Source organism: Bacillus sp. FSL W8-0102 (assembly GCF_038007225.1).
GTDB classification, from domain to species: Bacteria; Bacillota; Bacilli; order Bacillales; family DSM-4216; genus Bacillus_O; species Bacillus_O smithii.
On the sequence record NZ_JBBOWT010000001.1, the window covers coordinates 1,852,917 to 1,910,587 of the forward strand.

48 protein-coding genes, 1 tRNA gene, 4 pseudogenes, 1 riboswitch and 1 other annotated feature (2 of these 55 cut by a window edge) are annotated in these 57,671 nt (G+C 39.9%); of the genes and pseudogenes, 37 read left to right on the forward strand and 16 right to left on the reverse strand.

The window, feature by feature from the left end:
- Positions 1-677 carry the 5' end (the start) of an IS1380-like element ISGsp2 family transposase gene (locus tag N1I87_RS08875; protein ID WP_044899598.1) on the reverse strand. The gene continues 697 nt to the left of window position 1, outside the view, so only the first 677 of its 1,374 coding nucleotides appear in the window; its start codon is at positions 675-677; the stop codon falls past the left edge of the window.
- A 246-nt stretch (positions 678-923) separates the two neighbouring features.
- On the opposite strand from N1I87_RS08875, the pseudogene N1I87_RS08880 reads away from it, so the two are divergent.
- Both N1I87_RS08880 and N1I87_RS08885 read left to right on the forward strand, forming a co-directional pair.
- Positions 924-1,232, forward strand: a pseudogene (locus N1I87_RS08880) (urease accessory protein UreH domain-containing protein); the annotation flags it as partial.
- A gap of 272 nt (positions 1,233-1,504) precedes the next feature.
- The gene (locus N1I87_RS08885) at positions 1,505-1,993 is read left to right on the forward strand and encodes a CcdC family protein (protein ID WP_048623380.1); all 489 of its coding nucleotides are present in this window, start codon (positions 1,505-1,507) and stop codon (positions 1,991-1,993) included.
- A 100-nt stretch (positions 1,994-2,093) separates the two neighbouring features.
- On the opposite strand, the gene N1I87_RS08890 is transcribed toward N1I87_RS08885, so the two are convergent.
- Positions 2,094-2,519 carry a DUF2621 domain-containing protein gene (locus N1I87_RS08890; RefSeq protein WP_003352947.1) on the reverse strand — a complete coding sequence of 142 codons (426 nt, stop codon included), beginning with the start codon at positions 2,517-2,519 and terminating at the stop codon, positions 2,094-2,096.
- A 272-nt stretch (positions 2,520-2,791) separates the two neighbouring features.
- Here N1I87_RS08890 and N1I87_RS08895 point away from each other — a divergent pair, with 272 nt between their 5' ends.
- Together N1I87_RS08895 and N1I87_RS08900 are read left to right on the forward strand one after the other, a co-directional pair.
- Positions 2,792-3,931: an exonuclease SbcCD subunit D gene (locus tag N1I87_RS08895; protein ID WP_040340889.1), complete on the forward strand. Its 1,140-nt coding sequence runs from the start codon at positions 2,792-2,794 to the stop codon at positions 3,929-3,931.
- Between the two features lie 2 nt (positions 3,932-3,933).
- Complete coding sequence (locus tag N1I87_RS08900) at positions 3,934-7,074, forward strand: SMC family ATPase (protein ID WP_341101390.1); 3,141 nt, start codon at positions 3,934-3,936, stop codon at positions 7,072-7,074.
- Between the two features lie 7 nt (positions 7,075-7,081).
- Here N1I87_RS08900 and N1I87_RS08905 read toward each other — a convergent pair whose 3' ends face one another.
- On the reverse strand, positions 7,082-7,960 hold the full coding sequence (locus N1I87_RS08905) for an IS982-like element ISGsp1 family transposase (RefSeq protein WP_004439648.1): 879 nt from the start codon (positions 7,958-7,960) through the stop codon (positions 7,082-7,084).
- A 407-nt stretch (positions 7,961-8,367) separates the two neighbouring features.
- Here N1I87_RS08905 and N1I87_RS08910 point away from each other — a divergent pair, with 407 nt between their 5' ends.
- The 6 genes from N1I87_RS08910 (at position 8,368) to N1I87_RS08935 (ending at position 18,190) form a co-directional block, all read left to right on the forward strand.
- Complete coding sequence (locus N1I87_RS08910; RefSeq protein WP_341101392.1) at positions 8,368-10,458, forward strand: heavy metal translocating P-type ATPase; 2,091 nt, start codon at positions 8,368-8,370, stop codon at positions 10,456-10,458.
- 299 nt (positions 10,459-10,757) lie between these two features.
- Positions 10,758-11,345, forward strand: coding sequence for an SCO family protein (locus tag N1I87_RS08915; RefSeq protein ID WP_341101393.1), 588 nt, complete (start codon positions 10,758-10,760; stop codon positions 11,343-11,345).
- A gap of 765 nt (positions 11,346-12,110) precedes the next feature.
- A complete protein-coding gene (ald, locus tag N1I87_RS08920) occupies positions 12,111-13,223 on the forward strand; it encodes an alanine dehydrogenase (RefSeq protein ID WP_341101394.1) in 1,113 nt (370 codons plus the stop codon).
- A gap of 277 nt (positions 13,224-13,500) precedes the next feature.
- Positions 13,501-13,720 (forward strand) — a binding site (T-box leader).
- Positions 13,721-13,766: 46 nt separating this feature from the next.
- The gene (proB, locus tag N1I87_RS08925) at positions 13,767-14,891 is read left to right on the forward strand and encodes a glutamate 5-kinase (protein ID WP_341101395.1); all 1,125 of its coding nucleotides are present in this window, start codon (positions 13,767-13,769) and stop codon (positions 14,889-14,891) included.
- Between the two features lie 38 nt (positions 14,892-14,929).
- A complete protein-coding gene (locus N1I87_RS08930) occupies positions 14,930-16,177 on the forward strand; it encodes a glutamate-5-semialdehyde dehydrogenase (protein ID WP_341101397.1) in 1,248 nt (415 codons plus the stop codon).
- A gap of 447 nt (positions 16,178-16,624) precedes the next feature.
- Positions 16,625-18,190 carry a hypothetical protein gene (locus N1I87_RS08935; RefSeq protein WP_341101398.1) on the forward strand — a complete coding sequence of 522 codons (1,566 nt, stop codon included), beginning with the start codon at positions 16,625-16,627 and terminating at the stop codon, positions 18,188-18,190.
- A gap of 62 nt (positions 18,191-18,252) precedes the next feature.
- Here the strand turns inward: N1I87_RS08935 and N1I87_RS08940 are convergent, their stop codons facing one another.
- Positions 18,253-18,684, reverse strand: coding sequence for a MarR family winged helix-turn-helix transcriptional regulator (locus N1I87_RS08940; RefSeq protein ID WP_003352937.1), 432 nt, complete (start codon positions 18,682-18,684; stop codon positions 18,253-18,255).
- A 341-nt stretch (positions 18,685-19,025) separates the two neighbouring features.
- Here N1I87_RS08940 and N1I87_RS08945 point away from each other — a divergent pair, with 341 nt between their 5' ends.
- On the forward strand, positions 19,026-19,595 hold the full coding sequence (locus tag N1I87_RS08945) for a lytic transglycosylase domain-containing protein (RefSeq protein ID WP_040340921.1): 570 nt from the start codon (positions 19,026-19,028) through the stop codon (positions 19,593-19,595).
- 106 nt (positions 19,596-19,701) lie between these two features.
- Entirely contained in the window at positions 19,702-20,526 is an 825-nt protein-coding gene (locus N1I87_RS08950) for a thermonuclease family protein (protein WP_341101400.1), read from the forward strand.
- Between the two features lie 1,041 nt (positions 20,527-21,567).
- Here N1I87_RS08950 and N1I87_RS08955 read toward each other — a convergent pair.
- Entirely contained in the window at positions 21,568-21,843 is a 276-nt protein-coding gene (locus N1I87_RS08955; RefSeq protein WP_327803876.1) for a hypothetical protein, read from the reverse strand.
- Positions 21,844-22,255: 412 nt separating this feature from the next.
- Positions 22,256-22,399 (reverse strand): small acid-soluble spore protein P, encoded by a 144-nt coding sequence (locus tag N1I87_RS08960; RefSeq protein ID WP_003352931.1) that lies wholly within the window; start codon positions 22,397-22,399, stop codon positions 22,256-22,258.
- A 117-nt stretch (positions 22,400-22,516) separates the two neighbouring features.
- Between N1I87_RS08960 and N1I87_RS08965 the strand changes: the two genes are divergently transcribed.
- Positions 22,517-22,777: a hypothetical protein gene (locus N1I87_RS08965; RefSeq protein ID WP_327803879.1), complete on the forward strand. Its 261-nt coding sequence runs from the start codon at positions 22,517-22,519 to the stop codon at positions 22,775-22,777.
- 87 nt (positions 22,778-22,864) lie between these two features.
- Here the strand turns inward: N1I87_RS08965 and sspO are convergent, their stop codons facing one another.
- Complete coding sequence (gene sspO, locus N1I87_RS08970; protein ID WP_327803881.1) at positions 22,865-23,014, reverse strand: small acid-soluble spore protein O; 150 nt, start codon at positions 23,012-23,014, stop codon at positions 22,865-22,867.
- Between the two features lie 265 nt (positions 23,015-23,279).
- Between sspO and N1I87_RS08975 the strand changes: the two are divergent.
- Positions 23,280-23,813 (forward strand): annotated as a pseudogene (locus N1I87_RS08975) (N-acetylmuramoyl-L-alanine amidase family protein); the annotation flags it as partial.
- A 224-nt stretch (positions 23,814-24,037) separates the two neighbouring features.
- Here N1I87_RS08975 and N1I87_RS08980 read toward each other — a convergent pair.
- Positions 24,038-24,111 (reverse strand) — tRNA-Arg (locus N1I87_RS08980).
- Between the two features lie 559 nt (positions 24,112-24,670).
- Here N1I87_RS08980 and N1I87_RS08985 point away from each other — a divergent pair.
- Positions 24,671-25,954, forward strand: coding sequence for an IS110 family transposase (locus N1I87_RS08985; RefSeq protein WP_270584767.1), 1,284 nt, complete (start codon positions 24,671-24,673; stop codon positions 25,952-25,954).
- Between the two features lie 396 nt (positions 25,955-26,350).
- Here N1I87_RS08985 and N1I87_RS08990 read toward each other — a convergent pair whose 3' ends face one another.
- Complete coding sequence (locus tag N1I87_RS08990) at positions 26,351-26,716, reverse strand: DUF1648 domain-containing protein (RefSeq protein ID WP_341101402.1); 366 nt, start codon at positions 26,714-26,716, stop codon at positions 26,351-26,353.
- A gap of 281 nt (positions 26,717-26,997) precedes the next feature.
- On the opposite strand from N1I87_RS08990, the gene acnA reads away from it, so the two are divergent.
- The 6 genes from acnA (at position 26,998) to N1I87_RS09020 (ending at position 31,754) form a co-directional block, all read left to right on the forward strand.
- Positions 26,998-29,715, forward strand: coding sequence for an aconitate hydratase AcnA (gene acnA, locus N1I87_RS08995; protein WP_341101404.1), 2,718 nt, complete (start codon positions 26,998-27,000; stop codon positions 29,713-29,715).
- Positions 29,716-29,828: 113 nt separating this feature from the next.
- Positions 29,829-30,413: a peroxiredoxin family protein gene (locus tag N1I87_RS09000; protein WP_341101405.1), complete on the forward strand. Its 585-nt coding sequence runs from the start codon at positions 29,829-29,831 to the stop codon at positions 30,411-30,413.
- 83 nt (positions 30,414-30,496) lie between these two features.
- Entirely contained in the window at positions 30,497-30,640 is a 144-nt protein-coding gene (locus N1I87_RS09005; RefSeq protein WP_082142289.1) for an FbpB family small basic protein, read from the forward strand.
- A gap of 59 nt (positions 30,641-30,699) precedes the next feature.
- Complete coding sequence (locus N1I87_RS09010) at positions 30,700-30,843, forward strand: acid-soluble spore protein N (protein ID WP_040340887.1); 144 nt, start codon at positions 30,700-30,702, stop codon at positions 30,841-30,843.
- A gap of 38 nt (positions 30,844-30,881) precedes the next feature.
- Positions 30,882-31,112, forward strand: a complete 231-nt coding sequence (gene tlp / locus N1I87_RS09015; protein ID WP_003352922.1) for a small acid-soluble spore protein Tlp — start codon at positions 30,882-30,884, stop codon at positions 31,110-31,112.
- Positions 31,113-31,451: 339 nt separating this feature from the next.
- A complete protein-coding gene (locus tag N1I87_RS09020; RefSeq protein WP_048623366.1) occupies positions 31,452-31,754 on the forward strand; it encodes a hypothetical protein in 303 nt (100 codons plus the stop codon).
- 72 nt (positions 31,755-31,826) lie between these two features.
- Here the strand turns inward: N1I87_RS09020 and N1I87_RS09025 are convergent, their stop codons facing one another.
- On the reverse strand, positions 31,827-32,123 hold the full coding sequence (locus tag N1I87_RS09025) for a HesB/YadR/YfhF family protein (protein ID WP_270583810.1): 297 nt from the start codon (positions 32,121-32,123) through the stop codon (positions 31,827-31,829).
- A gap of 233 nt (positions 32,124-32,356) precedes the next feature.
- On the reverse strand, positions 32,357-32,938 hold the full coding sequence (gene plsY / locus N1I87_RS09030) for a glycerol-3-phosphate 1-O-acyltransferase PlsY (protein WP_327804918.1): 582 nt from the start codon (positions 32,936-32,938) through the stop codon (positions 32,357-32,359).
- Positions 32,939-33,221: 283 nt separating this feature from the next.
- On the opposite strand from plsY, the gene N1I87_RS09035 reads away from it, so the two are divergent.
- From N1I87_RS09035 to N1I87_RS09095, 13 genes and pseudogenes are all read left to right on the forward strand, one after another.
- Positions 33,222-33,632 (forward strand): CoA-binding protein, encoded by a 411-nt coding sequence (locus N1I87_RS09035; RefSeq protein ID WP_048623364.1) that lies wholly within the window; start codon positions 33,222-33,224, stop codon positions 33,630-33,632.
- Between the two features lie 282 nt (positions 33,633-33,914).
- Complete coding sequence (parE, locus tag N1I87_RS09040; RefSeq protein WP_341101406.1) at positions 33,915-35,894, forward strand: DNA topoisomerase IV subunit B; 1,980 nt, start codon at positions 33,915-33,917, stop codon at positions 35,892-35,894.
- A gap of 3 nt (positions 35,895-35,897) precedes the next feature.
- Positions 35,898-38,330, forward strand: a complete 2,433-nt coding sequence (parC, locus tag N1I87_RS09045) for a DNA topoisomerase IV subunit A (protein WP_341101407.1) — start codon at positions 35,898-35,900, stop codon at positions 38,328-38,330.
- A gap of 516 nt (positions 38,331-38,846) precedes the next feature.
- Positions 38,847-38,958, forward strand: a riboswitch (SAM riboswitch).
- An 83-nt stretch (positions 38,959-39,041) separates the two neighbouring features.
- A complete protein-coding gene (locus N1I87_RS09050; protein WP_327797499.1) occupies positions 39,042-39,788 on the forward strand; it encodes a phosphoadenylyl-sulfate reductase in 747 nt (248 codons plus the stop codon).
- A gap of 54 nt (positions 39,789-39,842) precedes the next feature.
- A complete protein-coding gene (gene sat / locus N1I87_RS09055) occupies positions 39,843-40,994 on the forward strand; it encodes a sulfate adenylyltransferase (RefSeq protein WP_341101409.1) in 1,152 nt (383 codons plus the stop codon).
- A gap of 142 nt (positions 40,995-41,136) precedes the next feature.
- Positions 41,137-41,730, forward strand: a complete 594-nt coding sequence (gene cysC / locus N1I87_RS09060) for an adenylyl-sulfate kinase (protein ID WP_003352912.1) — start codon at positions 41,137-41,139, stop codon at positions 41,728-41,730.
- A gap of 16 nt (positions 41,731-41,746) precedes the next feature.
- Positions 41,747-43,372: a nitrite/sulfite reductase gene (locus tag N1I87_RS09065; RefSeq protein WP_341101411.1), complete on the forward strand. Its 1,626-nt coding sequence runs from the start codon at positions 41,747-41,749 to the stop codon at positions 43,370-43,372.
- A 17-nt stretch (positions 43,373-43,389) separates the two neighbouring features.
- On the forward strand, positions 43,390-43,617 hold the full coding sequence (locus tag N1I87_RS09070) for a DUF3906 family protein (protein ID WP_327824431.1): 228 nt from the start codon (positions 43,390-43,392) through the stop codon (positions 43,615-43,617).
- A gap of 15 nt (positions 43,618-43,632) precedes the next feature.
- Positions 43,633-44,406: a uroporphyrinogen-III C-methyltransferase gene (cobA, locus tag N1I87_RS09075; protein WP_048623357.1), complete on the forward strand. Its 774-nt coding sequence runs from the start codon at positions 43,633-43,635 to the stop codon at positions 44,404-44,406.
- Complete coding sequence (locus tag N1I87_RS09080) at positions 44,403-45,164, forward strand: sirohydrochlorin chelatase (protein ID WP_341101412.1); 762 nt, start codon at positions 44,403-44,405, stop codon at positions 45,162-45,164. Before cobA ends, N1I87_RS09080 begins: the two co-directional genes overlap by 4 nt.
- Entirely contained in the window at positions 45,145-45,768 is a 624-nt protein-coding gene (locus N1I87_RS09085; RefSeq protein WP_341101413.1) for an NAD(P)-binding protein, read from the forward strand. Before N1I87_RS09080 ends, N1I87_RS09085 begins: the two co-directional genes overlap by 20 nt.
- A gap of 33 nt (positions 45,769-45,801) precedes the next feature.
- Complete coding sequence (locus tag N1I87_RS09090) at positions 45,802-46,713, forward strand: sulfite exporter TauE/SafE family protein (RefSeq protein ID WP_341101414.1); 912 nt, start codon at positions 45,802-45,804, stop codon at positions 46,711-46,713.
- A gap of 229 nt (positions 46,714-46,942) precedes the next feature.
- Positions 46,943-47,068 (forward strand): annotated as a pseudogene (locus N1I87_RS09095) (alpha/beta hydrolase); the annotation flags it as partial.
- A gap of 218 nt (positions 47,069-47,286) precedes the next feature.
- Here N1I87_RS09095 and N1I87_RS09100 read toward each other — a convergent pair.
- Together N1I87_RS09100 and N1I87_RS09105 are read right to left on the reverse strand one after the other, a co-directional pair.
- Positions 47,287-48,105 carry a serine/threonine-protein kinase gene (locus N1I87_RS09100; RefSeq protein ID WP_341101415.1) on the reverse strand — a complete coding sequence of 273 codons (819 nt, stop codon included), beginning with the start codon at positions 48,103-48,105 and terminating at the stop codon, positions 47,287-47,289.
- A 27-nt stretch (positions 48,106-48,132) separates the two neighbouring features.
- Positions 48,133-48,309: a hypothetical protein gene (locus tag N1I87_RS09105; protein WP_341101417.1), complete on the reverse strand. Its 177-nt coding sequence runs from the start codon at positions 48,307-48,309 to the stop codon at positions 48,133-48,135.
- 942 nt (positions 48,310-49,251) lie between these two features.
- Between N1I87_RS09105 and N1I87_RS09110 the strand changes: the two genes are divergently transcribed.
- Positions 49,252-50,169, forward strand: coding sequence for a tyrosine-type recombinase/integrase (locus N1I87_RS09110; protein ID WP_341029467.1), 918 nt, complete (start codon positions 49,252-49,254; stop codon positions 50,167-50,169).
- A 658-nt stretch (positions 50,170-50,827) separates the two neighbouring features.
- Here N1I87_RS09110 and N1I87_RS09115 read toward each other — a convergent pair.
- Entirely contained in the window at positions 50,828-52,330 is a 1,503-nt protein-coding gene (locus N1I87_RS09115) for a tyrosine-type recombinase/integrase (protein ID WP_341101418.1), read from the reverse strand.
- Between the two features lie 237 nt (positions 52,331-52,567).
- Here N1I87_RS09115 and N1I87_RS09120 point away from each other — a divergent pair, with 237 nt between their 5' ends.
- The gene (locus N1I87_RS09120) at positions 52,568-53,737 is read left to right on the forward strand and encodes an IS256 family transposase (RefSeq protein WP_341100451.1); all 1,170 of its coding nucleotides are present in this window, start codon (positions 52,568-52,570) and stop codon (positions 53,735-53,737) included.
- 947 nt (positions 53,738-54,684) lie between these two features.
- On the opposite strand, the gene N1I87_RS09125 is transcribed toward N1I87_RS09120, so the two are convergent.
- Positions 54,685-55,176 (reverse strand): GNAT family N-acetyltransferase, encoded by a 492-nt coding sequence (locus N1I87_RS09125; RefSeq protein ID WP_341029461.1) that lies wholly within the window; start codon positions 55,174-55,176, stop codon positions 54,685-54,687.
- Positions 55,177-55,420: 244 nt separating this feature from the next.
- Here N1I87_RS09125 and N1I87_RS09130 point away from each other — a divergent pair, with 244 nt between their 5' ends.
- Complete coding sequence (locus tag N1I87_RS09130; protein WP_339195758.1) at positions 55,421-56,794, forward strand: IS1380-like element ISGsp2 family transposase; 1,374 nt, start codon at positions 55,421-55,423, stop codon at positions 56,792-56,794.
- 763 nt (positions 56,795-57,557) lie between these two features.
- On the opposite strand, the pseudogene N1I87_RS09135 reads toward N1I87_RS09130, so the two are convergent.
- Positions 57,558-57,671, reverse strand: a pseudogene (locus tag N1I87_RS09135) (mercury(II) reductase) (its annotated part continues 139 nt past the right edge of the window); the annotation flags it as partial.

A 57,671-nucleotide genomic window follows, 5' to 3' on the forward strand; every position in this document is an offset into this window, starting at 1 on the left:
CCTGCATCCATGCGAACAAGCAGACGAGATGAAGTCAGTTGACGAGCTCGACGGATAGCGGTGACTAAAAACGAGGGCATGTTGTCTTGCACATGTTGTTTCCCTGGACGCAACTCGGCATGAACGAGATACCCTTCCTTCCCTGCATACGCAAACAACGGTGTAAAACCGTCAAATCCTTTATACGTTCGACTGACTCCTTCTTTTTTCGTATCGGAGTTGTCAAATGGGGAACCATCTATATCAAGGGGAAGCCATGTCGTCTTTCCTTTGGTCCAACAAGGGGACAAAGTGGCATGTCGTTGAATCAACAGACGTATGGACTCCTCCCAAAGAATCGTTTCGGTCATCGGAAGACAAGCGAGCTGATCGAGTCGTTGTCGCAAGGTTGGAGAGGAAGGCACGTGCTGAATCCCCATCGATGCCGAAAAGATATCGTCCTGACGATACGCTTCGATATGATCGAAATCCGTTTTTCCTGTGGCAAGCAAGCCAATCATCGAGCGAATGACATCGCTATGGGAAATGTGCACTTCTCGACGAACCGTTGGAAGCCGAAGTGCGTTTACCCGTTTATCCAGTTTCGTTCGATGGAGTAAGTAGCCAACGAGAGCAAGCCCAGCACTTGGGGTAATCGCTTCATCTGTCAATACAAACCGAATCGGGAAATCTTTCATCACATCACCTACTTGATGAAGAATCGTCAACGTCGTTTTTCCTTATCGTATCAACGGTTTGCGACCATTGTAAAGATGTTTTGTCACGGATTCAGGACAATTTGGTTGATAGGATGCCCCCTACCATGTAAATTATTTAAAAAAATTCAACATATATCCATTAAATGAGGTGTGTATTCTATTAAGTGTCTATGAAATTTTGAGAAAAAGCGAGTATTCGGGAGAAAAATAAACTTTATTGAGGGAGGGATGGCCTTTGCCGCCGGCTGGACGCCATGTACGGGCCCCATTTTAATGTCTGTCATCGCTTTAGCAGCCTCCAATCCGGAATCTGGATTCCTTTATATGTCTGCCTATACGCTTGGTTTCGCTATTCCGTTTTTTATTTTGTCATTCTTTATCGGCAGATTGAAATGGATGCGGACACATAGTGGATGGATCGTCAAAGTGGGTGGATATTTGATGATTTTGATGGGGGTGCTCTTGTTTTTTGACTGGTTGACGAAAATCATCATGGTGTTTAATCAGCTTTTTGGTACGTTTCAAGGATTTTAGCCAAAAAATGGTGCTAATTTTAATAGCTATCATTTGAAAAAACGATTCATCGTTCTTGAAAAGAGGTATAAAAAAAGAATGAATTGAAAAATAAGGGTAATTTTTTGTTTTCATCATCAAAATGTTATATAATAGTTCGTGCAAATCTCCATTCATAAAAAAATTTCTTATCGACAAACTGAAAGAAATGGAGCGTGTGAATCAAAACCGATCATTGTTCATATAGTTTGTACGAAAAAAACGTTTTAAAAATTTGAAAAAAGGTGATTCAGATGTGGTTAATCGCTTCATCTATCTTTGCTGTAGTGATGGGTGTTTCCGTCATCATGATTCGATTAAAAGCAGCTAAAAAGCCAACATCCGTTAAGAAAATCATTTTGCCGCCGATTTTTATGAGCACTGGCAGTTTGATGTATTTGTTTCCGCAATTTCGGATAACACCAATGGAAATGATGGAATCCATTATGCTTGGAATGCTTTGTTCCATTATTTTAATTAAAACGTCGAGATTTGAAATTCGTGATAATGAAATTTATTTAAAACGATCAAAAGCTTTCGTTTATATTTTAGTGACGCTTTTAATTGTTCGATTGATCGTAAAAGCCATTTTAAGTACTACTATTCATGTAGGTCAGCTGAGCGGAATGTTCTTCTTGCTGGCATTTTCGATGATTGTTCCTTGGAGAATTGCGATGTACATTCAGTATAAAAAGATGCTGAATCAATTAAACGATGGCCCCATTCAAACGAATAGCCTGTAAAAAGAGAATTTTGTTCGATGAATTTTTCTGTTAAAGTTTATACAAAAAAGAGGCTGGCTCATAGGATTCAATCCTGATAGAGCCAGCCTTTCCTCTATGTTCAAAAGAAATGTTCGTACTTTGATAAATCCACATTCATTGCCGTCAGCTTTTTTCTTAAAAATTTGTGATCTCTTTTTGGAGTGGCCATGATATAACCCCGAATAATTAAGTCCATGTTCATCCGTTCGGCTTGTTCATTTAAAGCAAGTTCTCCGATTTTGCCGGCAATTTTATGACGGGCGACATCTCGAAACAGTTCAGGAACCGGACTGACAAGCTCTTCCAAAATGGCTTTATGGGTGTCATCCCATAAATGGCGTGTCTTCTCTACATAATATTCCTCCCAGTCCATGTCGGATTTACCGTCCGCTTTCGGAAGCCGTTTCAAAAATTTGCGAAACATGAAAAAACCGCCGATGGAAATGGTTATTATCAAAAAGATTCCCCACAGCAAAATAAAATAAGAAAACCAGCCGACAAGCATAGACTACCTCCGTCATTCGAACATTGATTGATATCATTATAGACAAAGAATGGAAAAACTACAACTTTTCTCCTCCATTAAGAGAGTTCGTTCACTCCTTCTGAGAGAATGGCGGAAAGAAATTTTGTTATAATGAAATCAATGAAACTCGTATGAATATTAGAGGCAAAAACGACTGTGAGAAAGAAACATTTTTACCCGCTATCAAACACAATTAAGAGCGGACGTTTTTATTTCTTTGGAGTTATAACGAGGAAAAGGTGATCGATATCATGAAATTGATTCATACTGCCGATTGGCACTTAGGAAAGCTTGTTCACGGAATTTATATGACAGAACAGCAGAGAGAAGTGTTAAGGCAATTTGTTCAATTAGTAGAAAGAGAACAGCCGGATGCCGTATTGATCGCTGGCGATTTATATGACCGATCCGTTCCGCCGACAGAGGCGGTCGAACTGTTAAACGAAGTGTTATACCAACTCAATGTTGAATTAAAAGTGCCGGTACTCGCTATTTCCGGTAATCATGACAGCGCCGAACGTCTTTCATTTGGTTCATCTTGGTTCCGGCGCAGTCAGTTTTATTTAAAGGGAAAACTCACAACGGATTTTACGCCTGTTCGGATAGAAGGGGTTAATTTTTATTTAATTCCTTACAGCGAACCTGGAATCGTGAGGGAATTATTGGGTGATGATTCGATACATACGCATGAAGACGCCATGAAAGCGATCATCGGAGAAATTGAAAAACAATTAAATCCGAATGAGATCAATATTTTAATAGGTCATGCTTTCGTTCTTGGAGGGAAAACGACGGACTCAGAAAGGACGTTAGCTGTCGGCGGCTCTGGTTGTATTTCTGCAGATGTATTTTCTCCGTTCCATTATACCGCTCTTGGACATTTGCACAGTCCAAACGCTCTTTCTCATCCAACCATTCGCTATTCTGGATCATTGTTGAAATATTCGTTTTCAGAAGCGAATCAAAAGAAAAGTGTAACGATCATCGAATTGGATGACAACGGACAGTTTGAGATCAGAGAAGAAAAACTGACTCCAAAACTCGATTTAAGAGAATTGGAAGGATATCTCGATGAACTGCTTGATCCTGCTTTTTATCAACAGCAAAAAACGGATGATTACTTAAAAATTACCCTGTTGGATGAAGGAGCATTAATTGACCCAATTGGGAAATTGCGAAAAGTATATCCTAATGTTCTCCATTTAGAGAGAAAAGTAGATTTTTTGGACGAAAGAAGGAAAGAACAATATTTTATTATGAAAGAAAAAGAAGTATCAGAATTAGAGTTGTTTCAGCGCTTTTATGAACAGATGACTACTAGACCATTTACAGATGAGAAAAGATCCATAATGAAAACCATCATAGAAAGCGTCAAAAAGGAGGTGCTGTGACCATGAGGCCTCTTCGGCTCACTTTACAAGCGTTTGGACCGTACGCGGGAAAAGAAGTGATTGATTTCACGAAATTGGGAAACAGAACCATGTTTGTAATAACCGGGAAAACAGGAGCAGGGAAAACAACGATTTTTGACGGCATTTGTTTTGCTATTTATGGAAAGGCGAGCGGAGAAGATCGGAGCGGAACCGATCTTCGCAGCCATTTTGCCGATCCAGAGACTTTGACGGAAGTTTCTTTATTGTTTTCGCTGCGTGGACAAACTTATTACATTGTCCGATCGCCTCAGCAAGAAAAGAAGAAGGCAAGAGGAGACGGTATGACGACGGTAAATGCTAAGGCAGAGCTTTACCGTATAACAGATCAAGGGGAGAAACAAATCATTGCTTCCAATGTTCGGGAAACGGAGGAGAAGATCAAAGAATTAATCCAGCTGGATGCCCATCAGTTTCGACAAATTTTGATGATTCCCCAAGGAGAATTTCGCAAGCTGCTTGTTTCGGACAGCAAAGAGAAAGAAGCGATTTTGCAGAAATTGTTTCATACAGAAATGTATAAAAAAATTGAAGAAAAATTAAAAGAAGAAGCGGACCAGCTAAAATCAATCGTTCAGCAGAGAAAACAGGAACAAGAACGGCTGTTAAAAAGCATTCGCACTCAAAACAGCGAACTTCTTGAAGCACTTCATCAGGAAATAGTGGATCCACAACGCATATTAGAACTGCTTTCATCGGAGTTAAAAGAGTGGAGAAGCCAATATGAGTCGATTAAAAGTGAAATTTCGGACAAGCAAGTGCAACGTGATCAGCTGAAAGAACAAATCACGCAAGGAAAAGCGATCCTTGATCAATTTACTTTAAAGCGCCAGTTGGAAGAAGAAAAAACAAAGCTTGAACGTCAAATCGAAGAAGTGGAAAAACAGCAATTGGAAGTCGAAAGAGCGAAAAAAGCGGCCAAACTGGATCAACAAGAAAATCAGTGTCGACGCTTGCATGCTGAAATTCAAGAATTAGAAAAGCGAAAACAAATATTTCAGAACCAACTAGCGGAAATAGAGCCTCAGCTGGCAGCAGCTCAAAAGAATTGGGAAGAAGAACAAGCGAAAGAAGAAGAGAGAAAAAGAGCGGTAGAAGCAGTGAGTCGTTTAAAAGCCCTTGAAAACGATATCCAATCGTATGAAGAAGAAACGATTGCTCTCGATAAGATGGAGGCCCAATGGAAAGAGCTGCAACAAGAGAAACAAACCTATTCAGATCAATTGGAAAAAATCGAAGAAAGGTTAGAACAAAAAAATACTTTGCTGAGTGAACTCGAACAAACGAAATTAGCCCTATTACAGCGTGAACGTTTGATCGAAAAAACAGAAAGGATTGTCAATCGGCTGTTAAAGTATCAAGATGAACAACATCGAAAAGAGCGTATCCTTTCAGCATTAACGGTGGCTAATGAGCAGCTTCAGGCAACCGAAAGAGCGCTTCTCGATGCAAAAGCGACCGTTCGGCATTTAGAAAAAGAGTGGTTTGATGGACAAGCGGGAATATTGGCTCAAAACCTGCAAGAACATGAGCCTTGCCCTGTTTGCGGATCTGTTCACCACCCTGCTCCGGCGCAATATAAACAGGAATTACCTTCCGAAGAAGATCTGAACTCCGCGAAAGAAAAGGCTGCTGAGGTAGAACAGCGCAAACAAGAAGCGGAAAGAAGATTCTTTCAACTACAACTCGAAATGAAAACGATCGAAAACTCAAAAGAAGAAATTCAAAAGGAACTAGAAAACCTTTTTCCGAATTTCTCGGAGGAGTCTTTATCATCCGATATCCGTTCGCAGCAATCTAGTTTGCAAGAGTTGAAACTTCGGCAGCAGCAGGATAAAAAAGCTCTACTAAAAGAACAAGAGCTGAAAACCGAAGCAGAGCAATTGACAGTCGAAAAACAACAAGTGGAAAATGCTCTGGAAAAATGCTTGGAAACTGTAGATGAAATCGAAAAGCAAATGATGATGAAACGAGCCAATATTGAACGAATGAACACACAAATACCAGAGAATTTGCGTTCAAAGTCGTCGTTTCAAAAAGCTTTGCAAGAGCGGATCCAGTATCAGGAATCTTTGCAAAAGTCTTATGACGAGGCTCAAAAACGATATCAAGAACTGAACATGAGTATGGTAAAATTACAATCCCGTGTGGAGGAAGTTACCAATACATTATTAGAAAAAACGAAACAGATGGACTTGGAAAGAAATACATTTAAACAGATGCTGAAAGAAGAAGGATTTCCCGATTATCGGCATTACGAAAAGGCCAAACGAACAGAAGAGGAAATCAAAATGCTGGAAAATACCATCCAGGAATTTTGGGAACGTTATCGCTATGTCTCTTCTCGTATGGATGAACTTGAACGAGTGTTAGCAGGTATCCAAATTCCCGATTTGAATCGTTTCAATCAAAAATTAAACGAAATAATGGAAGAACTAGCCCAACTGGATGAAAAAAGAACTTCCACTCTTTTAACGATCCAAAATAATGAGATGATTTATCAAAACGTGACGGACATTAACAAAGAACTGGAGCAACTGGAAGAACAATATAAAACATTTGGCCATCTTTATGAAATAACAAAGGGACAAAATCCGCACAGGCTCACATTTGAACGGTATGTATTAGCTGCATTTCTTGATGATATTTTGCTGTCAGCCAATGAAAGACTGGCAAAAATGACGGGTGGAAGGTACCGGATGCTACGGAAAAGAGATCGATCAAAAGGCAATGTCCAAAGTGGATTGGAATTATTGATTTACGATCAATATACAGGGCAGACGCGCCATGTAAAGACGCTATCAGGAGGTGAAAGTTTTAAAGCGTCTTTATCACTTGCATTAGGCATGGCGGATGTTGTTCAAAGCTATGCCGGCGGAATTTCTCTTGAAACGATGTTTATTGACGAAGGATTTGGAACACTGGATCCTGAATCTTTAGATCAAGCGATCGAAGCTTTGATGGATATTCAAGACAGTGGACGTCTGGTTGGAATTATTTCCCATGTGCCTGAATTAAAAGAACGAATCGATGCAAGATTAGAAGTGATTTCAACACAAAACGGAAGTCATACAAAGTTTCATATTTTCTACCCGTGGTGCTAGTTGAGTGTCAGCGCTCAACCAGCCCTAGTGTGACCAAGGAATAAGCCAACAAGATGCCATCGAGTGCCACTTCAAAACCGGCCATGGAATTCGCTCGAATGTCGGTGATCCGGTATTGGTCTACGAGAATCGAAAACACCGTCTCGATGACTTTGCGTTTTTTCCTGATCCATTCTTCCCATGCCTTGGATGGGCCGTGCTTTTGATTGTGTCGAGACGGTGTCCAGAACGCGGCTTGGTGTTCTTCGTACAGCTTTTCTCGAAGAGCGTGGCTGATGTACCCTTTGTCCCCAAAGTTGTAGGGATGAGGGATTTGAGTCATCACCGTTTCAGCGGCTTTGACGTCGTGGCAGGACGCTTCCGTCACGACATAGCCCATGGCCAGCCCTTGATTGGTCACTTGAAGATGCAGCTTGAAACCGTAGTACCATTGCTTTTTGGAAGCACAATACCCCATATCCGCGATCCCTCGAAACCGCTTGACGCGCTGCATTCTTGCGGGATGGCACAACGGAAGAGGCAAGCTGTCGACGACCGCATAAGCATGGTGTTGGCCACGTTTCGCCAGCTCATGACGGATCCATTTGATGGCGAAACCAAGCGCTCGGCAGCGGCGGTTGTATCGGGAGCGTTCAAGAAACGAGCCGTTTGTGAACAAATTTCCCGTGACAAAACGATGCCAGGCTCGTTCGGAAGAAAAGCCCAGCAGCTTCCCCAAAAGGTGAACCGCCATGACCACTTCGTCTTCTTGCTTGACCAAGTGACGGTTGCGGCGATGAAGATACATTTGAATCAACGACAGTTGGGCAGAAACAAAACAGAAAATAGCGGCATATTGTTTTTGAAGTTTGGCTGGATCTGTAGTAAAATGAAAGTGCTCTTGCATGGGGGATCTCTCCTTTCGAATGTTGGGTGACACTTTCATTCTACTGGAGATCCGCCAGCAAGGGCTATTTTTATGCTTGTCTGAGTTTTATCTAGCACCACGGGTATATTTTCTATTAAAATCTCCAAAAAGAGCCTTGCTGTTGAATTGAAGTTCTTTTCAGTAAGGCTCCATTGATAGAACGATCATTCCTGTTTAGAATGAATGGATCAACACCGTTCATCCATTCAAAATAACCGAGTTTGATTCGCTGTGTTACGTTTCGATTAGTATCCATTCAACCCATTTTGATCAGGAGAAAGTTTAAAAAATGATTTTAAGATAGAAGCATATCATTCTATATGAGCATATCATGGTATGCTAAAATAAAAGAAAAATTTGGAACGAATAGATGGAGGTGCCGCATAATGGCGGAGTACCGAATAAAGGGCCTTTCTTGCGCCAGTTGTGCACAAGAATTGGAAGAAGAAATTCAAAAACTCCCCCATGGGGAAGATGCAAAAATTTTATATCATACTGGAAAACTACAGATATCGGACCAAATCGATATATCCAAAGTGGAAAAAATTTTGGCCTCAGATGGGGCTTCCATCGTTCAAAATGATAAAGAAAAAGAACATGATCATCAGGACAGCGATTCTAATTGGAAGCTTCTCCTTTTTATTTCAACTGTCCTGTATGTTTTGGCGTTGTTAGCAGAAAACAAATCTCCCAGCTACATGCCTGTACTGTTTTATTTAGCCGCAGCTGCCGTTAGTGGACATGAGACGTTTATAAAAGGGATGAAAAATTTATTCCATTTCAAATTTAACATGAATACTCTCATGACCATTGCCTTGATCGGTGCCTTTTGTATTGGTCAGTGGAAAGAAGCTGCATTTGTCGCCATTTTATTCGGATTAAATGAATATTTGGAAGGGCTGGGAATGGAAAAGGCACGCCGCTCCATGGAATCGCTGCTGCGTGCCGCTCCAAAAGAAGCCGTATTGTTGGTGAACGGAGATAAACGGGTGATCCCGATCGATCAACTGAAGATTGGAGATATCGTTTTGGTGAAATCGGGAGAAAAGATTCCTTCCGATGGAGTGGTCATTGAAGGAAAAAGCTCGGTGAATGAAGCTGCTGTTACAGGAGAGTCTCTGCCAATTGAAAAATCAACAAACGACCCAGTATTTGGAGGAAGCATCAACAACGAGGGCGTATTAAAAGTGAAAGTGACTAAGTTATATAACGATTCCTCTATAGCGAAAATCCTCCGTTTAGTAGAAGAGGCTCAGTCTAAGAAAACGCCGATTGAAACATTTATGGATCGTTTTGCTCAATATTATACTCCGCTGATTTTGCTTATTTCTTTGTTCGTGATCCTTTTTCCTCCCCTCTTTTTGAATTGGGAATGGAAATTCTCTCTATATCAAGGATTAGCCGTCTTAATTGTAGGATGTCCATGTGCTCTTTTGTTGGCTTCTCCAATCGCATTAATCTCAGGGATTACGAGAAATGCTCGAAACGGAATTTTAATGAAAGGCGGCGTGTTTCTAGAACAACTAGGTAAAATCAAAACGATTGCATTGGATAAAACGGGGACATTGACAGAAGGAAAACCGGTTGTCGAAAAAACAATAGTATATGATGACCAATTTTACTTCATTGTGGCATCCGTAGAATCATTATCTGGACACCCTTTAGCTAAAGCTGTTTACGAAGCGGCGTGCAAACAAACAACTCAAAAGGCACAGCCTGAACAAGTCATTACGCTGCCTGGAAAAGGCGTGAAAGCGGTCATAACCGGAAAATCTTATTTTGTCGGCAATGAAAAAAGCGCCGGTCACCTTCAGCTATCGGAAACTATCCAAAAAGATCTTGCGGATTTGAAAAAACATGGTTATACCATTGTCATGGTCTCTGATGAATCCAAAGTATTTGGGATGATGGGTGTTACCGACCAAATTCGTCCGGAAAGTCACACTCTTGTTTCCAAACTGCACCAAGCCGGCATCAAACAGGTTGTGATGTTAACAGGGGACCATAAAGGAACTGCAGAAAAAGTCGCAAAACAAACTGGAATTCAAGAAGTTTACGCCGGGCTTTTGCCGGACGAGAAACTAGCCGTGATCCAAGAACTATCTAAACATGAAAAAACAGCTATGATTGGAGACGGAATCAATGATGCTCCTGCTCTGGCAGCAGCAGATCTAGGTATAGCGATGGGAAAAGGATCTGATAGCGCCATTGAAACGGCAGACGTCGTCTTAATGCAAGATCATCTCGGAAAGTTGCCGTCTGCGATTGCGATTTCCAAAAGAGTCAATCGAACCATTCAATTGAATATTGGATTGGCGCTCGGCTTAAAATTGGTGGCACTGCTGCTTACGATTCCCGGCTGGCTGACACTGTGGATCGCCATCATGTCCGACATGGGAGCTACCATCATCATTACCCTCATAAGTTTAAGCATCTTAATGGAAACAAAGAAAGAAAAACAACTAGAAATTAGCTGATGGGGATTCCTTTAGATCCCCCATCTGTTACATTAAGTAAGAAACATAACTTAAATCCAATGGAAAGATCTGCTTCACGGAACTTTATCTCCACACAACACGAAAAAATGATCCTTCCGGTTCATTCATTCCACATAAAGGCATCATCGTTTTAGAGAACCAGCAGCATTGAAAAGATCCATGATATTGAAAATTGCTTCTGCAGATGTTTGCCTAAAAACAGATTGAAAAATAAGCGCTTCATTATCAGAATTTTTTGGATAAAATATCGAAATGATGTTAAAAGAGGAGGATACAATTTGTACACCAAAAAACAGTTTGCCGTTATTTTTTTCATTCTTTTCTTTACTATGACTGGCTGCAGCAATGATGATTTTAAAGGAAACATGAATGACAAGGTACAAAATTTTTCTTATGTGAACCAAAATAATCAAAAAGTAAATTTAAAAGATTTAAAAGGGAAAGTATGGATAGCAGATTTTATTTTTACGAACTGCAAAACGGTCTGTCCTCCTATGACCTATAATTTGACGCAGCTGCAAAAAAAATTAAAAAAAGCAGGTGTTCAAGATTATTTGATTGTCTCTTTCAGTGTGGATCCTACAAAAGATACTCCTCAAAAATTAAAAGAATATATTCATAAGTTTGATGCGGATGAATCTCATTGGCAGCTTTTGACAGGTTATAACCAAAAAGAAATTCAAAAATTAGCGGAAAAGTCGTTTAAAACCATTGCTGTTCCTCAACCGAATAGTGATCAAATCATGCATGGGACTAGCTTTTATCTTGTGGATAAGAAAGGGACTGTGGTAAAAAGTTATAGCGGAAATCAAGACGTTCCTTTTGATGAAATTGTGAAGGATATAAAGACGTTAAACAAAATGTAGGAAAAAGGCATATTGGCTCTGAAACAAGCAGACTATCGTTTGAACGAATCGCGATCGTCAACCTGCCTTTTCATCATCGTATTCGCGGGGTCAAAAAATGAATGTGGAAAAAGGCGCATTTAATGGGGAAATGGGCAGCAATTTCTGTTTTTTATAGGTAAATGGTGAGAATTCACAATTTTGTTATGGGCAATTTACTGAAAATATAGTAAAATACAATTGTAGTAATTTTTCAAAAAATTTAAAAGGGGTGGTTTTATTGAAGTATGGTGTTTATAAGTTTGGATCTTTTAACGTCATTAAGTGCGATTGTGGTTGGGAAGGTTTACGGGCAGACCTTCGTCAGCAAATTGTAATCTTGGAACAAACGAAACGCGGCGATGTTTTGGATGCGGAAGATATTTATGTTTGTCCAAACTGCTCCACCAGAAAGTATTAAATTCAGTTTGCTAGATCCCTTTTCCCATGTTCTGCGATATTTTCCTGTCTTTTCAAATCTATCCCATTGTTTGTTCATTTCGTTTGAAGATCCCCATGTAAATGGATGCCACACATAGAGAATAAATATTCCCATCTTGTATCGCAGGCTGATTCTGAGTAAGTACCCATCAGAAATGCCTGCTTTTTTTCTTTGCTTGCACCTTTTTTATACAATTGATACTATTGAATTACAGAAAAAGTATTTTCAGGTTCATTTTTCCTTCATTTCAATCGTTCACATCTACAGCGTGAATTATGACAAAATAATGGATGGGAGATGTAATGATGATCATAGGCGTACCAAAAGAAGTCAAAAACAATGAAAATCGAGTGGCGATTACCCCTGCGGGTGTTCTTCAATTGGTAAAAGCCGGCCACAAAGTGTTGGTTGAAACAAACGCCGGTTTTGGAAGCGGCTTTACTGATGAAGAATATAAAAATGTAGGGGCAAATATCGTGAAAAACGCATCCGAAGTTTGGGAAAATTCCGAACTCATTCTCAAAGTCAAAGAACCTGTTGAAAGTGAATATCAGTATTTTCGAAAAGATTTGCTTCTTTTTACATATCTTCATTTAGCTGCGGAACCAAAACTGACTAAAGAACTGGTGAAAAGCGGCGTAACGGGAATTGCGTATGAAACGGTCTCTGTCAATAAGACTTTGCCGCTTCTTTCTCCTATGAGCGAAGTGGCAGGACGGATGGCAGCGCAGATCGGAGCACAGTTTCTTGAAAAACAATATGGTGGAAAAGGAGTGCTTCTTGGAGGAGTACCGGGAGTCAAGAAAAGCAAAGTAACGATTATTGGCGGGGGTATGGTAGGATCGAATGCTGCAAAAATTGCGATGGGTCTCGGTGCGGATGTAACCGTGATTGATTTGAATCCGGATCGTTTACGGGAATTGGAAGTGATGTTTGGCAGCAATATTCAAACGTTAATGTCGAATTCTTATAATATTGCGGAATCTGTAAAAGAATCTGATTTAGTGATAGGAGCGGTACTTATTCCGGGAGCAAAAGCCCCAAAACTTGTCACAGAAGAAATGGTCAAGGAAATGTCCAACGGAGCGGTAGTGGTCGATGTCGCCGTCGATCAAGGTGGAATTTTTGAAACAGTGGATCGAGTCACGACACATGACAATCCAACTTATGAAAAATTTGGAGTTGTTCATTACGCTGTTGCCAATATGCCGGGTGCTGTTCCCCGAACTTCGACAATCGCCTTAACGAACGTTACGATCCCTTACGCATTGCAATTGGCCAATAAAGGTTTTAAACAAGCAATTTTGGACAATCCCGCTTTAAAGGCCGGAGTGAATACATTTAAAGGGCAAGTGACTTATGCGTCCGTAGCGCGCGATTTAAATTATAAATATGTTTCTGTAGATGACTTGCTTTAATCTACCGATCTTAGAATGAACGGTTTTACGAAAGGGACAAGTTTATGGCAATGAGTGAGGCCGGATGAGGATCGCCATATCCGTATAAAGTAGTGAACTTGGTTAAAACCGAGTTAAAGACGGAGAATTGCTAAGATTGCCTCACTTTTTAAGGATTTACAGAAACTTTATGGAAAATTGCATTGATCATCATCGGTTTTAGCGCCCTCATTATGATTAGAAAAGATCTTCTTGACAGCCCGTTTAAATGTGGTGCATAATTTTAAAAAAACAAATGTCAACGGCGATGAAAGGGACTAGTAAACAGATGCTCAGGCGATAGAGAGTGGAATCCGCAGGCTGGAAGATTCCTCGTCTTAGAGGCTGTTGAACCTACCCGGGAGCTCTTGTTATAAAACCAAGCGTTAACCTTCGTTACAGGTTTCAAAGCGGGCATTGATCATTTTGATCCTGCCAATAAAGGTGGTACCGCGGAATCGAGCCATTCCGTCCTTTTAAAGGACAGAATGGCTTTTTGATTTTTGCGGATTGGAGGGAAAACTCGTGCGAAAAAAACGGATTGTGGTGAAAATCGGAAGCAGTTCATTAACGAACGCTATGGGCGGTATTTGCCGGGAAAAACTGGCGGACCATGTTCGGGCATTAGCTAAATTAAAACAACAAGGCCATGAAGTGGTGCTGATTTCGTCCGGTGCGGTTGCAGCCGGTTTTACCGCGTTGAACTATCCCACCCGGCCGGTTTCAATAAAAGGAAAACAAGCAGCGGCGGCTGTCGGGCAAGGACTGCTTATGCAGGCTTATACAGAGGAATTCAAAAAATATCACATTGTGGCCGCACAGATGCTGTTAACGAGAAGTGATTTTTCCAGAAAACAGCAGTACAGCAATGCTTATGAAACATTGACGGAACTACTCGACCGCTCGGTTTTGCCAATTATCAATGAAAATGATTCGGTTTCCATTGAAGAGTTGACTTTTGGGGACAATGATATGTTGTCTGCTCTAGTCAGCGGTTTGATACATGCTGATTTTCTCATTATCTTGACGGACATTAACGGATTATATGATAAAAATCCGCGCGAAGATCCAACAGCCAAAAAATATTACTACTTGCCAGCCATTACCGATGAGATTCTTGATTTAGCTGATTCTTCCGGATCTAAGTTTGGTACCGGGGGAATGAAGTCGAAAATCGATGCGGCGAAGACAGCTCTTTCTCTCGGAGTCAGTTTATTTATCGGTACAGGAACAGGAGAAAACAAACTAGTGGATATATTAGAAGGCAAGGGAGACGGGACGTATATCGGCTATACTCCCCGAAAAGGAATGACGGCAAATAAGCAATGGATTGCCATTCATTCTTTGGTAAAAGGGCAAGTCGAAATTGATCATGGAGCGGCTGAAGCTCTTTTGGATCAAGGGAAAAGTCTATTGCCTGCCGGAGTGACGGCGGTGAACGGAAACTTTCGCGCGGGCGATGTGATTGAAGTGGTGAACCCTCGCGGTGAAGTGCTTGGAAAAGGACAAGTGAATTATGATTCCTCAGAATTGCAAGAAATAAAAGGAAAACATAGCGACGAAATCAAACAAAAGTATAACCGCGATCATTGTGAGGTCATTCACCGCGATAATTGGGTGTCTCTGGCTCATTCGAATCGATCACGTTGAAAAAGTGTGGTAAAAAAGGTGAGGAGGAGAACGAAACAATGACGGAGTTGCTGGAAAAAGCGAAAAAGGCAAAACAAGCTTCTGCTGAGCTAGCCAGTAAAACAACTAAGCAAAAAAATGAAGCGTTAGCTGCTATTTCGAAACAACTAATAGAAGAAATATCCTTTATTCTTGAGGAAAATAAAAAAGACGTTGAGAACGCTCGTGCCAAAGGAATGACAGAGGCATTGATTGATCGCTTGACTCTCAATGAGAAAAGGATTCAAGATATGGCGGACGGCATCCGTCAACTCATTGATTTAAAAGATCCTGTAGGGGAAATTTTGGATAGTTGGGAACGGCCCAATGGACTGCAAATCAAAACAGTGAGAGTTCCACTTGGTGTGGTGGGGATGATTTATGAGGCACGTCCAAATGTGACCGTGGATGCGGCCACACTATGCTTAAAGACAGGAAATGCGGTGATACTCCGAGGCAGTTCATCTGCTCAACATTCCAACATCGCGATTAGTGATTGCATTAGACGGGCCCTTGAAGGGACGGAAATTCCTGCGGATGCTGTCCAATTGTTGGAAGACACGTCCAGAGAAACAGCTCAGCAATTATTTACGCTCACGGAATATTTAGATGTATTGATTCCTCGCGGCGGAAAAAATTTGATCCAATCCGTCGTGGAACAAGCTTCTGTTCCAGTGCTAGAAACAGGTGTCGGAAATTGCCACATTTACATTGATGAATCAGCTGATAAAGAAATGGCCATTGATATCGTCATTAATGCCAAAACTCAACGACCTTCTGTCTGCAATGCGGCGGAGAAGGTTCTCATCCATGAAAACTGGGCTGCAAAGTATTTTGCGGAACTTGCCAAACGTCTTCAAGATCATGAAGTTGAAGTACGAGGAGATCAAAAAGCCCAACAACTGGCCGTCGGACTGAAGCCTGCAACTGAGGAAGATTGGTCGACCGAGTATTTGGATAAAATTATAGCTGCCAAAATCGTTTCTTCGGTAGAGGAAGCCATTGAACACATTAACCAATATGGAACGAAACATTCAGAAGCCATCATTACAGCTGACGATCAAAATGTAGCGAAATTTTTCAATGAAGTGGATGCAGCAGCCCTTTATCACAATGCTTCCACTCGATTTACAGATGGATTTGAATTCGGGTTTGGTGCTGAAATTGGCATCAGCACGCAAAAATTGCACGCAAGGGGCCCAATGGGACTAAAGGCTTTAACGACAACGAAATACTTGATTTATGGAAACGGCCAAATTAGAAACTAATGTGCGAGCATGATGGCCAACAACATACGTACCCGTTAAGAGATGACAAAGAATGTGAATCAGTGAAATCTAAAATAAATAGGTATAAATCGAAACGAAAAGGATGAAAAAATCAGGCATTTTAGGTAAGATTTCGTAAACACGACTGATTCTAAAGATCTTTTATGCAAGACATCTATTGTTTAGTAGGAAAAAAAGGGGTAAAATCCTTATGGCTGTATCTAACATATATAATAAGCCATAAGGATTTTTCCATTTCAATCGCATGAGGAAATGAAGCTTATCGTGCTTCTCTTAAAACGTATAGAATAAGCTACAGTGGAATCATTTTTTACCAAGTAACAAAGCCGGATGGAAAATGGAGAAAGAGATTTCCTTATTCATGATCAGGAAGATCGTTTATAATAGAACTACAAAAAGAACAGCCGCAGTAAAGAGGGGGAGACTATGGACGGATCATTTCTGGCGCGTTCGCTCAGCTCTTTAAAAGGCGATGAGTTGCGTTATCTTTATATTCTTTTTTGCAAAACGAATATTTGGGACATTGTATCCAATAAAACAAAAGATTGGTTATCAAGAGATCATCAAGATCATTTTTTCAAATATATAGAAACGGAAACAAAGAATTGCGCTCCTCTAAGCGAGGATGAGTTGCGTCTTTCTATTTTTTTGCAGTTATTAAAAGTGTTAAAGATTAAAGGTGGACGATTTCACACGGTCTTTGAAATTACAAAAGGATTTGACCAAGTGATTGAAGAGACGTTCCAACTCCTTTCCAAGAAGAACCGGGATTTTTCTGCGTTTGCCAAACAGCATCACTTGGAAAGCCAGCTTGGGATGATTGTGAGTTGGCAATTTAGTCAGCTGTTAAAAGATTTTCACAGGAGGTTGAATGAAGACTCAACCGAATGGTATCAAACGATTGCAGATACACTGAATTCTTTGCCCATAAACGAAAGGCAGCAGTTAAAGTCTATCATGATGATAGATCAGTTCGATTCAGAACAGATACGCCGATGGATAGAGAATGAAGGGATTGTTCAGTTGGTCAACGCTTTAACTTCTGTATCCGGCTATTCATACTTTGGGGAGTTTTTGCAAAGATTTCGGGAGCTGCGATCATTTTCCAACACGGCTTTTAGTCAATTGACAACGGATCCGCTTCTATTCTTTTTGCTTAGTCCGGACTTTTTATATTCGCTTCTCTTTGGACCCAAACTTGTTCCGTTTCGTTATCAGCATTTATTGTTTTCAAACGAATTGGTTCCTTTTGTCCTGTTGGAAATAATGTTGCATGGTTTAGAAGCCCCATATTCTCAATTGGCTGATGTTCAGAATACAGCCGATGTTTGGAGCAAACGTTACAGAAATTACATTTCTTTGCTTTTACAATTGGAAAAAAATCGGAGTGAGCAGGAACAGTATAAGAAAGAACAGAACGATTTGGAGAGTGAGCGTTCAACCATCTTAACGATGAAAAAAGAAAATGAAACCTATCTTTCGATCGCAAAAGAAAAACTAAAAAACCAACTGATTGCTGATGAAAATCGTCCTTATTTTGGCGATACGACTGTTGAATACTATCGAATCAAAGAAAAAATGGAAAACATCGACAAGAAGCTGGAGCAAAAGAAAGCGGGTGCAAAAGGAGTGGTCAAGTCCGTAGCTTCTTTTCTCCAATCAAGTTTTTATTTAACTGAAAAGGCACAGTGGGAGAAGAAGTTAAATAAAATATTTGATGAAATGACAGAGTTGACTATTTCAAAATATCCCGACTATGATCCAGTTCTAACACAAGAAATTGAACACTCTGCCTTAAAGAGGGATGAATGTGAAAAACAGCTGACAGAGGCTGAAAAGAAATTGACAGAACTGGAGCAGCGCATTTCCCAATTAAAGAAAGAAGAACGAGAATTGTTGGCGCGAAAGGAAGAAGCCGAAAAAGAGACGTATGGCCTTAAACAGCTAGGAAAGGACAGGAATCCTAATCTTGCACTTTCTCGAAAACGATAAAGCGGTTCCTGCATAACTACCAAAAATGGTGAATGCGGGAACCGCTCCATCTGAACAACCGATTATTTTTGTTTTTCCAAAAATGACAGTAATTTTCCATAGACAGAGTTTAATACTTTATGCTCTTCTTTTGTCAGCTGTTGAAAAAGTTGCAAATACATTTTTTGTCCCATTTTCATGGCTTCCAAAAGTAAATCTTCTCCAGATTGGTTGATCGCTAAATAAACAATTCTCCTATCTTTTTCATCTGAAATTCGTTCCGCTACTCCGGCTTCGATTAATTTATTGGCGATATTGGTCATGGCTCCTGGTGTAAATCCAAGCCGCGTAGCAAGGTCCGATTGTTTTCTTGGCCCTTTTTCCCACAGCTCCGCTAAAACGAGGATTTGAGAAATGCTGATGTTTTTTGGAAACATTTGATTCCAATAAATCAATAATCGGTTGTTCAATAGTTCCATTGTGTGTATAAATGAAAATATGTTCCCTTTTTCCATCCTCATCAACCCTTTTCATTACGCGCTGTATTTCTATTCATAAGATCACCGTTGTTTTTCCGAAAGAGAAAAGAGGCTTATAAACTTGTGCTCAAAAAGAAGGCGAAATTCTTCACATGAGCAGTATACATGGAAACAACAAGAAAAATCAATTTACTTTTGGAAAGGATTGGAGAAAAGTTTTGCTTTTTATTGGCTAAATTTCCACCTTACCTTTAACTTGTACAAAGACTATCAGCCCATTACTTTCTAATGTTTTAAAAAAACTCACTTGCATCCATTCCAATTTATCCATAATATAGACATGGATATCACTTTTGAATTGGGTGACAAGCACAGTGATGAAAAAAGCGTTCATTTGGTTTCTTTTTCCATTTATTATTTTGGTCGGTTTCGTGACTTATAAATGGACAAATGGAAAGATTGAGGAAAATGTGAGCATACCGAAGGAATATATTCCGATATATAAAGCTGCGGCACAAAAATACGGGGTGCCTTGGGAGCTTTTAGCTGCACACCATCGAGTGGAAACGAAGTTTTCTAAAGGTCCGTTAGTTTCTCCTGCAGGTGCTGAAGGCCCAATGCAATTCATGCCATGCACGTTTGTGGGGTGGAAATATCCTGGCTGCGAAGGAAAAGGAAAAGGCAAAATTCCTGAAAAAGATAAAACCAACCCGGCTGTCATTAAAAAATATGGCGGCTATGGTGTGGATGCCAACGGAGACGGCAAGGCGGATCCTTTTGATCTTGAAGATGCAGTATTTAGCGCAGCCAATTATTTAGCACGAAACGGGGCGGCTAATGGACATTGGAAGAAAGCGGTCTACGCTTATAACCATAGTGAGCAATATGTAGAAGAAGTACTTTTTTACACGAATAAATATAAAATGACTGAATCTACAAGCTTTTGAGTTTACATAACTTTTTTATTTGGTAAGATGAGACTGTTTTGCCGTTCCCCTTTTCATTTTGCCATCAACAGAGAGAGTTTCATCAATAGATTAGGGAGAGAAGAATATGAAAAAGTGGTTCGCTATCTTTAGTATGTGCGTACTTATTTTGTCTGGCTGTTCGTCAACCGGCGGTCAGCAAAATAAGCATTCATCAACAACAACAAACGAATCTGCTTCTAATGAAGCAGCATCCGATCAGCAGTCGAAAAAAGCCTATGCCGGAACAAATAAATCCGATGTAAAAGGGATACGTGCTGTTGTAGTGCATGTAGTAGACGGTGATACATTTGTGGCTCGGATGGCAAACGGAAAAGAAGAACGGGTACGGATGATTTTAGTTGATACACCGGAAACGAAACATCCTAGATTAGGGGTTCAACCGTTTGGCCCGGAAGCCTCCGCCTTTACAAAATCACAATTGACCGGTAAAACCGTTACGCTGGAGTTTGATGTTCAAGAAAGGGACAAGTACGGCAGGCTTCTGGCTTACGTGTGGTTAAATCATCAAAATTACAATAAACTGCTGATTGAAAAGGGCCTCGCCCGCGTGGCAGTCTTTCCGCCTAATACAAAATATGTCGATGAATTTAGAGCTGCACAAGCAGTCGCGCAAAGAGAGAAGAAAGGAATCTGGTCTATTGAAAATTATGTAACGGACCATGGATATAATTCGAATGGAAAGGAACAAAGTTCATTAACAGGTACAGAGAAATCGTCAACACCAAACCATTCCAAAGGAAGCTGCAATATTAAAGGAAACATCTCCAGCTCCGGTAAAAAAATATACCATATGCCTGGCGACGAATATTATGATGAAACGAAACCGGAAAAAATGTTCTGTTCCCGTGAAGAAGCGGAAGCTGCAGGATTTCGTCCTTCTCAGCGATAACGTCCAACGTCATCAACTTGGATATAAGAAAGCTGCGCCCATTTGAGGGTGCAGCTTTCTTATATGTGCGCCCGGCATGTACATGAACTATAGGGTGTAAGTCCCGAACCCCGAAGACAGAAGTAGAGGTTAGCCAAGAGCAAGGGTGTCCGTGGTGACGCGGAATCTGAAGGAAGCTGGAGGCAAAACACCGGTCCGAGGAACACGAACCTCATATAAGGCTAGGTATGATTGAGTGAGTTTGCATAACAAAACAAAGCTCTTTCTGTCGAAGGTCATATCGAGTAAATGAGGCGGATAGATGGTGTGAAAGTGCATGTACTTACCCGGGGAGGTCTGGCGGATATGTGAAGTACTCTTCATAACCTACTTAGTGATAAGTAGCTGAACCGTCAGAAGTCAGCAGAGGTCATAGTATTAGTTGGTCTAGAACAACTAAGAAGGACCGAACAATTAAGAGAGAATAGCCCTTGGTATTCAGTGAGTCATGATGAACACAGAAAACGTAGTACCTCACTTGAGGGAGGAAGCGGTGAATCCCGTGGGAGACCTCTTGGAGGGTGGAGTGACCACTGGCATAAAGAGAACAGCTATTCACGGAAGTTATAAAGACTTGCGTCAATTATCTTAATTGAACCGCCGTATACGGAACCGTACGTACGGTGGTGTGAGAGGACGGGAGTTAATCGCTCCCTCCTACTCGATTGAAATATTGTTTGTGATTTCTCTTTTCCTTCTACATCTGTATCTCTTGTTTCTGAAGTATTGAATCTTTTAGGAATTTATTTTTCAAACAACGTAGAATGATTAGAAAGATAGACGGATAAGATATAAGGGGATGATTGAACCGTGTTCCGCGATTCGTCTAAAGAAAAAAATAGATGCAAAGAAATTCTTTTAGCAAGATGGTTTGAGATTTTTATCGATGAGCTAATTCTTCATTCTCAGAGATTAAATGACGAGATTCACAACAGCTAAAATAATAAATAGCGATCCAAACGAATGAGGCAAAACTATGCCATTTTCCTAAATTCATCTAGTTTACCAGAAAAAGAAAGGAAGAAGTGCGAGTCCAACGATTGCACCTAATGCAATTCCAACGCCGAAACCTCCCCATCCTCCACCATAGCCATATCCCCAACCGTAACCATAACCTCCGAAACGATTAAAACGACCTCTAGAAAAAGGATGGATGAATACTCTGTCATGATGAACGCGATGAATGATTCCTTCGTGTATCCTACCATCGCGAGTTCTTATGCGAACAGCTCTCCCCCTATGCTTTTGACATAAGGAATGATAATGGTGTACTGACATAAAGACACCTCCCGATTCATGATTGATAAAGCTTGCTTTTGACAGAAGCGCTTAGTTTACTTCTGCACGATATACCTGATCACCCAATAGCATTTTCAACGTCAAAAGAACAGCAGGTAATCGATTTCCTTAGTATAGTATGAAAAAAATGCAAAATAGAAAGGACAAGTATCCTGATTTAAAAAAATGGGCTTTTTTTGAAAAAGAAAACATTCTGATTCTTATAAAAAGAACTCATAAAAAATTCTGATGTACAGCCAACGGACCTTCCGGAATCTTTCTTGAAAAGATGGATGTGGATAAAAAGTTATCGATAAAATTATTATGTAAACTAAATACCCGAAAAAAGTACTCATTCAAATAGAATGAACAATAAGTTTTAAAAACACGCCGGGGTCACCGGCGTGTTTACTTACATTCCGTGGCCGGGATTATGTTTTTGACGGGTATGGTTTCTGTTTTTGACTTTATGGGAACCGCTTAATGGTTCAGGTTGACCAGTGTGGTGCCCTTTTGGAGCATTTTTTCTCATATCTTTCCCATCGTTTTTGTTCATTTTTATATCCCTCCTTGCTATACCTTATTGTGTGCGATTATTCAAAACAAACACCGAATAATTTGTTGTTTTTGACACAGAATAAAAATGATTCTTCAATGAAGGAGTTGCTCCATCATGCCTTATCAAAAAAGTAAGCAGAGAGCGTTTCAAGATGCTGAACAGAGAGTTTCTGAAGTCGAAAAAGCATCTCGAGAACTTGAAATCGATTCCGCTGATTTTGGTTCCCAATTGTCACATCTAAAAAATGAGGTAAACAAAGCTTATCAGCAAGTTGAAAATGCTTTAGAAACCGCAACGGAAACTCAAAGAAGGCAATTGGAAAAATACCATGCAGTTTTAACGGATATTGTGGAAAAAGTAAATGAATATGAATAAACAAACATCGCCAACATAGGCGATGTTTGTTTGTCTCGACCATCCCTTTTGGTTTGATTGGAAGATGTCGTCGCCAGTGTGAAATTTTTATTGGTTTTTCTTTCTTTTTTTATTGTTTTGTCTTTGCTGTTCCGTCAGTGGTTCGTTGGAGAACTCTTCGTTGTATCCAGCTCCGTCTCCTTGTGATTTGGCTGCATTCATTCCGGGAATGACATGGTTTGCTTTTCTTTTGGTCATATGATGCACCTCCTTATAACTAGCTTGTGGACCCTTGTTGCAGAATATAATTGGAATATTTTAATACTTGATATCAGAATGTTCTGTTCTTTAAATCACAATTCATTTTTGGATGATGACCGTAACGTTACAATGAGAAATTCCGTATTTATATAGCAGAATCGCATTGGTCAGCTTTTTAAAGTCCTTCACTAACGAGTTATATATCTTAAACAACCTTGAGAAATAGCTGGAAAGGTTGAATATCTAAAGGAGGGGATGAAGCATGTTTAAACTTTTTTTAGATCCAGGACATGGGGGAAAAGACTCTGGAGCAACAGGAAACGGCCTTATGGAAAAAAATATTACATTAAAAATTTGTCAACTGATTCGAGACAGACTACAGAACGAGTATGAAGGAATTGACATTCTCATGAGCCGTACAGGAGATTCTTATCCGACATTGCCTTCCAGAACGGAGAAAGCCAACGCTTGGGGAGCAGACTTTTATTTATCTGTTCACGTTAATTCCGGAGGAGCAACAGGATTCGAATCTTTTATCTATCCAGGCGTCGGACAGCCTACCACTTCGTATCAAAATACCATTCATCAAGAAATTGTAAAAGCAACGGGGTTCTATGATCGAGGGAAAAAGCAGGGGGACTTTCATGTTCTTCGCGAAAGCCGAATGCCGGCACTTTTAACGGAAAACGGCTTTATTGATAATATTGAAGATGCGGCTAAGCTGAAAGATCCCAACTTTATTGAAAAAATAGCAAAAGGTCATGCTCAGGGGATTGTAAAGATAGCCAACTTAAAACCTATAACACCAAAGGATTCTGCTGGTTAATCGGCTCTGGCCGAAAAGCGCTTAGCAGCACGTATTAAAGATCATGTCATCCATTGAATGATTGTTGCTTAACAAGATAGGACCGTTTTAGACTACTGCAAATCATTAAGTGAAACAGGGAGGCTGTCTCGATTTTTGACAACCTCCCTGTCTCTATTCCTTTCATACAATTGTGAATATGAATCATGAAAAAACGTCCCGGGCGAGATTCGAACTCGCGACCTACAGCTTAGGAGGCTGTCGCTCTATCCTGCTGAGCTACCGGGACACTGATAAAAATTATAAGGTGAATTAGAACGAAGGTCAATAACTTTATCAAAATAAGTTGGAGAATAAGGAGAAAAGTAGATGACCGTGTAATCTTTTCCATGGCAAGTTTCTTATTTGCAGAATAAACATCGTTTTAATATATGTCTTGTGGGAATTGATGATCGTATCAAATTTCCATTTTTGATGCTTCCTTTAAGCCATGTTTCGATCATAATCCAGGTGAAGAAAACCAAGACGGGTTCAAAAAAATAATTATATTTGAAAAGAAAAAGATCAAACCATCCAATCTTAGACCATTATTGTAAACGGAATGACCTTATGATAAAAAATCCGATCGAACCGAAAAGGATGATAAGAAATATAGGTAAATCCCAAGTTTCTAAAACGACATCCCGTCCATAGGCAATGTTCACATCTTTCCAACTGCAATAAGCAATATAAAGGAGCTATTCCTGTAATGAAGAAATTTGAGGTTTGAAACAAAAAGAGCCCTCTTGGTATAGTACAGGGTGTCAATGCATTGACCCCGAATTAATAATTACCAAGGAGGACTCAAGATGAATTATACGCAAAATCGTAAAATCTCGCAAATTACACCATCAACATTAATTGTAGGCATTGATATCGCCAAAGACAAACACGTCGCTCGAGCTCAGGATGATCGAGGAATCGAATTTGGAAAAAGACTGATCTTTGAAAATCGCATACATGGCTATCAAAAACTGCTTGATTGGGTTTCGAGGCATCAAAAGGAACACCAAAAAACACATGTCATTTTTGGTGTTGAGCCGACCGGTCATTTCTGGCTGAGTCTGGCCTATTTCTTGACTGCTAAAGGTTATGACTTTGTCTTGGTCAATCCTATGCATGTCAAAAAAACTAAAGAGCTGGATGATAACTCTCCAACTAAAAACGATACGAAAGATGCACGTGTGATTGCACAGCTGATTAAAGATGGGCGATACTCCGTACCAAATCTCTTAGATGGCATCTATGCAGAGCTAAGAGAAGGCGTCAAATTAAGAGATCAGCTCATCCAGCAGCTTATGATCACAGAAGGTCGTATTCAAAATCACATCCAGCGTTACTTTCCGGAGTTTTTCGATGTATTTAAAGACTGGGAAGGAAAGGCAGCTCTTTGTACATTAAGAAACTTTCCATTCCCCTCTCAGATTAAAGAAATGACATCAGAAGAAGTTCTTGCGAAATGGAAACAAGAAGTAAACCGTGGTGTAGGAATCAAACGAGCTACAAAGTTAATAGAAGCAGCGAAAAAGAGCATTGGTATCCAAATTGGTATCAAGTTTGCTAAACGTGAATTGGATTATTTACTCGATCAATATGAGCTATACAAAGAGCAATTAGGACAGTTAGATAAGGATCTGGAAGCACTTGTAGTAACGATACCTGGAGCGAAGGAAATGATCAATATTCAAGGCTTAGGTCCTACAACAGTCGCGCTATTCTTCGCTGAGGTCGGGGATATAACAAAGTATAGTCATCCCCAGCAATTAGTAAATCTGGCAGGGCTGTCATTACGTGAACATAGTTCCGGGAAGTTTAAGGGGCAAACCAAGATCACAAAACGAGGACGAAGTCGATTGCGAAGAGCTTTATACTTGGCCATTCGTCCACTCGTTGCCCATAATCCAACGTTTAAAGCCCTGCATCAATACTACACAAAGCGTCCTGATCGACCTTTGAAGAAACAGCAGTCACTGATTGCCTTGTGTTGTAAATTACTACGTGTCTTATTTGTCATTGGTCAAAAACAGTGTGAATTTGATGGTTCAAAGTTATTGAGAGGTTTGCCTCAAATCGATTCATTACAGGCAGCTTAAGGCTTTATTAAGTTCATGAAATCATTTCAGAATACCGTAATTATCTCAAATGACAAACACCAATAGTGCAGAGTTGGAGCTTATTTATTCCATACGGGCATGTGACCCAGCAAAGGAGCATATCCAACCTCCACCTCATGGATACGCAGGACGAAGGAATGTATGGAATTCAATCCGGAGAGATGTGGGAGGGTTAGCGACCGTGAGTGATGTGGAGATGATGAAGCACGGTTATACCTTATTTTTACCAAATAAATACAATTTGGTTGATAGGATGCCCCCTACCATGTAAATTATTTAAAAAAATTCAACATATATCCATTAAATGAGGTGTGTATTCTATTAAGTGTCTATGAAATTTTGAGAAAAAGCGAGTATTCGGGAGAAAAATAAACTTTATTGAGGGAGGATTTCATTTTTTTCAACGTTGATCATAGTACTTGCGTTTTTGTATTGCCGTTCTATATTTTCTTCCGTTAAAACAACCAAGTAATTATAAAGGTGTGGGAATTTTTCGAGAATCGTAAGCCCCATCCATAAAACGGCGCCTGTAATCGGGAGGAAAAAAATGGCCTCTTTGCTGCCCCATTTGTCTATTTCTCCGACCAAGTTATAATGAATTGGAACTCGATTCGGCAAGGAAGACCAGTGCATGAATAAGTGTATAACACTTCCGATGTACACTAATAATGAAATGATGTTTAGAACGTTTTCTAATGGCTTCTTTTTTAATTTTAATGCAGGACGCTTTCGAATTTCCATTTTGATCGCCTCCGGTGTTTATGGTTAACTAATTAAAATACGGGCAATAACCGTTAAAGTTTCAAGAGAAATTTGAAAAATGAAGAGAAAAAAATGATGCCTATGATTGGCATTCATATCGACACAATTTGTCGATATAAGGAAAACTTATGAAAAACAATAACATTCTTGTTATTTACTTATGTTAGCGCTTGTATTAAGATGAACATATAAGAAAAGTTTGAATTTCCATTCAAACTTTTCGCTGCATAGTCTTACATAACAGAAGAGGGGGAATTGGGATGACAAACGACGTTTTTAACGCTCGTTCATCATTCGAAGTGAATGGTAAACGATATCATTATTATCGTCTAGCGGCTTTAAAGGATGCCAATGTGGCAGATGTCAGCCGCTTGCCATATTCGATCAAAGTATTATTAGAATCAGTTCTCCGCCAATATGATGGCAGAGTCATTAAAAAAGAACATATTGAAAATTTGGCGAAATGGGGTTCAAAAGACGTAGAGGGCGGAGAAGTTCCGTTCAAACCATCCCGCGTTATTTTGCAAGATTTTACAGGTGTACCAGCGGTTGTAGACCTGGCTTCATTGCGTAAAGCGATGAGCGATATGGGTGGAAAACCAGAAATGATCAATCCGGAAATTCCGGTGGATCTTGTCGTTGACCATTCTGTTCAAGTCGACAAATATGGAACTTCTGACGCTTTGGAAAAAAACATGGAATTGGAATTTGAACGAAATGCTGAACGATACCAATTCTTAAACTGGGCACAAAAGGCCTTTAAAAACTATCGTGCAGTTCCGCCGGCAACCGGGATTGTCCACCAAGTAAACCTTGAATATCTTGCAAGTGTGGTTCACGTAAAAGAAACAAGCCCGAACGAATATGAAACTTATCCAGATACTCTAGTAGGTACGGATTCCCATACAACCATGATCAACGGACTTGGTGTATTGGGATGGGGCGTAGGTGGTATCGAAGCAGAAGCTGGTATGCTTGGACAACCTTCTTATTTCCCAATTCCTGAAGTAATTGGTGTCAAATTAACGGGAGAACTGCCAAACGGTTCGACTGCGACAGACTTGGCTTTAAAAGTGACTCAAGTACTTCGTCAAAAAGGCGTGGTAGGAAAATTTGTTGAATTCTTCGGCCCGGGTGTTTCTAAGCTGCCGCTTGCCGACCGTGCTACCATTGCCAATATGGCACCTGAATATGGGGCAACATGCGGATTCTTCCCGGTAGATGACGAATCGTTAAGCTATCTTCGCTTGACTGGACGCGAAGAAGAACATGTCCAAATTGTTGAAAAATACTTAAAAGAAAATGATATGTTCTTTAATCCTAAAGAAGATCCAATCTACACAGATGTTGTAGAAATCAATCTTTCTGCAATTGAGTCGAATTTGTCGGGTCCAAAACGCCCACAAGACTTAATTCCGCTTTCCAAAATGCAATCTTCTTTCCGTCAAGCCGTTACAGCACCACAAGGCACTCAAGGTTTCGGGTTGACGGAAAAAGAATTTGATAAAGAAGCCGTGGTGAAGTTCGAAAACGGCGAAGAAGTGACTATGAAAACGGGAGCAGTGGCGATTGCAGCTATCACTTCCTGTACCAATACATCTAACCCTTATGTATTGATCGGTGCCGGATTGGTGGCAAAAAAAGCCGTTGAAAAAGGGCTGAATGTACCGAAATATGTCAAAACTTCTTTAGCTCCTGGATCTAAAGTGGTAACTGGTTATTTACGCGACTCCGGCTTGTTAAGCTATCTTGAAAAAATCGGATTTAACCTTGTTGGTTACGGTTGTACGACGTGTATCGGTAACTCCGGACCGCTTCTTCCGGAAATTGAAAAAGCAATTACGGATTCCGACCTCTTCGTGACATCTGTATTGTCCGGAAACCGCAACTTTGAAGGTCGTATTCATCCGCTTGTAAAAGCAAACTATCTTGCTTCGCCTCCATTAGTTGTGGCTTACGCACTTGCCGGAACAGTGGATATCGACTTGCAAAACGATCCAATCGGAAAAGACAAAGATGGAAACGATGTATTCTTTAAGGATATCTGGCCTTCTTCCGATGAAATTAAAGAAGTCGTTCAACGTACGGTAACTCCAGAATTGTTCCGTAAAGAATATGAACGTGTTTTCGATGACAACGCCAAATGGAATGCGATTAAAACCAGCAATGAACCACTTTATAATTGGGATCCAAATTCGACTTATATTCAAAACCCTCCATTCTTTGAAGGGCTTTCTGAAAATCCTGAAGAAATTAAACAGCTTACAGGTTTGCGTGTAGTTGGAAAATTCGGCGACTCCGTTACAACAGACCATATTTCGCCTGCAGGAGCCATTGGCGTAAATACTCCGGCAGGAAAATATTTGCGCTCCAAAGGCGTAGAACCGCGTAATTTCAACTCCTACGGATCCAGACGTGGTAACCATGAAGTCATGATGCGTGGAACATTTGCAAACATTCGCATCCGCAACCAAATCGCTCCTGGAACGGAAGGTGGATTTACGACTTATTGGCCGACAGGAGAAGTAATGCCAATTTATGATGCATGCATGAAATATCAACAAGACGGAACGGGTCTAGTCGTTCTTGCCGGAAAAGACTATGGAATGGGTTCTTCCCGTGACTGGGCAGCAAAAGGTACGAAACTTTTAGGAATTAAAACCGTTATCGCTGAAAGCTACGAACGTATCCACCGTTCTAACCTTGTGATGATGGGTGTTCTCCCTCTTCAATTCAAACAAGGTGAAAATGCGGAAGTTCTTGGCTTAACCGGTAAAGAAACGATTGATGTTCATATCGACGATAATGTTAAACCTCATGACATTATTAAAGTAACGGCAACGGACGAAAACGGCAATAAGAAAGAATTCGAAGTGATGGTTCGTTTTGATTCAGAAGTTGAACTTGACTATTACCGTCACGGCGGAATTTTACAAATGGTTCTTCGTCGCAAATTTGAACAATTAAAACATGCGTAAATCCTTCTTAAAAAGAGGTTGACAAAATTTTGTCAGCCTCTTTTTCTTTGTCTTCTAACATTTATGGACAGGCATATAATAGGACAAAGCATATTCGAAAGGAACGTGTCAGCATGATCAAAATAAAATGGGGAGTCCTATTGATTGCTTGTCTTCTGCTGATGGTTGCGAGCCGGCAATTGAAAGCCGATCCATTTCAGGAAAATGCAAAGAGAGAAGGAAATAATCAATCCAATCTAATGGAAAAGACAGGCAGACAAGATCATCGTGAAAAGAAAGGAGATCGTCTTCCTGGTTTAAAAATAGGTGAAAACGCACCGGATTTTACGCTGACGACTTTAAAGGGAGAGCGGATACGCTTAAAAGAGAGAAAAGGACAAAAGATTATCATCAACTTTTGGGCTACGTGGTGTCCACCTTGTAAAGAAGAAATTCCGGTTTTGCAGAGATTTTATGAACAAAATAAAGGATCAGTGGAATTGTTGGCAGTCAATATGGATCCTGAATCAAATGTTACACAGTTTGCCCGGAAATATGGCATATCGTACCCTATTCTTTTAGATCAAGACGGCAAAGTGAACGAAACATATAAAGTAGCGGCTATTCCGACAACTTATGTCATTGATGAAAATGGAGTGATCATCCATAAACATATTGGAAATTTACAACTTCAGCAAATGATAAATTGGCTAAAATAATAAAAAATTTTGCAAATTTGTTTATACTCTTTCTTCCACTTGGCCATACTAAAAATCAACAGCACTAACACGGAGGGAAAACAATGAGAAAAATCAGAAAAAGATCCTTTCATGAATTAGTAAGAGAGAATCGTCAAGCGCTTCTTCATGATCAACAAGCGCTGGATAAGATCGAGGAGAGGCTTGAGGCACGACTGGAAATGAGAAGAATGGAAAAAGCGGAATAAATTTTTGCGTTATAATCCCCCGGAACAGGAGAAACTTTATGTCAAGGGGGAATTTTTTTATGAGCAATCCACATAAAAAAAGCAAATATTTTGTGCCGGATCATTTAGGCACCCAGCCTCGTGCAGCAGGAGGCAACAAAGGCAAAAAAATGCAAGACAAATCAGGACACCACGCACAAGTGATCCAGACGAAAGGCGAGTAAATCCAGCTCTCAATATATGACGACAAGGAGGATGTTTCATGACCAATCATCGTCCAAATCCAGACGACCGCAGTGACAATGTAGAAAAATTGCAAAACATGATTCATCATACGATTGAAAACATGGAAAGAGCAGAGGAATCAATGGCCTATACAGATTCCGAAGAACAATTAGAAAAAATTAAAGAAAAAAATGAACGCCGTCGTCAAAGCATCGAGGGATTCCGGAATGAAATAAAAGACGAAGCTTCCAATCAGCAAACAGAATAACAAATTTAGGGCTGACTCACTTGAGTCGCCCTTTTCTTATGCCATCAGAAGCAGTTTAAAAGCGAATGATCGAGTATTGTGATAAAATATCAATGGCTTGAAGTAAGAGTGTTCATGCTTATTTCGGAAAAAAATGAATCGAAATGATTACATACGGGTACACCGCGGAAACGGAAAAAGGGGAAACGTCTCCTTTTACGATGAAATGCTGTTTCTGTAAAGTGTAAAGATTAGGTTCTTTCGATTTCGCTGTAAAAAGAACATTCCCGAACGACACGAAGCATGAGAACGATCTAAAATGCCTGTCCAAGCAATATCCGTAGGCAAGGAGGGACGGTTATGGCATTTGGAATCAAAAGGGAAGAACTGTTAAATTGGAAACATCGAATTGAAAATGGCGAAATTGCTTTTTTAACACATTTTTGGTTGGACAGCCGCTTTCCTGATTGTCACAGTGTGACGAAAGTAGGGTGTAATGACCTTGAAAAGTTAGCCAAATGGGGGAAAAAATACGGTTTGAAAAAAGAATGGATTCACATTCGACGAGACGGTTACTCCCATTTTGATCTTCTTGGGGAAAAACAAAAAGAAATCCTTCAATCAGAAGGATTGACAGACCATATTCGGCATTTTCGCCTTTAGGTTCAACGTTTTCCGTTAATTCTTCCAGGGCGGTCTCTAAAAGAAATTCTTTTGGGGCCGCCCTATAATTTTTTACGATTGAAGCGTATATTGATAAATCGGTTCATCCAATTTTTCGCTATAATCCACATAAAGATCATGTTCGTCGAAAAACCAGAGGTCTTTTTCATCTACATAATATACAACCCCGTTATATTCTGCTTTCGCTCCAATCTGGATGGGTTCTTCTTTTGAAACTCCCAGTGAAAATCCTTGATGAAGCGGACTGGACCCGCCGTAACGGGCAAAGAATCGTACGAATTCTCCTTTTTTCACGCCCATTTCATCCTCAAACCACTCAATCGCCTTTTTGGATATCTGAATATTCATTTTTCATACACCTCGTTTTGTTTTGGATTAGATCCAATACTTATCTCATAGTTAGTTTACCTTCCTTGGCCAAAAAAGAACAACCAATAAGCACGTCGAAGCTGACCCGTTTCCTTCTACTCTTATTCGCGAATACGATCGTTCGAATATCGGATCAACGTTCTCTGTGTAGATATATAATGTCGTAATGGCACTCCCAGAAAAAAAGAGCCTTTTGTGGTAAGGCTCTTTTTTCACATCCATTTAATTTTTGGCTCCGTTTTATTCAGAATTCTTTTGACGTTTGCTCGGTGGCGGAAAATAACAAAGGATGCCAAGAACAATACGACAATGATCAAGGGGATATCCCCTTTAAAGAAAGTATAGATCACAGCGATTATGGCGACGATAATGGAGGAAAGCGATACATATTTGGAAATGTATAAACTAATCAAAAAGGCTACGACTAACAAAAGGAATAAGACCGGCTCATACGCCAGCAGTACTCCCCCTGACGTAGCCACTGCTTTTCCTCCTCGAAATCCGGCAAAAATGGGAAAGCTATGCCCAATGGCAGCTGCCATTCCTGCGATAAGAGGGTGTAAGTCTGCACCGAACCAAATTGGAAGCAAAGTAGCAAGCGTTCCTTTTAAGATATCAGCGATAATTACGACAGTTCCTGCTTTTATCCCGAGTGTGCGGAAGGCGTTGGTTGCTCCTAAATTTCCGCTTCCATGTTCGCGGATATCCACACCATAAAATATCTTTCCCACAATCAAGCCAGATGGAATGGAACCAAGCAGATAAGCTATTAAAATAAAGACTACATATTCCATTCTGGTCATTGCCCCTTTTTCCGAACTATGTTGTTATCGGTTTTTATTTTCTTTATATCCAATTCCTATACAATCGTTGATGAACGCCTAAAAATTTTTGAACAATGCCTTTTCCCGCTGAACAGGACGCCCCAATTGGAAGTTTCACTCTATTTTATCATGGTCGGGAACAATAAAAAAAGATTTTTTTATGAAAAGCAAAAGCTTCAGATGAGCAGGATTTAGATTGAAGAGATAGAATAGAATAAAAAGCTGCATGCAGGCTAAAAAAGGAGGAAACAGTATGATCGAGAATCCATCACGAGAAGAAATTGGAGAAATTTTAAAAAAAGCCAAAAGAATTGCCGTTGTGGGTCTAAGCAATAATCCGAATCGCCCCTCTTATGAAGTAGCGGAAGCGATGCAACAGGCAGGATATGAAATCATTCCCGTAAACCCAGCTGTAGATGAAGTGTTGGGTGTTCAAGCGGTCGACTCTTTAACGGATATTGAAGGCCCGGTTGACATTGTGAATGTTTTCCGTCGATCGGAGGCATTGCCGGAAATTGCGGAAGAATTTACAAAGATTGATTGTCCTGTTTTTTGGGCTCAATTAGGGATCGAAAATGAAGAAGTGTACCGATATTTAAAAGAAAAAGGCTACACCGTTATTATGAATCGCTGTATTAAAATCGAGCATGCCATGACAAAATAAACAACATACCTACCTGGGCAAGGGCCAGTCCTCATATAATGAGGCCTGGCCCTGTATCTTTGAAACAGTTTTTCATTTCCTTTCTTGCGCTTTTTTCATGAAAAGGTAAAATAGTGCATAGGTGTCTTTTGAACGTGAATGGAGAACGCTTTTGGATGGTTAAAATGAACCTGTACAAAACCAAATAAAAGATGTTTTGGTTATTTGGACGGATTTTTCATTTATCATAATGTATGTTATAATAAAATGCGAACGTTTGTTTGTTTTTGTTTTGAAAGGGGAATGTTCGTGGCAAATAAGAAGAACCAAATAGAATATAACGAAGATGCGATTCAAGTATTAGAAGGTTTGGAAGCGGTTCGAAAAAGGCCAGGAATGTACATCGGATCAACCGATTCGAAAGGATTGCATCACTTGGTGTATGAAATTGTCGACAATGCGGTGGATGAAGCATTGTCAGGCTATGGTGATGAAATTAGAGTCGTTATACATAAAGACAATTCGGTTAGTGTGGAAGATTTCGGTCGTGGAATGCCGACTGGAATGCATAAACTTGGAAAGCCGACTCCCGAAGTCATTCTCACGGTGCTTCACGCCGGGGGGAAATTCGGACAAGGCGGCTACAAAACAAGCGGCGGTTTGCATGGGGTTGGCGCTTCCGTGGTCAATGCCTTATCGGAATGGCTGATTGTGACCATTCAACGAGACGGATTCATTTACGAACAACGCTTTCGAAATGGCGGAAAACCGGAGACGACTTTAGAAAAAATCGGAAAAACGACGAAAACGGGAACGAAAATCCACTTTAAACCTGATCCGACTATATTTAGTACAGTTGTGTTCAATTATGAAATCTTATGTGAACGACTGAGAGAAAGTGCCTTTTTACTAAAAGGGCTAAAGATCGATATACGGGATGAACGTTATAATCAACATGATACGTTCTATTTTGAAAACGGCATTGAAGCATTTGTAGAATATTTGAACGAAGATAAAGAACCTTTGCATCATGTCGCGTTTTTTGAAGGAAAACAAAACGGAATAGAAGTGGAGTTTGCTTTTCAATTTCATGACGGGTTTTCGGAAAATGTTCTTTCCTTCGTCAACAATGTCCGTACAAAAGACGGGGGAACTCACGAAGCCGGAGCAAAAACGGCGATGACGCGGGTATTTAATGATTACGCCAGAAAAGTCAATTTATTAAAAGAAAAAGATAAAAATTTAGAAGGCTCTGACGTTCGCGAAGGATTATCCGCTGTCATTTCCGTCCGAATCCCGGAAGAATTGCTTCAGTTCGAAGGCCAAACAAAAGGAAAACTGGGAACAAGCGAAGCCCGCTCCGCTGTAGATGCCGTTGTTTCCGAACAGTTATCCTACTTTTTAGAAGAAAACCCTGATATCAGTTCTTTGTTGATCAAAAAAGCCATCAAAGCGTCTCAAGCTAGAGAAGCTGCAAGAAAAGCGCGAGAAGAAGCGAGAAACGGGAAAAAACGAAAAAAATCAGATTCCGTGCTGTCCGGAAAATTGACACCTGCCCAATCGCGAAATCCTAATCGTAATGAATTGTATTTGGTGGAAGGGGATTCCGCGGGCGGCTCTGCAAAACAAGGACGCGACCGGAGATTCCAGGCTGTGCTTCCGTTGCGTGGAAAAGTAATCAACACGGAAAAGGCAAAGCTTCAGGATATTTTTAAAAATGAAGAAATCAATACGATCATCCATGCCATTGGAGCCGGCGTCGGTCCTGATTTTTCGGTAGAAGACTCCAATTATGACAAAGTTATTATTATGACGGATGCCGATACGGACGGAGCGCATATTCAAGTACTTCTTCTCACGTTCTTTTATCGCTATATGAGGCCATTAATTGAAGCAGGAAAAGTATTTATCGCGCTTCCTCCTTTGTACAAGGTCAGCAAAGGAACGGGGAAAAAAGAGATAGTGGAATACGCATGGACGGAAAAGGAATTGCAGGCGGCCATTAAAAAAGTCGGCAAAGGCTATATGATTCAGCGCTATAAAGGGCTAGGCGAAATGAATGCGGACCAGCTGTGGGAAACGACTATGAATCCCGAAACAAGAACGCTCGTCCGGGTTCGAATCGATGATGCCGCCCGGGCGGAACGGCGAGTGACGACCTTGATGGGAGATAAAGTAGAGCCGCGTCGTAAATGGATTGAAAATCATGTGGCATTTGGCCTCGAAGAAGATGTGAGTCTGCTGGAAAATGAAAATCTGTCCCATCGAGAGGAGGTTGAATAGTCGATGGCAATGGAAGAACGTTTTCAAGATTTACCGCTTGAGGAAGTGTTGGGCGACCGTTTTGGCCGGTATAGCAAATACATTATTCAGGATCGGGCGCTGCCGGATGCCCGCGATGGTTTAAAGCCTGTACAAAGGCGCATATTGTACGCAATGCTGGTCGATGGCAATACTCATGACAAAGCTTTTCGAAAATCTGCTAAAACGGTAGGTAATGTCATTGGCAATTACCACCCGCACGGTGATTCCTCCGTTTACGAAGCCATGGTCAGGATGAGCCAAGACTGGAAATTACGGAACCTGCTGATCGAAATGCAAGGAAACAACGGAAGCATCGACGGCGACCCTCCGGCTGCAATGCGTTATACGGAAGCGAGACTGTCCGCGATCGCATCAGAGCTGCTAAGGGACATTGATAAAAAAACAGTTGATTTTGTACCTAATTTTGATGATACCGCATATGAACCGACCGTCCTCCCGGCAAGATTTCCGAACTTGCTTGTGAACGGTTCTACAGGTATTTCGGCTGGATATGCGACGGAAATACCACCTCATCATTTAGGAGAAATTATTGACGGTGTCATTATGCGAATGGATCAACCTGATTGCACCGTAGACGATCTGATGAAGGTCATTAAGGGTCCTGATTTCCCAACCGGGGGCATTATACAAGGAATTGACGGAATCAAAAAAGCATATGAAACAGGAAAAGGAAAAATTGTGATACGCGGTAAAACGGAAATAGAAACGATTCGTGGTGGGCGCAAACAAATTGTGGTGACTGAAATTCCGTTTGATGTCAATAAAGCGAATCTTGTCAAACGGATCGAAGAGTTTCGCATTGATAAAAAAGTGGAAGGAATCGCCGAAGTCCGAGATGAAACAGATCGAACGGGCATGCGGATCGTCATTGAACTGAAAAAAGAAGCAAATGCAGAAGGAATTCTGAACTATTTGTATAAAAATAGCGATCTGCAAATTGCGTACCATTTCAACATGGTAGCCATTCATGAACGCCGACCGAAACTGATGAGTTTGCCTGCCCTGTTGGACGCTTATATCGCCCATCAAAAAGAAGTGGTCACGAACCGTTCAAAATACGATTTGCAAAAAGCGAAGGAAAGACAACATATTGTAGAAGGATTAATCAAAGCGCTGTCCATACTCGATGAAGTGATTGCGGTGATTAGAGGATCCAAAGACAAAAAAGACGCAAAGCTGAATTTAATGAATCGATTTGAATTCTCTGAACCGCAAGCAGAAGCGATCGTTTCCCTTCAACTGTACCGCCTTACCAATACGGATGTCACTGCTTTGCAAAAAGAAGCGGAAGATTTGAAAAAGAAAATCACCGAATTGACGGCCATATTGGAAAGCGAAAAGAAACTATTGTCCGTTATTAAAAAGGAATTAATCGAAATGAAAAAGCGGTATGGGGATGAAAGACGGACGACCATTGAAAAAGAAATAGAAGAAATAAAAATCAATCCTGAAGTGACCGTTGCTATTGAAGACGTCATGGTAACCGTTACGAAAGAAGGATATATTAAGAGAACAAGTCTTCGTTCCTACTCGGCTTCAAGCGGTGCCGATTTGGCGATGAAAGATTCAGATCGGTTGCTGTTCCAAGCGGAATTGAGCACCACTGATGTGCTGCTATTGTTCACTAACAAAGGGAATTATTTATATATTCCTGTACACGAATTGCCTGATATTCGCTGGAAAGAAATGGGGCAGCATATCGCCAACCTGATCGCCATAAGAAAAGACGAAAAGATCATTCAAGCTATTGCGGTCCAAAATTTTGAGGAAAAGGGCTATCTTCTCTTTTTCACAAAAAACGGCATAGCCAAAAAATCTGAACTGTCTCAGTATAGAGCACAGCGCTATTCACGTCCGCTTGTGGCCATTAATTTAAAAGATAATGATGAAGTAATCGATGTGTTTTTAACAAACGGTCAAATGGATGTGTTCATTGCTACAAGGTTGGGATATGGGCTATGGTTTGAAGAAGAAGAAATTAATATCGTTGGACCAAGAGCGGCCGGAGTAAAAGGCATCAATTTAAAAGAAGATGATTATGTGGTCAAAGGAAAAGTATTCGTCCGCGGAGAACAGCCTTATATTTTTGTGGCTACCCAGCGCGGAGCTGTGAAAAAAATGAAATTGAATGAAATGGAAAAAATGTCCAGAGCTAAACGAGGACTTGTTTTATTAAGAGAATTAAAATCCCACCCGCACCGAATTGCGTATTTAGATCTCACCGACAATGACTCCATCGTTCATTTGCGAACGGAAAAAGGAGTCGTAGAAACGGTTTCCCTTTCCGGATTAAGAGAGAATGACCGCTACTCAAATGGCAATTTTGCCATTGACGAATCAGAAAGCGGTACAGTCATAGAAGGATGGACAGAAAAACCGTCCGGTACAGAGTAAAGGATTTTTCTACGGCGAGATATTTGTATAAGCAATGCTGTAAAACAAAAGTAGAAGGATCTCCCATCAAAAAGATTTTGATGGGAGATTTTTTTTGCACAATAATTCATTTGTATTGTTTTGAACAAATCATCAGACAAACAATATGGGTATTTATATCCATTTTTTAAAACATGTCGCTCTTTTTCGGATCACTTCCAAGAAGGTACTACTTTTTAATGCCAAACCGTTTTCCACCGTAAAATCTTCAAACGCCCCATCAAGAATTTAATCCTTTCAAGCAGTGGATGTGGCAAAACATGACTCCAATGCAGGAAATACAATGCCCCCAATTTAAGAAGGAAGAAAAATTTCATTTCAGCAAAGAGTTGTTCTCTTAAAATTTTTTCTTACTGCCTATGAGTTTATTTAAACGAAAAGGCAAACTGATTCTACAAAATTTATAAATTCCTATCAAAAAACTGCGGAAAAATTCGTTGACTTTTAGTAACTTTCTGATAAAATAAAAAGCAATTAAACTTATCAAGAACGACGGAGGGACCTGGCCCAATGAAGTCTGGCAACCTGCCTTGAAAAGAAGGTAAGGTGCCAATTCCAGCAAAATGGTATCCATTTTGGGAGATAAGGTATGTATGATATGGTACCTATTGATTCTTTCCTGAAATGGAAAGATTTTTTCATTTTACCATCAGCCTCTAAACAGGAACACCAATGAGTGGTATAGAAAGAAGGGGTATTTTGAGCGAATTATTAACGTTTGACACGTGGGATCATTATCAACTACCGGAATTTGATGAAAAGAGTGAAACAAAAGGGGCATTAGAAGTTCTGGAATGGGCCTATGACCATTATGGAGAAAAAATTGTCTATTCGTGCAGTTTTGGAATAGAAGGAAGTGTACTTGTGGACTTGATCTATAAAATCAATCCAAAAGCGACCGTCGTTTTCTTAGACACAGGACTGCACTTTCAAGAAACATACGAAACCATTGATAAAGCGAGAGAACGTTATCCGGAACTGAACATCGTCATGCAAAAGCCGGAATTAACGCTACAGCAGCAAAGCGAACAATACGGTGAAGAATTATGGAAAAAAGATCCGAATTTGTGCTGCCATCTACGCAAAATTGTTCCGCTAAAAAGTGTTCTCGAACCTGTTGAAGCATGGATCTCAGGCTTGAGAAGGGAACAATCAGAAACAAGAAAACACACGAATTACATAAACCTTGATAAAAAGTTTGGCAAAATTAAAATTTGTCCATTAATTCATTGGACGTGGAAAGAAATTTGGCGGTATGCGTATAATGAAGAGCTGCCTTACCATCCTTTGCACGATCAAGGATATCCAAGCATCGGATGCCAGCCTTGCACCTCTCCTGTATTTGATTTAGAGGATTTACGGGCCGGAAGATGGAAAGGCACCGGAAAAACGGAATGCGGTTTACATTTGCCCTCTTAAAATCACTAAACCAAGTAGACTGATTAAATATATAAAAAAAGGAGGATCCTCTACATGACCGAAATAAAACCGCACGGAGGAGTTCTAATTCAAGCGTACAATCCAGAATATCCATTCGAAGGCATTGAAAAAGAAATTGAGCTTGATGCCACTTCTTTAAGTGATCTTGAATTAATCGCGACAGGAGCTTATAGTCCTTTAACAGGATTCCTAGAAGAAAAAGATTACAACAGCGTAGTCGAAACGATGAGGCTCTCCAACGGCATTGTTTGGAGCATCCCCATTACACTGCCGGTCACAAAAGAAAAAGCAGCTGATCTACAAATCGGGGAACAGGTTCGGCTTACTTTTGACGGTGCTACATACGGTGTGATCACCATTAAAGATATTTATGAACCAGATCAACAAAAAGAGGCGGAATTGGTTTACAAAACATCGGAACTAGCCCATCCGGGTGTGAAAAAAATGTTCAGCCGCGGAAATGTTTATGTAGGAGGTCCTATTGTTCTAGTCAAAAGAATTAAAAGAACGCAATTTAGCGAATTTTATTTTGACCCGGCAGAAACGAGAAGAATTTTCGCAGAAAAAGGCTGGAAAAAAGTCGTCGGCTTTCAAACCAGAAATCCGGTTCATCGGGCGCATGAATATATTCAGAAATCAGCTCTTGAAATTGTGGACGGCCTCTTTTTAAATCCGCTTGTCGGGGAAACAAAAGCAGACGACATCCCTGCTGATGTCCGGATGGAAAGCTACCAAGTACTTTTGAAAAATTATTACCCTGAAGACCGTGTGTTTTTAGCCGTATTCCCGGCAGCCATGCGCTACGCCGGCCCAAGGGAAGCTGTATTCCACGCGATGGTGCGAAAAAATTATGGCTGCACGCATTTTATCGTCGGGAGAGACCATGCAGGAGTCGGCAATTATTACGGTACGTATGACGCTCAAAAAATATTTGACCAATTTACTCGGGAGGAAATTGATATTACTCTCTTATTCTTTGAACATAGTTTTTACTGTACGAAATGTGAAAGCATGGCGTCTACGAAAACTTGCCCGCATGGAAAAGAACACCATGTCATATTATCAGGAACAAAAGTAAGGGAAATGCTCCGCAATGGAGAAGTGCCGCCTAGCACTTTTAGCCGTAAGGAAGTAGTGGAAGTTTTAATTAAAGGCTTAAAAGAAAAAGCGCCGGTTCATCAATAAAAAAGCGCTAGTGCTTCTAAAACCAGCCGTTGACTTCTTAAATAGGGAGTTGGCGGCGGGTTCAATCAAAAAGTATTAATAGATCTCAACACTACTTGTATAAAGCTTTTATAAATGAGTCAGCAAAAAGGGGGAATATAGAATGGCACAAAATATTGTATGGCATGAACCATCTTTGCAAAAAGAGGAACGCCGGAAACGGAATGGGCATCACAGCGCTGTATTCTGGTTTACAGGGCTGTCGGGATCAGGAAAATCCACGATCGCCAACCGCGTCGCCAAAAAACTTCATGAATTAGGGGTGCAGACTTATGTGTTAGATGGGGACAATATCCGCCACGGTTTAAACAAAGACCTCGGATTTTCGGAACAAGATCGCAAAGAAAACATTCGCCGAATTGGAGAAGTCGCCAAATTATTTGTAGATAGTGGGCAAATGGTATTTACTGCTTTTATTTCCCCATTTCGTGAAGATCGTGAAACGGTCAGAAAATTGCTCGAAGAAGATGAATTTATTGAAGTGTATGTCAAATGTCCCCTCAGCCAATGCGAAGAACGTGATCCAAAAGGACTTTATAAAAAAGCGCGTAAAGGAGAGATTTCAGATTTCACAGGTATCTCTTCTCCCTATGAAGAGCCTGAATCGCCTGAAATCGTATTGGAGACCGATCGGTTTTCAATCGAAGAATGCGCGGAACAGCTTTTGTCCTATATAAAAGAAAGAAATTGGATCTAAAGGAGGAGGAATTTCTATGGGTTATGAAAAAGTGTGGAAGGATAATCCCAAATTGAATAAGGATGAACTTCGGAAGTTGGAAAAAGACGGTTTGGAAATTTTTAATGATATTCCATACTATGCGGAACACGGCTTCTCATCCATTCCAAAAGAAGAATGGGGTGCATTTAAATGGGCGGGGCTTTATTTGCAACGTCCGAAAGAAGACGGCTATTTTATGATGAGGGTAAAAGTGCCGACTGGAATACTAAACAATGAACAGTTAGAAACTTTGGCGGGTATTGCAAAAGATTTTGGACGAAACTTTTTTGATATTACAACTCGCCAAGCCGTCCAATTTCATTGGTTGAGAATTGAAAACATTCCGGAAATTTTTGATCGCTTGAATAAAGTGGGATTGACCAGCACTTTTGCCTGCGGTGATGTTCCTCGGAATATTCTCGGAAATCCGTTGGCAGGCATTGATAAAGACGAAGTATTGGATACTCGTCCGATCGTTCAAGAAATACATGAATTTCTGACCGGCAACGAAGATTTTTCCAACCTGCCTCGAAAGTTTAAAATTTCAATCAACGCTAATGTTTATAATTCCGGACAAGCAGAAATCAATGACTGTGCATTCGTTCCAGCCAAAAAAGTCATCGACGGAGAGGAAAAGATAGGGTTCCATCTAAAAGTTGGCGGCGGGTTGTCCGCGGTGCCAAAACTAGCTGTTCCACTCGATATCTTTGTACTACCTGAAAAAGTTAAAGATGTTGTAAAAGGTGTTCTGACTATTTTCCGTGATTACGGTTATCGGGAAAGACGAAATCATGCACGCTTGAAATTTTTAGTGGCGGATTGGGGTCCGGAAAAATTCAAAGAAAAATTGTTAGAACTTACCGGTCCGCTTCCAGAAGCAGGAACTGATCTGACAAAAGGATGGAATGCCAGCTATTTTTACGGAGTTCATCCACAAAAACAAGAAGGACTGCATTACGTCGGTTTGAATATTCCAGTAGGAAGACTGCAAGTAGAAGATGCATTGGAATTGGCTCGGCTGGCGAAAAAATATGGAAACGGAGAAGTCCGGACATGTGGTTCGCAAAATTTGATTATTGCCAATGTTCCGACTGAAAATGTAGATGCTTTGCTTAAAGAACCTATTCTGGAGAAATTCTCGATACGTCCACCGCGTTTCACCGCTTATGCCATTTCATGCACAGGCATTGAATTTTGTAATTTAGCTTTGACTGAGACAAAAGAAAGAATGAGACGGCTTGCCGCATTTCTTGACAAGGAAGTGGATGTGGATGTTCCGGTTCGAATCAATATGGTGGGCTGCCCTAACTCTTGCGGCCAGCGGCAAATTGCTGATATCGGCTTGCAAGGAGTTTTAATGAAAAATAAAGAAAAGAAAATGGTGCAAGCATTTGAAATCAATGTGGGTGGAACATTGTTGAATGGCGGCCAATTTAACCAAAAATTAAAAGGAAGAATCGACGGCGAGCATCTGCCGTTTGTATTAAAAGAATTCTTAACCTATTTCAGCAAGACCAAATTGGAAGGAGAAACGTTTTTTGAATACTTCAAACGAGTGGGAATAGAACCACTTCAAGAAGAGTTGGATCGTATATTAAGCAATTTGGCCTTAACCGCTTGACAAGAAAGAGGAAAACTATGACTCTATATCGTTTTGAAGTCATCACAGAGGATCAGCAAGTGATACCTGTCATCATTGCGGCTGACAATGACGAACGGGCATTTGAATTAGTTGAAATAGAATTGGAAAAATTTTATTTAACCTTACCGCCCATTGAAGAAATTGTGTTATATGAAAAAAAGAAACTAAGAAATGGCGGCGGATTTGTCATTGGCACCGATCATGATCAATACGCAAAATATTGATAGGAGTTGAGAAAGTTGGGAAAAGTGTTCCTAGTGGGAGCCGGCCCAGGCGATCCAGAATTAATTACATTAAAAGGTTTAAAAGCCATTCAAGAGGCGGACGTGATTTTATACGACCGCCTTATAAATCCCGCATTGTTGGATTATGCCAAACAGGGAGCTACTCTGATTTTCTGCGGTAAATTGCCGAAACATCACCATCTCCAGCAAGAAACGATTAATCACATTCTAGTAAAACATGCAAAAGCAGGGAAAACAGTGACGCGGTTAAAAGGAGGCGATCCCTTTGTGTTTGGAAGAGGCGGGGAGGAAGCGGAATTTTTAGTAAAGAATGGCATTCCGTTTGAAGTAGTGCCTGGCATAACATCAGGAATCGCTGCCCCGGCTTATGCCGGAATTCCTGTCACCCATCGGGAGTATAGCGGCAGTTTTGCTTTTGTGGCTGGACATCGCAAAGAAGGAACCCATGAAGACTTGAAATGGGAAGCTCTGGCAAAAGGAATCGATACACTGGCCATATATATGGGAGTCAGCAATCTTCCGTACATTCAAGAACAATTGTTGAAATTCGGCAAACCGAAAGATACTCCAGTTGCTCTAGTTCATTGGGGAACTACCTCCCAGCAGCGGACTGTAACAGGTACATTGGAAACCATCGTTGATGTAGTTCGTCGAGAAAAGGTGGAAAATCCAAGCATGATCGTGATTGGGGAAGTGGTAAAGCTGCGGGAGAAGCTGAGTTGGTTTGAAAAAAGCGAGCCGTTCATTTTAATGGGGGAATCCGTATGAAAGCCGTCCTATATATTTGCCATGGAAGCCGGGTCAAAAAAGGATGCGAACAAGCGATTGAATTTGTTCAACAAGTTCAAAAAGAGATATCCATCCCAATTCAAGAAATTGCATTTCTTGAATTGGCCCGGCCTACGATCAAAGACGCTTTTTTACGCTGCATTGAAAAAGGGGCTGACGAAGTATATGTCATTCCCATTCTCCTCTTTGCGGCAGGACACGTGAAAACCGATATTCCTAAAATCTTGCTGCAGCTGCAAGTCTCTTATCCTTCTGTGACGATCCTGTATGGAGAACCGATTGGCGTACATAAAAGTGTGTCTGAAATATTAAAAAATAGAATCAAAGAAACAGGAGTTCCGATTAAGGACCATGCAGGAGTATTGCTTGTAGCACGCGGCAGCAAAGACAAGGATATGCAGCTTGATTTTAACGAACTTGCTCGTCGATTTAAACAAAAAACCGAGTATTTTTATGTGAAAACTTCTTATCTAACTGGAGCGTCTCCAAGCTTTGAAGAAGCTTTGGAAGAGATGGTCAATGATTCTCGACTTAAACAAATTTTTGTACTCCCATATTTGTTATTTACCGGACTTTTAATGAAAGGGATGGAAAAGAAAATTCGTGATCTTGATACAGAAAAGGATGTCATCTTATGCCGTTATTTAGGATATGATCCTTTGCTGAAAGAAGCTGTCCAAGATCGAGTGAAAAATGCGTTGAAAATGGGGGGAATCCATGTTTCCTATTATGGTTGATTTATCGGATAAAAAAATCGTTGTAGCGGGCGGCGGTCATGTCGCCTACCACAAGATTCAACATTTGCTAAAATATCACGTTCATGTTCATGTTGTAAGCCCTACTTTTCACCATAGGATCGTGGAGCTGGCAAATGAAAAAAAGGTGACGCTTATTCAAAAGTCGATTGAATATGAGGATTATAAAGACGCTTTTTTCGTCATTGCTGCTACCAATTCCAAAAGCGTAAATGATCAAATAGCCAATTCGGCCAAACCTCATCAGCTTGTGGTCAATACAACGGATCCCCAAAAAGGAAATTGCACGATCCCGGCATCATTCAATCGTGGAAAATTAGTCATCGGTGTATCAACAGGAGGAGCCAGTCCCACTTTGGCTAAACAGATTAAAAACCAAATAGCCGAGCAATATGATGAGCACTATGAATCTTACTTAGAATTTTTATTCGAAATCAGGCAAACAATCAAACAGCATATATCAGATCCGCAAGAAAAAAGAAAATGGCTGAAAAAAGCGGTAGACCCCATTTATCTATCTTCAACCAAAGAACAGCAACGGTTTAGAGAGCAACTGGAATCTGTATGGAATCACGATCTATTATGATTGGTTTGTTTGTGTTTGAATGGAGGAACAATAATGCAAAAATTAATCGTACTTGCATTAGTAGGTTTAGCGGCACAATTAGTAGACGGATCGCTTGGAATGGGTTATGGTTTAACATCCACTTCCTTGCTGTTATTGTATGGCATCGCTCCGGCTGCAGCCTCCGCTTCTGTTCATTTAGCAGAAGTGGTGACAACGGCAGCGTCCGGCATTTCTCATATACGTTTCGGAAACATCGACAAAGAAATCGTCTTGAAATTAATTATTCCTGGATCCATCGGGGCTTTCCTGGGAGCTACCGTATTGAGTAATCTTCCGGGAGACGTCTTAAAGCCGTACATCTCCATTTTTCTTCTACTTTTAGGGGTGTACATTATATTTCGCTTTATTTTCCGATCCAGTCAGAATGAAAAGGCTGAAGGAAAAAAAGTGTCCAAAAAACTGTTCGTTCCCTTAGGATTTATCGCCGGATTTTTCGATGCGACTGGCGGTGGGGGATGGGGCCCGATAGCAACCCCGACATTGTTATCCAAAAAGGATCTGGAACCGAGGAAAGTGATCGGTTCAGTGGATACAAGCGAATTCGCAGTATCACTTGCGTCAAGCATAGGATTTCTTCTTTCGCTAGGAGCAAATGAAATCAACTGGATCTGGACATTGGCCTTAATGATTGGAGGCCTGATTGCCGCACCGATCGCCGCATTTTTAATAAAAATCATTCCTTCCCATTTGCTAGGTGTCCTTGTTGGTGGAATGATCATTTATTCGAATTTGCAAACATTATTAAAATCAGGAAATTTATCTGATTCGTGGATTACTTTTGCTAATATCGCCGTTTTCCTTGTATGGGCTTTAAGCGTACTGTTTGTGATGAAAAAACATCGAAATTTAGCGGCCCAAAACAGCCGTTTCACTAAAAACCTTAAAAAGATTCATGTCGAATAGAAAACCTTAAAACTATCATACACGTCTGTTATCAGCAGGCGTGTTGTTCATTTTATTTGAAAAAATGATTGGTTAAGAATACAAAAATAGTATTCATCATCGCGAAAATGAAAAAAATCGGATGTTTTTTAAGCAATAGTAAAGGAACCAGGAGTTTAAGACGAAAAAAGCGAATAAATATTATGTCAATTGAAGCGATTTTTCAAAATGGAAGAAAGAAGGATGAGATATGGCCTATTGTAAAGTTCGGCAAGCTGAAATCTATTATGAAGATTTAGGGGAAGGTAAACCGATTATCATGATGCATGGTTATTCTCCTGACCATCTTTTAATGAGTGGTTGTATGGAACTAGTAAATGAATGGTTGGATAGAATTGAAGAGTCCTTTAACTAATAAATGAACGCGGAGGAGAAGATGGTATAGTTTTGTTCTTATACATAGGGTGATATAGTTCTAATATGATAAGAGCGTGTTATGATAAAGACGGTTTAAACACGCTCTTTTCTTTCATTCTATTAACATGGTCATAACATGAATTGGGACAAACAATCGTAACCACAATCAGCTACACGTTATCCATTTTGAGCAACGATTATGGGTTTTATTTCTCGCTGATTTGGACTTGAAAACAGGATGTTTTGGACATCTTCTATCACTTGTTCCACAGAATCATAAGGAGGGCTGATATGAAGCATTTTTCGAATGACCTCTTTAGTTTTTCTAGGCAACTTCAATTCTTCTTCCCAGCTCTTTTCCCTGATGGAAACAGGCTTATAGGTTGAATACAGCAAAAAAAGAACAAAATGGCCAAGTGCCATTAGATCTTCTTGAAACGAGAAGGAACATCGTGCGACATGTTTGAAATTTTTCTCATTGAAATCATCACGATCTCCTATTCGACGTGCTAAACCAAAATCAATAATCAACAGCTGATCGTTGTTCATCAGGATATTGGGGATCCGCAAATCGCGGTGTATAATCCCTTGGCAATGCAAAAAATGAACAAGTTTTAACACTTCTAATAAGATCAGCAAAGAATCGTCATGATCAAATTCCTTTTTTTGTTGAAAAATAAGTTCTTCAAATGAGTATCCGTCCAATTTTTCCATCACTATAAATTTTCCGGTCTGATCTTGAAAAGAATCGATGTAGGAAGGAAAAGCCGGATGGGAAAGAGACTTCAATATGGCAGCTTCATTTTCAAAAGCGAGACAATCCTTTTGGGATTTTGCTCTTCGCTTCCTTAATTGTTTGACAACCACTTTTTGGCCAAGTGAGTTGTCAAGAGCTTCATATACTAGCCCATACCCTCCTTTTCCTAACAATCGAACGATTTCATAACGATTGTTGAGAACGGTTCCGACATTTAAGGGCCTTTCGAATAAGTCCATCCACTTCTTCATACGCATCCGACTTTATTAGCTGCTATGGGAACGGAAGAAAAATCCGCTCGATTTCCATTTTTTCTTATAGTAATGGTGACCGTAGTGGGAAGAGTGTCTTCTTTCCCATTTCCTGCTGTCGTCGCTGCTATAAAGGGAATGGTGACGGTAAGCAGAGGAGTCTAAAATTCTTTTTAAAAATTTTTTTAGCATCCAATCGCCTCCTTACTTTCTTTACGAACGAAAGGCCAAATGGTTTCAAAAAAGGATATGAAAATTGTCTTTTATTTAATAATACGAACGCATTGTAACACTGACAAGATGGAAGGTCGAAGCAAAAAGAAAGAAGGATAGTTAGGCAACTGTTTTGAAGCAGTCAAATTGAAATTTAAGCGTTTCATGCTGTGCGAAAGTAGAAGGGGATCATTCCAGTGAATATCTCCGCATGATCTCAAATATCCATCTTATTTAGCTAATACCAAATGGTGTGTCCCCAGCAACAGCAGCATCAGAACGACTTTTAGGTGGAAAATAGGGAGGAGGATAAATGAAAAATTAAATTAATGAATTATAAATTGTAGAAATAGCGTTTTCACTGAAATAATTTCTTACAATTCTTTCATTCCAAATGGTAAATATAGGTTATAAAACAGAATGACGGATGCGAAAATAGGTCGGTTTAATTTGTGAGATGTTTAAGCCAAAAAGCAACATTATAAAATTATTATCATAATCGATCGATGCAGAATGAAAACATTACACGATGAATGACTTTACAGGATCATATAGAATTCATTTCGATCAGACGTTCAAAATGAATACCGAAAGATTTATAATTGGTTGAAATGAAAATTAAGATCAGCGTTTCAAAATTTTTATTTTGTCTCAATGTAACAAGTATACTTATATTATGAGACAGTTTACCCTTAACTTCCTATAATATATATTATGTAAACTAAATTATTTTTTCGTAATGTTAGGGGTTCTTCCCTTCAAGTTCCTATAAGATCAATTATTAGGCACTTCCTCTTCTAAGTTCCTCATAATTTTTCGCCAGTTTTTTGTTAAACGAATTATCTATTTTTTAGACGATAATCATCATCTTTTGAACTTGTTATCAATAATCGTTTATTATCACTGGAGGTGTTATTTTAGATGTTGCTGCAAGAAGCTATTGATGAATTTTTACTGTATCTAGAAATCGAAAAAAACTATTCGAAAAACACTGTTGCTGGTTATTCTTTTGATCTTAGGACATTTGAAGATTTTTTGTTAAAGCATCATCGTTCCCTTGAATTGAATGACATTCATAAGACTCTCGTGCGACGTTTTATCCAAGAACAAATTACAAAAGAAAATATGAAACCTAGAACGATTCACCGAAAAATCTCTTGTTTAAAATCGTTTACGAAGTACTGTACACGCGAAAACCTGTTGATGAATGATTTCATGGTTGGTATCGAAACCCCGAAGATTGATAATAAACTACCTGTATATATGACCTTGCAGGAGTTGCAAAAACTCTTTCGATATCTTGAAAATGATACAGGTCGGTTTGCCATTAGGAACCATTTGATGTTTAAATTACTTGCAACGACTGGTATGCGCAGATCTGAATTAGTTGACATAACATGGGAGCAGCTTGACCTATTTAACAACACTATTCGTATCCATGGTAAAGGCAAAAAAGAACGCCTACTCCCTCTTCACCCGATGATAGTCCCTCTTATTGTGGACTATAAGAATAGCTTACCTGAGTACCTGTTACATCCTTCACAACCTGTATTTATTAATAAGAATGGCGACCAGTTGAACCCACGAGGTCTACATAAAATATTTAAAGAAACTTTGGAAAAAGCTGGCTTGCCTCCTAAACGGTATTCTCTGCATCATTTGCGTCATACTTTTGCTACATTACTGATTCAAGAAAATAAAGAAAATGTCGATCTACGTATCGTTCAGGAGCTGCTTGGCCATGAAAGTTTAGTCACAACCCAAGTCTATACGCATGTAGATTTTGAACAGAAAAAGAAAGCAATCGACTCCTTTAATATTTTTGAAGCCCCTTCATAACCAAATAACTACCCAGATTGGGTAGTTATTTGGTTATCTATGTGCGCCCGGCATGTACATGAACTATAGGGTGTAAGTCCCGAACCCCGAAGACAGAAGTAGAGGTTAGCCAAGAGCAAGGGTGTCCGTGGTGACGCGGAATCTGAAGGAAGCTGGAGGCAAAACACCGGTCCGAGGAACACGAACCTCATATAAGGCTAGGTATGATTGAGTGAGTTTGCATAACAAAACAAAGCTCTTTCTGTCGAAGGTCATATCGAGTAAATGAGGCGGATAGATGGTGTGAAAGTGCATGTACTTACCCGGGGAGGTCTGGCGGATATGTGAAGTACTCTTCATAACCTACTTAGTGATAAGTAGCTGAACCGTCAGAAGTCAGCAGAGGTCATAGTATTAGTTGGTCTAGAACAACTAAGAAGGACCGAACAATTAAGAGAGAATAGCCCTTGGTATTCAGTGAGTCATGATGAACACAGAAAACGTAGTACCTCACTTGAGGGAGGAAGCGGTGAATCCCGTGGGAGACCTCTTGGAGGGTGGAGTGACCACTGGCATAAAGAGAACAGCTATTCACGGAAGTTATAAAGACTTGCGTCAATGATCTTAATTGAACCGCCGTATACGGAACCGTACGTACGGTGGTGTGAGAGGACGGGAGTTAATCGCTCCCTCCTACTCGATTTTCATTCTGTAACCAGTGTGTGAAAAATATTGGTTGCTGCAATGAACCGTTGTATCCTCCTCCGCTATACGGCATTGAACTTCCCTGCGGTATTTGGTTATATATTCCATTAAATGGTATGTGATTGTTTAATGGCACATATCCATGCTGCGGCATGACTTGGAATTGATTATTCAATTCAGGAGCTTTGAAAGTAATACCATCTTCAAATTGAGTTTGACTTCTTTTATTAATCTCGTGCCGTAATTGGGACAGCGAGAAAAAAATAATTTCCGCTGTAAAGTTATTTACATAATTAGGGTATTTCTTTTGTTTATCAAAAGCATTTGGAAACTCTTGAAAAACCAAATCCAAATCTACTTTAATATTATGATTTGTCTCAAGATACATTGTAGTTTCAAATAATGACTCTAATAGAGTTTGCGCAGCTCTAATTTCCTTGATATATTTCGCGTCGCTAAGAATGTAATGTCTAAGATTGCGCAGTTCAAAATTTGAATGCCCCAATAAGAATCTAATACTATCTTCTGATACACCGATTTCATGAAACAAAGTCGCAATAGTATATCTAAATCCGTGAGGAGTAAAGAATTTCTCTGTCTTAGTAATGATTTTTTTACCTTTTTTTTGATTCTTTTTCTTTTTGCTTCTGTTGTCAATGATCGGTGGATTCTCATATTCTACTTTAATCCACCCAAGGTGTTCACACACTTTATCAGTTATATAATTCATCTGTTTATTCTCAAGTGGCTTACCTTTTAATCCATATAATAACGGGTCTTCTGGTCTCTTATTTTGTATAAAATTCTTTAAAATAGTCATTAGTTTAGGTGGCAATGGCAAGAAAAAATTTTTGTTTTTTCTATTTAAACTATTATATTCATTGTTATCTATATATTTTTTAAGTTTTTTTTCACTTTTGACATGATCTTCTTTTGGGTCAAATTTATAAATTAACCCATTATATTCTTCAGAAATTGACTGTACTTTTAATTTTTTTAATGAGGTAGAGCGTAGACCAGTAAAAATATCTAAAAGTATGGGAATTAGAACAGCTACTCCTTCTGAATCTAATTCATGTGCAGCTTTATAAACTTCATACAATTCTACTATACTCAATGCTCTTGAATGGTGATTAATTTCATTAGAATCTTCAACATTTAATGCTAAGAAAGGATTTCTGTTTATAATACCTAGTTTGTTTAGATGCGAAAAAAGCGAAGCCATTGTTGCTAGTTTTTGTTTAATTGTTTTAGGGCTATAATTATCTTTTCGCATTTCGTTTTCCCATGTTAATGCATAATCATAGTCAAGATTCTCTAGTATGGGTTCTATCCCTTTTGCAATCATATCTTCCTGAACGTCGTTTATAGTATTGCTATAACTGCGTCGCGTATTTTTAGACCAGTTTTTTTTACTCTCAAAGTCAATATAAGCTTCAATGAGTGTACTTTTTGCCGTAATTCTCGTTTTTTCCATATACTTCATCCTCCAATACATAATAAAAACCCCAAACCATTACCATCACTAAACGTGCATAAAGCACGAAAAGTAATGCTAAATGATTTGGGGTTTTCCCTTGTTGGTTTATATTCATTTTTCAGATTTTTTGATGATGTATAAAATTTTGTGTAAAGCATTTTACTAGATCAAAAGAAAAAAGGTAGGGTATTCTCTGATTGGACCAAAAATCTTAGAGAAAGGAGTACCCTACCTATGTCTAAAAGAAGTATACCGAATGTCGACTGGGCAAATCAACTGGAAAGTGTCATTCGTCAGTTTGTAAAGGAAAAATTAGAACTGATCATGCGGGAAGAAATCAAGAATTTCCTCGAAATAGAGCAGGCCGGAACATCGAATATGAGAAACGGCTACTATCAACGAAATCTAGATACGCAATATGGCCGGATTGAAGGTCTTTTGGTCCCTAGAGACCGAAACGGAGAATTTCAAACCCAATTGTTCGCTCCTTACCAACGCCATACGGGCTGGCTCGAGGAAGCCATCATCAAGATGTATCAAAGTGGTATGAGTACGCGTGAAATTGGCAAGTTTATTGAACGAATTTTAGGCAAGGCCTATTCTCCTTCAACGATCAGTCGTATGACCGATATCGTGAAAGAAGACATTGAGAAATGGCACAAACGTCCCCTGCACAAACGTTATTCTGTCTTATATTTAGACGGCTTGTATGTAAAACTTCGTCGCGATACCGTGGAGAAAGAAGTGGTTTATGTGGTGTTAGGGGTGAACGAAGAAGGATATCGCGAAATTCTTGATTTCTTTGTGGGAGGACAAGAAAGCGCCTATGTATGGCAGGAAATTCTTCAACACCTCTACCAAAGAGGCGTCAAGGAAGTGCTTCTTGGCGTCTTCGATGGCCTTCCGGGGCTGGAGGAAGCCTTTAAGGCGGTGTATCCGAAAGCCGATGTGCAGCGCTGTGTCGTGCACAAAGTCCGCAACACCCTAAATCGTGTTCGGAAAAAAGATCAATTTGAAGTGGCAGAGGATCTCAAACTGATTTATCGCGCACCGAATAAGGAGATGGCGTTACAGATGTTTCAACAGTTTGAGTCGAAATGGTCGAACAAGTATCCGAGAGAAGTTCAATCTTGGGCCAATGAGTTGGATGTCCTCCTTACATTTATGGATTATCCAAGCAGTATTCGAAGTGTGATTTACACGACCAATGCCATTGAACGAACGATCAAAGAGATTCGGAAACGTCTAAAGCCGATGAACAGTTTGAGTAGTTTAGAAGCCGCTGAAAAAATCGTGTATTTGACGATTCAAGATTTTAACGAGAAATGGGCAGGAAGAAAGTTACGAGGATTTGCCGAAGCGCATGAAGCTCTTCAACGAATGTTTGAAGAACGTTATTGTTAACCAAATATTGTAAATAAACAAAATAAGGGGATTCTCCCTTTCCACGCAAGAGACTGAATATTCAGTCTCTTGTGTGGAGAAAATCAGTCCCCTATCAATTCAAATCCATTTCAGAGAAACCCTACCCCATTTACATTACACAAAATTCTTGACGGTACCGATTTTTTGATATGCTATTATCTTAACAAATTAATATTGATTGTCAATATTTTTTATTTTGATTTTTAACTAATTTTTTTAATTATTTATTTCTGGAAAGACAAAAAATCAAATGAATTAAATGAGTTTAGTGATCGCCATTTGCTTTGACTGTTATTGTTACTACTTTTTAGTTAAGTTCATACTTCTTGTTCAAAAGTTGTTTTTGATTACTTTTAGGGGTTTTATTAATTGTTCTAAACTGTTAAATATTAAGTATACATCTTCTCTTGCTTCTTCTAATAGATCTGTCAATATGTTAGAAGCATCATTCATCGCTTTTTCCTGATATTCGCTGAGATACTCATCATACGCTTCCAACCTGTACTCATCACTCCCAATGAACTACATCCAAATTTTCAATTAATGTTTTTATCTGTTCAAGTTCCAATAAATCGTATTCTAACTTATAAAAATCGTTAACTGAAAACTTGGTCTCATCATCATTAAAAATCCATTGATCGATTTTTTCATGATAAATGAACATTGAATCTTTAATATGAATCTGTAAAATTTATTTTAGTGATCACCAGCGCCCCCGCCTTCGAAAAAGTCAATATAATAATGATAACAAATTGAGTAGACGCATCGTTTTGTGTAAATCAAGAGCGGAAGCCGAGATAAATATTGACTGATGAATTACCTAATTAAGTTTACACTAAATCTAATCCGGATTGATCCTAAATTTTGGACACATATTATCTTATTTTAGGTTATTCTTAAAATTACTCGTTATCTAAAAGGCATTATCATTCTATACCTACAATTTGACTACGACGTTCAAGCATTACAACATCACGCCATACTCCATTTAATTTTCCTATACGCTGTCTTATACCAACTTCACGAAATCCAACACTTTGATGTAAACGTAAACTTGGTATGTTTTCAGGGAAAATCCCTGCAGTTAATGTCCAAAATCCTTTTTCCTCTGATTCTTTGATAATGGCTTGTAGAAGTTGTTTTCCCACTCCCTTACCTCGACTCACATCTCGAACATACACACTCACCTCTCCCACTCCTTCATACACACAGCGACTCGATACTTTACTTATTTTACACCAACCTTGAATGCCCTCTTCGTTTTCAGCGACTAAACATAAATTTGCGGCAATGGTCGATTCCCATTTTTCGAACGATGGTACTGTCGTTTCAAACGTTGCTTGTCCTGTCGCAATTCCTTGCTCGTAAATTTCCTTCACTTGCATCCAATCCTCTTTGCGAAAACTACGAATGTTCATATTAGAATTCCCCTCCCTATTTTCATAAGAAAAGGCACTAGAAATCGCCCTAATGCCTTTTCCATGTACCATTAGCAACACTCACGATGAGATGTAGATGAGCAACATTCACGATCCATAGTGACTTTTTCTGGAACATTTTGGTTTTCCTGAATCCGTGACAAAACATCTTTACAATGGTCGCAAACCGTTGATACGATAAGGGAAAACGACGTTGACGATTTTTCATCAAGTAGGTGATGTGATGAAAGATTTCCCGATTCGGTTTGTATTGACAGATGAAGCGATTACCCCAAGTGCTGGGCTTGCTCTCGTTGGCTACTTACTCCATCGAACGAAACTGGATAAACGGGTAAACGCACTTCGGCTTCCAACGGTTCGTCGAGAAGTGCACATTTCCCATAGCGATGTCATTCGCTCGATGATTGGCTTGCTTGCCACAGGAAAAACGGATTTCGATCATATCGAAGCGTATCGTCAGGACGATATCTTTTCGGCATCGATGGGGATTCAGCACGTGCCTTCCTCTCCAACCTTGCGACAACGACTCGATCAGCTCGCTTGTCTTCCGATGACCGAAACGATTCTTTGGGAGGAGTCCATACGTCTGTTGATTCAACGACATGCCACTTTGTCCCCTTGTTGGACCAAAGGAAAGACGACATGGCTTCCCCTTGATATAGATGGTTCCCCATTTGACAACTCCGATACGAAAAAAGAAGGAGTCAGTCGAACGTATAAAGGATTTGACGGTTTTACACCGTTGTTTGCGTATGCAGGGAAGGAAGGGTATCTCGTTCATGCCGAGTTGCGTCCAGGGAAACAACATGTGCAAGACAACATGCCCTCGTTTTTAGTCACCGCTATCCGTCGAGCTCGTCAACTGACTTCATCTCGTCTGCTTGTTCGCATGGATGCAGGAAACGATGCAGAAGCGAATGTGCACGTATGCCTAAAGGAAGACGTGGACTTTGTCATCAAGCGAAACTTACGCCGAGAATCGAAAGCGCTTTGGTTCCAGATCGCTTCGCAAAAGGGCAAACGTGTCGATGATGGACAAAGCGAAGGAGTACAAACCTATGAGCTATGCCTTCCACAGAAGGCAGCGATCGATGGAAACACGTATACGTACGTTCAAGTCACCCAAGTGACGGAACGGACGATGGAACGCAATGGACAGCTGATGCTCGTTCCTGATTATGAAGTGGAAAGCTATTGGGTGCGGCTCAAAGGATACGAGCATGTTCGAATGAGCGATGTGCTCGCGTTGTATCATGACCATGCGACATGCGAACAGTTTCATAGCGAACTGAAGAGCGACTTAGATTTAGAGCGGCTTCCATCTGGGAAGATGAAAACGAATGCGCTCGTGTTGGTCATGGGAGCCTTCGTTTACAATCTTCTTCGTCTGATTGGACAAGATCTATTAAGCGATCCGAGACATCCGTTGCACCACAAAGTGAAACGCCGCCGCATCAAGACGATTATTCAGACGGTGATCACGATGGCAGGGCGACTCGTCCGTCGATCACGACAGATCTGGATGAAACTGACGCGAAGGAGTGGCTATAGCGAGCCCCTACTGAACGTCTATCAGAAATGGAGAGAGGTAAGATAACGAACGAATGTTCGGGCACTAATGTCCAACGTCACTCCCTGTGCTTTTTTGTCTATTTTTTTGGTTCGTATACCTAAAAAAGAGATTTGTTCCATTTTCGGAAATAGAGATGACATAGGTCATAAGCATAAAAAGGGTTTTATGGATTATCAATCCATCAAAATTACAACAAAATCAAAGTCGATTTCAATTCATCACGGATTCAGGGTTTTCTTTTACTTCCACAATTTGAATATCGCAGCAACCTTGCTTTTTTGGGAATTGCCAAATATCATTTTCAAGATGTTCATGCGGAATGCTCCTTTAATAATTCTTAATTACCTATATTTTATATATAAATACCCATGAAATAAATATTAAAGTTATTAAAATTAAGAGGCCATAAAATGAGTGTTGCAACTAGAAGTTAAGTTGTTCCGAATTAATTAGTCTGGGTGTATAACTCTCAAGTGATTTTAGTTATTGCATTTGTTAAATTTTATCTATATACTTTATTTGTAAGTATGTCATACGGTCTTGCCATCCACTTTGTATTTTTTATAAGTGGGTGGCCTTTTTAGGTTGAAAGAAAAATTTCCAACATTAAGGTGACTCCCTTATTTTCCGTTTCTCCAATAATGTCCTATTGTTCACATTAATTCCATAGCGAAAGTTTTATATTCGGTATTTATCCTATGAATTAATTTGTGAGAGTAAAGATAACTTATCCAATCAAGTTCACCTCCTAAAAGAGACCTTTTCCTCTATACATTTATAGGCATTCTTTAAATACACCAGTAGTTTTGCAATTAACAAGAGCTCTTGGAACTACATTAAGTGGTAAAATGGAAATTCTCACTTTGTATCTTCTTTCTTTTAGCCTGTTCTTCTGTTAGCC

What these genes read in the sequence shown, in the direction of transcription:
- N1I87_RS08885 (WP_048623380.1), top strand. Translation starts at nt 1,505, where the DNA reads ATGTGGTTAATCGCTTCATCTATCTTTGCTGTAGTGATGGGTGTTTCC.
- N1I87_RS08890 (WP_003352947.1), bottom strand. Translation starts at nt 2,519, where the DNA reads ATGCTTGTCGGCTGGTTTTCTTATTTTATTTTGCTGTGGGGAATCTTT.
- N1I87_RS08895 (WP_040340889.1), top strand. Translation starts at nt 2,792, where the DNA reads ATGAAATTGATTCATACTGCCGATTGGCACTTAGGAAAGCTTGTTCAC.
- N1I87_RS08900 (WP_341101390.1), top strand. Translation starts at nt 3,934, where the DNA reads ATGAGGCCTCTTCGGCTCACTTTACAAGCGTTTGGACCGTACGCGGGA.
- N1I87_RS08905 (WP_004439648.1), bottom strand. Translation starts at nt 7,960, where the DNA reads ATGCAAGAGCACTTTCATTTTACTACAGATCCAGCCAAACTTCAAAAA.
- N1I87_RS08910 (WP_341101392.1), top strand. Translation starts at nt 8,368, where the DNA reads ATGGCGGAGTACCGAATAAAGGGCCTTTCTTGCGCCAGTTGTGCACAA.
- ald (WP_341101394.1), top strand. Translation starts at nt 12,111, where the DNA reads ATGATCATAGGCGTACCAAAAGAAGTCAAAAACAATGAAAATCGAGTG.
- N1I87_RS08930 (WP_341101397.1), top strand. Translation starts at nt 14,930, where the DNA reads ATGACGGAGTTGCTGGAAAAAGCGAAAAAGGCAAAACAAGCTTCTGCT.
- N1I87_RS08935 (WP_341101398.1), top strand. Translation starts at nt 16,625, where the DNA reads ATGGACGGATCATTTCTGGCGCGTTCGCTCAGCTCTTTAAAAGGCGAT.
- N1I87_RS08940 (WP_003352937.1), bottom strand. Translation starts at nt 18,684, where the DNA reads ATGGAAAAAGGGAACATATTTTCATTTATACACACAATGGAACTATTG.
- N1I87_RS08945 (WP_040340921.1), top strand. Translation starts at nt 19,026, where the DNA reads ATGAAAAAAGCGTTCATTTGGTTTCTTTTTCCATTTATTATTTTGGTC.
- N1I87_RS08950 (WP_341101400.1), top strand. Translation starts at nt 19,702, where the DNA reads ATGAAAAAGTGGTTCGCTATCTTTAGTATGTGCGTACTTATTTTGTCT.
- N1I87_RS08955 (WP_327803876.1), bottom strand. Translation starts at nt 21,843, where the DNA reads ATGTCAGTACACCATTATCATTCCTTATGTCAAAAGCATAGGGGGAGA.
- N1I87_RS08960 (WP_003352931.1), bottom strand. Translation starts at nt 22,399, where the DNA reads ATGAACAAAAACGATGGGAAAGATATGAGAAAAAATGCTCCAAAAGGG.
- N1I87_RS08965 (WP_327803879.1), top strand. Translation starts at nt 22,517, where the DNA reads ATGCCTTATCAAAAAAGTAAGCAGAGAGCGTTTCAAGATGCTGAACAG.
- sspO (WP_327803881.1), bottom strand. Translation starts at nt 23,014, where the DNA reads ATGACCAAAAGAAAAGCAAACCATGTCATTCCCGGAATGAATGCAGCC.
- N1I87_RS08985 (WP_270584767.1), top strand. Translation starts at nt 24,671, where the DNA reads ATGAATTATACGCAAAATCGTAAAATCTCGCAAATTACACCATCAACA.
- N1I87_RS08990 (WP_341101402.1), bottom strand. Translation starts at nt 26,716, where the DNA reads ATGGAAATTCGAAAGCGTCCTGCATTAAAATTAAAAAAGAAGCCATTA.
- acnA (WP_341101404.1), top strand. Translation starts at nt 26,998, where the DNA reads ATGACAAACGACGTTTTTAACGCTCGTTCATCATTCGAAGTGAATGGT.
- N1I87_RS09000 (WP_341101405.1), top strand. Translation starts at nt 29,829, where the DNA reads ATGATCAAAATAAAATGGGGAGTCCTATTGATTGCTTGTCTTCTGCTG.
- N1I87_RS09005 (WP_082142289.1), top strand. Translation starts at nt 30,497, where the DNA reads ATGAGAAAAATCAGAAAAAGATCCTTTCATGAATTAGTAAGAGAGAAT.
- N1I87_RS09010 (WP_040340887.1), top strand. Translation starts at nt 30,700, where the DNA reads ATGAGCAATCCACATAAAAAAAGCAAATATTTTGTGCCGGATCATTTA.
- tlp (WP_003352922.1), top strand. Translation starts at nt 30,882, where the DNA reads ATGACCAATCATCGTCCAAATCCAGACGACCGCAGTGACAATGTAGAA.
- N1I87_RS09020 (WP_048623366.1), top strand. Translation starts at nt 31,452, where the DNA reads ATGGCATTTGGAATCAAAAGGGAAGAACTGTTAAATTGGAAACATCGA.
- N1I87_RS09025 (WP_270583810.1), bottom strand. Translation starts at nt 32,123, where the DNA reads ATGAATATTCAGATATCCAAAAAGGCGATTGAGTGGTTTGAGGATGAA.
- plsY (WP_327804918.1), bottom strand. Translation starts at nt 32,938, where the DNA reads ATGGAATATGTAGTCTTTATTTTAATAGCTTATCTGCTTGGTTCCATT.
- N1I87_RS09035 (WP_048623364.1), top strand. Translation starts at nt 33,222, where the DNA reads ATGATCGAGAATCCATCACGAGAAGAAATTGGAGAAATTTTAAAAAAA.
- parE (WP_341101406.1), top strand. Translation starts at nt 33,915, where the DNA reads ATGTTCGTGGCAAATAAGAAGAACCAAATAGAATATAACGAAGATGCG.
- parC (WP_341101407.1), top strand. Translation starts at nt 35,898, where the DNA reads ATGGCAATGGAAGAACGTTTTCAAGATTTACCGCTTGAGGAAGTGTTG.
- N1I87_RS09050 (WP_327797499.1), top strand. Translation starts at nt 39,042, where the DNA reads ATGAGTGGTATAGAAAGAAGGGGTATTTTGAGCGAATTATTAACGTTT.
- sat (WP_341101409.1), top strand. Translation starts at nt 39,843, where the DNA reads ATGACCGAAATAAAACCGCACGGAGGAGTTCTAATTCAAGCGTACAAT.
- cysC (WP_003352912.1), top strand. Translation starts at nt 41,137, where the DNA reads ATGGCACAAAATATTGTATGGCATGAACCATCTTTGCAAAAAGAGGAA.
- N1I87_RS09065 (WP_341101411.1), top strand. Translation starts at nt 41,747, where the DNA reads ATGGGTTATGAAAAAGTGTGGAAGGATAATCCCAAATTGAATAAGGAT.
- N1I87_RS09070 (WP_327824431.1), top strand. Translation starts at nt 43,390, where the DNA reads ATGACTCTATATCGTTTTGAAGTCATCACAGAGGATCAGCAAGTGATA.
- N1I87_RS09080 (WP_341101412.1), top strand. Translation starts at nt 44,403, where the DNA reads ATGAAAGCCGTCCTATATATTTGCCATGGAAGCCGGGTCAAAAAAGGA.
- N1I87_RS09085 (WP_341101413.1), top strand. Translation starts at nt 45,145, where the DNA reads ATGTTTCCTATTATGGTTGATTTATCGGATAAAAAAATCGTTGTAGCG.
- N1I87_RS09090 (WP_341101414.1), top strand. Translation starts at nt 45,802, where the DNA reads ATGCAAAAATTAATCGTACTTGCATTAGTAGGTTTAGCGGCACAATTA.
- N1I87_RS09100 (WP_341101415.1), bottom strand. Translation starts at nt 48,105, where the DNA reads ATGGACTTATTCGAAAGGCCCTTAAATGTCGGAACCGTTCTCAACAAT.
- N1I87_RS09105 (WP_341101417.1), bottom strand. Translation starts at nt 48,309, where the DNA reads ATGCTAAAAAAATTTTTAAAAAGAATTTTAGACTCCTCTGCTTACCGT.
- N1I87_RS09110 (WP_341029467.1), top strand. Translation starts at nt 49,252, where the DNA reads ATGTTGCTGCAAGAAGCTATTGATGAATTTTTACTGTATCTAGAAATC.
- N1I87_RS09115 (WP_341101418.1), bottom strand. Translation starts at nt 52,330, where the DNA reads ATGGAAAAAACGAGAATTACGGCAAAAAGTACACTCATTGAAGCTTAT.
- N1I87_RS09120 (WP_341100451.1), top strand. Translation starts at nt 52,568, where the DNA reads ATGTCTAAAAGAAGTATACCGAATGTCGACTGGGCAAATCAACTGGAA.
- N1I87_RS09125 (WP_341029461.1), bottom strand. Translation starts at nt 55,176, where the DNA reads ATGAACATTCGTAGTTTTCGCAAAGAGGATTGGATGCAAGTGAAGGAA.
- N1I87_RS09130 (WP_339195758.1), top strand. Translation starts at nt 55,421, where the DNA reads ATGAAAGATTTCCCGATTCGGTTTGTATTGACAGATGAAGCGATTACC.